Here is a 57,671-nt window from a genome sequence, read left to right on the forward strand (position 1 = left end):
GATTTAATAATCAATTTTATTTTACCTTACAAGATTATAAATATATTACACCTATTATTTTTTCAATATTATTTTCTGTTTTATTGGGATTAAAAATAAAAGACATAATATATTTCAATGTGGGGATAATCTCGGTAACTATTTTTCTTTTGATTTCCCAGAAACTTTTCTTCGGTATAATCAAATCCTTTTAATCAAAGGTGATTTTCAAAAATCACCTATACTATTACATTGTTGAGACCATCAATCCTTTATTCAGTTGGAAAAGACAAAGAAATTTACTTCTACCACTAACATGGTTTGGCTTAATGAAGATTAATAGAAGAACAATTAGAAAAGACTATTGAATACAATGATTAACAACTTTAGATAAATGTAAATAGATCAAAATTATAAAAAGTCCTACTAGAGAGTTAAGTAGGACTTTTGTTTATGGAAATTTCTTGGGTAAATATTCTAAAAATGAAAACAAAGGAGCGAAGCATAACATGAAGATTTGTATTTGTGATGATGATATATTGCATAGTATGAAATTGGAAGAAATTATCCTTGATTACACAGAAAAATTTCACAATTTATTAATTGATATTGATGTTTTTTCTTCTCCAAATTCACTAATTAAAAGAAAAGATTTAGGTGAGTTTGATTATCAAATTTTATTTTTGGACATTGAAATGAACGAGATGAATGGAATCGATGTGGCCAGAGAAATAAGAAAACAGGATAGAAATTTATTAATTATATATGTAACTAGTTACAATAAATATACAATTGAAAGTTTTGAAGTTTCTCCTTTTCGTTATCTATTAAAACCTGTAGATTCTAAAAAAATAAAGCATGTCTTATCAATTGCAATAGATGAAATTATGTTAAATAATCAATATTTATTTTTTAAACTTCAAAATATACAGTATCAGATAAAATGCGTTGATATCATTTCTATTTCTTCAGAAAATGGAAGAATGATTCGAATTATTACCTGTAATGGAGAAAAATCAATTTTATTCTATGGAAAAATTAAAGAACTTGAGAAGAAGCTTAACCCTTTGACGTTCGTGAAAGTAAACCAAGGAACAATTGTTAATTTAAATTACATTTATATTATTTCAGGTAGTGAAATATATTTATCTAATAATGATATATTAACTATTAGTAGAGGTCAGAAAAAGATTGTTAAAGAGACATACCATGAATTTATATCGAAAAAGTTAGAAGGTTAATAATGGGATTACTAATCTTTTTATTTTTGTTATTTAATTCAGTGTGTATTCAAACTATATCCGTATATTACTATTTTACGGGGTTTCTAAACCTTAAGATAAAAAAGAAAACTTATTTATTGGAGTTAAGTTTACTAATAATTTTAACGAAAGTTTTATCTGAAAATATATTAATACCTTACCGGATTCTTTTGTTTATTTTTATATTGATATTAATTGTGAATTTTTCCTTCTATGGCCGACTTTCAAAAAAGTTATATCACTCTATATTTTTTGTGTTCATATATACTCAAGTGGAATTAGGCTTATCTTTGACAACTCATATACACGGGACCAGCCTTAAAACAAATTTAATTTATCCATTATTAGCCTACTTTGGTCTGAATTTTATATCACTTGTCATTGTAATAATAATAACTAAACTATTATTATATTTTAAAGTTGATCATGAAATTGGACTGAGCAATATTGAGTATATACTTTTAACCATTGTTCCAACGTTATCTACAGTTATTACTATTTGGATTACTAGTTTTAATAGAACAGACCAAAAAATTGCTTTTTTATTTTTTTTATTGATAATTAATTTTTGTACTATGAAGATCTATGATAATTTAATTAGAAAAAATTATCTGATTCAAAAATATATGTTGATTGAAGAACAGAATAAATATTACGGTGAGTATCTTGATAAACAAAAGGAATTGATTAGATTAAATCACGATTTAAATAATCTTTTAGTAAACTTAAATACATTAATTTTATGTAATGAAATAGATGAAGCTAAAAAACAGCTAAATGAATTAATAGACATAAATGGAACCTCTTCATACAATAATTTTACTGGTTGTATATCTATTGACTCGATATTAAATAGTAAATTAGAGAAAATTAAGAGAAACGATATACATTATGAATTAAATTTACAAATTCCAATTGAAATAGACAATATTCATAATTCTATTGATTTAGCTGCAGTCTTAGGAAACTTATTAGATAATGCAATAGAAGCTGTTTTAAGGTTACCGGATAAAATTGAAAAAAAAATAGATATAAATTTAAAATATTTGGAAGGGAAATTATTAATTAAGATTATAAATACTTCAAAATCCTTTGAAATAAATTTTTCAAATGGAATATTGAAATCTGAAAAAAAAGTTAATCGATATGGTGTGGGGATTAGTAGTATTAAAGAAAGAGTAAGTAAGATGAATGGCTATTATGATTTTTCATATAAGGATGGGTTTTTTCATGCTCTTGTGATTATACCTATGTGATAAAAGTATAAAACAATATGTTTTATGCTTTTTTTATTTCAATTTACGACAGTAAAGTTTACAGATTACTGCACTTTATAATTTTAATAGGAAAAATGATATTAAATAAATAATAAGGAGATAGCTTAGGGAAGAAGGTAGGGAAGAATTTGAAGTCTGAAGTAGAAACTCTAAAAAATTACACTTTATGATCTATAATGGATAAATTATCCAAATTGGAATATTACTAGGAGGCTGTTATGATTAAATTAATTAAAAACGTAACTATTATAACAATAGCTGCAACGATATTAGGTTCCATTATTCCTATGAAATCCCATGCTGAAGAGATTTCGAAACCAAGTAACGAAAAAACTATTAATCAAGTAAGTACACAATCTAGTTTAACAGCACCGTCTATTATTCAAGGTAGAGCGGTAAATACTAAGTATACTCAGATGCCTATACCTACAGTTGAAGCATATTCTAATGAAGATGGTACAGGGACAGGATATTTAGATATTTCTTGGGAACCTATTGAGGGGGTTACAAAGTATCAAATTATATTATTTAACGGTTCTGTACACTCCTACTGGGATGTTCCTGCCGACCAAACAACATGGACAACTAAAGACAAAGGAATGTTTCCTACCTCTGAACAAATTGAAGTAGGACAAGTTAATTTTAGAAGAGATGGAAAAGGGACAGATTTTGTAGCTGATCCTTCTATCCTCTATAAAAAAGCGTTTGAAATTAATGGCGGACTTAATTACTCCGATAGTTCAGAGTATTATGTAAGGATTACGGCAGTTCATGAGGATGGTGCAAGTCCTATTTCTTTTGCAGCTAATACATTAATTCCGTTTTACGATCATAACCAAGAAGACGGAAATGTTGATATTGTTGCAAATAATCTAGATTTTGCTCAAACGAATCGATTACTAAATTTAGGATTTACTGATTCAGAAATCGAATCAATGTCTAATGAAGAGTATGAGATTAATAAAGACTTACAAGGTGAGGTTATTAGCTCAAAAACAAATTATATTAAAATTATTGAACCTCGTGAGACTATTGCATATTCGATTTCAAATAATGAACCTATTTTAATAGAATTAGACGTAGCAACTTATTATGATGAAATTAATAAATTAAACGACAATCTAATTTCTAGAGCAAGTAGTGATTTTTCAACTACATCTTATAAAAAAATGACTACTACTATTACCAAGTTATCATCAAAGGAATATAGATTAAAAAATAGTGTAGTCTGGTCTAAACTACCAAGTCAAAGATATTTAGATGTTATAGGTATAGGTATTAATTCATCTTTCTGGGCACCTAATCCAGGTACTCAGTATGGTCAACAGAATTGGACAACTCAACCTACAATAGGAAACCCATCAAAAAGTAAAAGTGCTAAATATACCAAAGATAGTAATAATTGGAAAAAGGGTGCAGGGGGCTACGCACTAAAAATTAACCTTCCTGATAACAAGGCTAGAGGTATTGATTCGGAATATTTAAAGACGTTATCGAGTTATATGTATTATTCTGTAGGTTCTCTTACAAACACTAGAAGATTAGATGCATACGGGAATTATGCACATCAAAACAGTAGTTATACTTTAGCACCTTCAATAGCTTTATCGGGGATTAGTTTTTCTGTATCACCGGCTAAAAAGTTTTCATTTCATCCGGATACCCACGCTAGTATAACTTGGTGACTATGAAAAAAACATTTTTCATATATATATATAATTTAGCCATTTGGATATCTTGGTTAGTTTACTATTTTATGTATTTTAAAATTTCAATGCTTCAGGTTAGTCCTTGGGGAATACATAATTTAGAAAATATTACTCTACAAATTGCATTGATATTCCTACCTTTAATCGGCCTTATATCAGCATTTTTAACAAGTAATAAAATTATATGTATTATTATTTTAATTATAAATTTATTTATTGTTTATTTTAATTCATTTCCATTAATCGTTAGTTGGTTACAATATATCAAGTTGTTATAGGTATCTATTTGACAGGTAGAAAACGTTGGTTAGAGTCCAGTTGTGATCATTAATACAATTTATATTTACAGAGCCTGCCCTCTTGGGATAAGGCTCTTTTTGTGGACGGGCAGTCGCATATATGTTGATTGAAGAGCAGAATAAATATTACGTTGAGTATCTTGATAAACAAAAGGAATTGATTAGAATAAATAACGATTTAAATAATCTTTTAGTAAACCCAAAAAACAGCTAAATGAATTAATTGATATAAATGGATCTTCTTCAAATTCACTGGCTGTATATCTATTGGCTCGATATTAAATAGTAAATTAGACAAAATTAAGAGAAACGATATTCATTATGAATTAAATTTACAAATTCCTAATGAAATAGAAAGTATCTTAATGTTATTGATTTAGCTGCAGTCTTAGGAAATTTCTTAGATAATGCAATAGAAGCAGTATTAAGGCTTCCAGATAAAATTGAAAAGAGAATAGATATAAATTTAAAATTTTTGGAAGGAAAATTATTAATTAAGATGAGAAATACATCAAAACCCTTTGAAATAAATTTTTCAAAAGGAATTGAAATCTGAAAAAAAGTTAATCGGAATAGTGTGGGGATTAGTAGTATTAAAGAAAGAGTAAGTAAGATGAATAGCTATTATGATTTTTCATATAAGGATGGGTTTTTTTAATCTCTTGTAGTAATACCTATGTGATAAAAGTATAAAACATTATGTTTTATGCTTTTTTTAATTCAATTTACGACATAAAAGTATACAGATTAATACACTTTATAATTTTAATACGAAAAATGATATTAAATAAATATAAGGAGATCGCTTAGGGAAGAAGGTAGGGAAGAATTTGAAGGTTGAGATTAAGAAAACTAATAGAATTAATGTATTATTGATTTGTCTTGGTATATCTATACTTACTGCATTTTTTCTCCTAATATTGATTGTTCTATTTAGCTTAATAGCTATTCCTGAAAGCAATTGGAGTATGACTGTAAATCTTACCTTACCTACTTTTTTAGCATTGTACTTAATCCCAAGGTTTTGTGTATTCTTCCTATCTACAAATAAGAATGATTTTAATATGAGTACTCGAACAGCTACTAGTTATTTTGTATTTTTATCTTTGTTTAGCTTTTTCTTATTAATGTACGCTCATTTTTTTGGAGATCAATTCGATAACAAAGCAGTGTTAATAAGTTTAATCATTCATTTTTTAGTGGTGAGTATAGGAGAAGAGTATATATATAGAAATCTTATATTGAATACTTTGAGAAGAAATTATAATAATTTCTTGAGTATTATGATTAGTGCACTAATGTTTGCCTTTGTATTACATAGTAACGAAGATTTTTCGATAAATTTGTTAGTTCGATTTCCATTAGGGATACTTTTTGGATTAATTGCCGTAAAAACAAAGGATATTAAAAACTCTGTGTTAGCACATACAATCTATAACTTATTACTAATAGCTAGTTGAAGGGAAAGTTTTGATATGAAAATAGTATTTAGGGTATTGTTTGTAATTTCTACAATGTTACTGTTAATTAATTTGGGGTATATATACAAGTTTATGAATAATTTAAATCTCATTACGTTTTTGATACTGGTAGTGTTACTTCCTAATTTATTGTTTTCGATCTGCATAGCTAGTTTAGCTCCAGATATAAAATTTAAGAATAATCTATCAAAATTGATGATTTTAAGTAGTTTATCACTAATTTTTACGCTAATAATCTATCAATTGTTAAATATGACTAGTAGTTCAATGGCAGCAATTATAGAAAATACGAAACTACTAAATGAAACTTCCGATTCAATAAGTTTATCTAACATTAGTTATGAGAACGATATGTCATCCTACATCTTTATGTTGTTATTAAATTTAACTTTGATTTTCGTTTTTACAAAATTATTTAACAAGTTAAAGGAGAAAATTAATGTTCGTAAATCCAAGTAATATTGTTAGCAGGATAAAAAAAATTGATATGCTTGTTAATTTAGAAAATGGTGCTGTGGTTGGTTTAGATCAAGAAGGACTAAAATTTTATAATGAGTTAAAGCAAGGGGATTATCAAATAGCTAAAATTAACAATGAGAGTATTTCTACACTGTATAACTTTTTGTTAGAAAATGAATTTATCTCTTTTAAACCTTTTAAAAATAGAAAGAAAGAAGTTTTAACAGCTTATGTTCATTTAACAAATAAATGTAATTTACATTGTGTTGGGTGTTATTCATTGGACAGTAATAGAAATGTCGCACCAGATTTAAGTTATGAAGATTTATGCAAAGCAATTGGAGATTTGGCAGAAGTCGGTGTGAAAAACTTAGTATTTTCTGGTGGAGAGCCATTATTTAGAAAAGATATTGTAGAGTTGGTAAAGTTCGCCAAAGTGGATTGTTGTATAGAAGAAGTAGTAGTGATCACCAACGGTACCATTAATAGGACAGATATATTTAATGAACTAGCTATTTACGTAGATGCAATTTCTGTTTCTCTAGATACATATTCGGATGATTGTCCATCATTTATAAGAGATGAGGGAATCCATAATAAAATAATTAAAACGATTAAAAACTTAAAAGAGAACAATTTAAATGTTTCAATTCTACCAACACTTCATACTTTGAACTCGGATAACATGATTGATTATTTGAAACTAGCAGCACAATTAAATGTTGGTATCAGTTTTAGTATACTTTCTACTTGTGAAACGGAAGAGTTTAAAAGGTTTATGTTGTCACAAAGTGATTTAAAGGATATTTCTGACCATTTCTTAAATTATGGAGTAAATATGCTTGATTCGCCTATAAATAACACACTTGAAGGCAAAAATTATTGTGGCGCAGGAAAAAACATGTTGTCTGTAGGGACCAACGGAAATATTTATCCCTGTCACATGCTAATGGCTGAAGAGTACTGTTTTGGGAATATAAAAGAAGAGAGTATACAGAGTATGTTAGAAAATTCACCAGTTTCAAAGGAATTTTCTACCTACGAAGTAAACCAAATTAATGGTTGCAGTGATTGTACATTCAAATATCTTTGTGGTGGAGGATGTAGAGCAAGGGCATACATGCTTAAAGACGATATAAAAGTTAAAGATCCATACTGTATTTTATATAAAAACTATTATCATAAGTTAATAGATAGGATTGTAATTGGAATAGAAACTTAATATTAGGAGTTGAGAAGATGAAAAAATTAATCTTCTATGGCGCAACTAATATTGAAATAGAAGAAAAGAAATTGTCACTAAAAACTAGAATTCATGTAAAATACTTACTTTCACATCATGGAGAATTATTAATTCATGATGATGGAATTGAGTTTAAAGATTGGAAAACGATTAATTGGCACAATATTCTTGATTTGAAATTGGGAAATGATAGCACAGTTAGTTCAAAATTATTCATGACTCAATCTAGACTATTTTTCCTAAAATCCGCGCAACCGATAAAGATGTCATTAATAAATAATGAGGTTATCTATTTTTACGTAAATTGGAATTTTGTTACAGGGTTAAGTGATAACAATCACATAATGAAATTAATTAAAGATAAAATCGTTTAGGTTTATAAGTAGATCCTTAGCCTTTGCAAAAAAACTTAAATTTATTAAAAAGGGGTGATATGCATGTTATTTTTCTCTAAAAAAGTTAATAAGGCCGGTTGTGCTTCTGTTGGTGCAATAATTTGTGGAAGCGTTGGATACAACGGTAAAAAATGGAGCGTTTAGTAATTAAAAGAGAGTATCTATGAAGTTGCACGATTTCGTAGGTGCTCTCTATTATTTAAACGGAAATTGGAGGTTATAACATTTGAAGAAATATTTGATGAACCAGAAATTTCAGGTCCTATTACTGATCGTAATTACCACACTAAATAGCTTAATTAGTATGGTCTTCATATATATTATCCAAAAAGTTGTAGATGCCTTAACTAATACAAATACAACATTACTTTATCAAATGATCATGTTGTTTTTTACTTTCTTAATTATTAACTATCTATTAGGATATCTTTCTAATTTACAGGATGCAAAATTATCTCGAAATATACATATTGAACTAAAGAAGGATCTATTCCAAGCCATGATATTTCAAAAGTATAGTGAGTTTAAAAAAACAACAATTGGACAAAAAATTAATATTTTTGAAAATGATATAGAGATGGTAGAACAGTATTATTTTAATAATTTATATGTAATTATTCAAAGTTTTACATTGTTAATTTTTTCATTAAGCTATTTAGTTATACTCGATCTGTTTTTAGCTATAGCTTTAGTCTTCAGTGCAATTTTAATATTAATCATCCCTATATTTGTTAGTAGAAATATTGATGAGGCAAGTGATAATTACTCTATTAAAAAAGGATTATTTATAGCAAAATTAAAAGATTATTTTTCTGGAATAGACATTGTAAAGGCTTATAAAGTAGAAAAACAAGTGAATGATAATTATGTCCCAATTCTAAATAGTCTTGAAGGCAAGTTGTTTACTCTAAGAAAAAAAATTGGATTGTACAATCAAACTATGATTACAGGAAACTATGTAATTATTGCTATTTGCTTTTCAATAGGAGGAATTATGACGATCTTAGGAAGAATTTCGTTAGGTCAATTAATTGCTATTACTCAAATAATGAATTTTATTATACAACCGATGGGAGCAGTCAGTTCTGCGTTCTTAGAAATAAAGGGAAGTAAAAAAATTCGAAATAGGCTTACTAATATTATCGTAAAGAATAAACCAGAAAATAATCCTTTCATACAAAACGATGTCGGAGCATGTTTTAAAGAGATAGAACTCAAAAGTGTAAACTATTCAACTGATGATAATCTATTTTCATTAAATAACATAGATATAAAAATTAAGTCGAATAAAAAGTATGCAATTGTAGGATCTAGTGGAAGTGGGAAAACAACTTTATTAAAATTACTTGCTAATCAATTAGATATAAATTCAGGAGAAAGATTAATTAATGGTAAAAGTTACGATGCATACGAAGAATACTTAATAAATAATATATCTTTTGTTCATCAAGATCCGTTTATTTTTAATGATACTTTGCTAAAAAATATTACTTTATACAAGGACTATGATGTGGATTTGTTAGATGAAGCTATCAGAACTTCGCTACTTAATGAATTGATAAATAAAGAAACTACTTGTTTAGAGTCTTATTGCTTAGAAGGGGGAGCGAATTTGTCTGGAGGAGAAAAGCAGAGGATCTCTTTATCAAGGGCAATTTTAAGAAATACCCCAGTATTAATGTTTGATGAGATTACATCTGCACTTGATACCGAGAGTAGTAAGTATATTGAGCAAAAATTACTAAAATTAGAAAATAAAACGATGGTATTTATCACTCACAAACTAGAGCAAGATTTTTTAAAGAGTCTAGATTGGATTTTTTATATAGACAAAGGGCACTTAATTGAACAAGGCAATTTTGAAACTTTAATAAAAAATAAAAGTTATTTTTATGATCTTTATAATAGTTAGAAGGTGATAATTCTATGAGTTATTTATTGGAGATAAAAAACTTGAAAAAAGCATACAGCGGTAACGTAGTTTTAGATGATATATCATTTGTGATTAATTCTGGAGAAATTGTAGGTCTTATTGGTAGAAATGGTACTGGTAAAACCACCTTAATGAAAGCAATTTTAGGATTAATAAAGATAGATGAAGGACAAATTTTATTTAATGGAACAGAGAGCTATTTTAATAATAAAGACTTAATGAATTCAATTGGCTATTTGTTAGATTGTAAGCTATTTGAGTATTTAAATGCACATGACAATCTTCAAATACAGGAAATGTATAATAATACTACTTTAAAACAACAGGAACTTAAACAAAAAATTGATGAGATTTTAAAATTTGTTGAATTGAAGAATGATCGGAAAAAGGTTAGAGAGTATTCTTTTGGGATGAAACAAAGGCTAGGTCTAGCATTAGCTTTAATGGGAGATACAAAATTACTAATATTGGATGAGCCATTTGTTGGACTTGATCCAATTGGAGTTGAGAAGTTTAGAGAATTTATACATCGCATAAGTAAAGAAAAGGGTGTAGCAATTTTAATATCTTCACACCAATTATCAGAAATTGAAAATATGTGTGAAAGATATTTGTTTATATCAGAACAAAAACTAGAAAACTATATTAATAGTAAAGATAAGGAAATTACATTAACAATTAGTCAGATAACCCCTAATTTTATCGGGAAACTTAAGGAACTTAATCGAGAAGCGGTAATTCATAAAAATAGAATTAGTTTCGGACATAGAAAAGATTATTTGAATCGCATTTTATTTCTAGTTTATCAGGAAAAATTAGAAATAAAAGATATAGAAATTAGCAATCTAAGTAAAATTAATAAATTATTTGATAGAAAGGTCTAAGCTGAATGAAAAAATTAATTGAAGTAGAATTTCTTAAACTACATAAAAGAAGACTATTCTTATTTATTTTATTATTCAATAGTATTGCTATTTTGTATGCGCTAGGAATATATTTTCATTGGAGCTGGGTTTCTATTGTTGGGAAGTTTGACTTAATCCAATTTACTGGTGCAATTTGGCAGCTACTTTTCTTAATTGGAATCCCGTTGATATTATTCATGTACGTAGGGGCAAGTATTATTGGATCGGAAAGAATTGAAGGACAAATACTTTTAGAAGTAACAAGAGTTGCTGATCGAGGACGATTAATTTTTGCTAAATTTAGTGCAATGCTGGGAGTTATATTATTTTATTTTCTTTCCAACTTAGTCATAACGATCGTTAGTTATGCATTAATCGTAAGAAGTACAGACTATGCAACAAAGGAATGGATCATTCTTGATAGCGATAACAAATCATTAATTTTTTCCAGTTTAGCGGTGTTGTTTTATCTAATACTCTCGATATATATAGTAATGAGTATCTCTGTAACCAAAAGTGCAATCGTATCAACAATTTCTGGAATTGTTCTTTATGTTTTATTATCACTTGGTACGAGAATATCTGGAATCCAAGAACTGGTACCTGGGTATTTAGCTTTAAATTCAAATGCAAATATTAATGTTGTATCAATTGTTTACCAATTAATTGTTAGTTTATTGATTTCTTATTTGGCAGTGCAGTTTGCTAGTATTAAATTTAAAAAAATAGATTTGTAATGTCTGAGTTTATAGTTTAAAAAATAACTGAAGCAATAAAAAAAAGGAGTGCTAAAACATAGCATTCTTTTTTTGTTTCGTAGTTATGATACCCCAATTTTGGGGAGTCACCCTCGCAATCTTTTAGATTCTAGCAAATTGTTTTAGGTGGGTATACCGAAATGGTAGGACATCATTCTAACTATTTTTATTGCAAATAACAAATAGACTTATTTTTTTGTAACATCAATAAAAACATCTTAGGATAAGAAAGTTTTTTATCCTTGAAATAGATCATTACCTGTTTGTCCAATCTAACTCTCTCTTAACCACATACTTTATATCATACGAATTAAAGGGGTGATATAATGTTTCGTATTGTTGATTATCAAGCAACAGAACCAATTCGCATGGTTAACAATGATAAACCAATTGCTATTCCTCATTCCCCGAAACGTATTGTACTAGCATCTATCGATATAAAAATACCTTGTAGAAATGCATGTAAAAATCATGTGGAATTAATTGCGACAGTAGGTGTTCAAGGGTTAATTGAAACATCACAAATTTTATTTAAAATCTTTCGTGATGGTAAAGAAATCTTTAGAGCTCAAAATGGAATTGAATCTGATCCTACATCAGAGGTTAATTATATTGTGACATTCCAAGCTATTGATAAGAATGTAGGAGAGGGAAGACATCGTTATCAAGTAACAGCTGAGAATATTACAAGTGGCACAGAAGCAGCTGTTGTAGGACCAATCTCGTTTAGTGGTTTAGCAGTAGGTCGTGATGACTGTGATGATTAAAGTTTCAAGGCAACCTTAGACTACCCGTAATCGTAAGGTCATCCAATACCCCTTTTTGTTAAGGGGTATTTTTTTATATTTAAATTTATTAATCGATAGGACAATGGAAAAGAAAGATTTTTAAAGATAAAGAATTAGTGAATTCAAATGCCTACATATTAGATTGTAAACTATTAATTTAAGTATTTAAATGCATATGACAATCTTCAAAACAGGAAATGTATAAAAATACCACTTTAAGACAACAGGACATCAAATAAAAAATTGATGAGATTTTAAAATTTGTTGAATTGAAGAATGATTGGAAAAAGGTTAGAGAATATTCTTTTGGGATGAAACAAAGGTTAGATCTGCATTAGCTTTAATGGTGATACAAAATTACTAATATTGGATGTGCCATTTGTGTAGCAATTTTAATATCTTCACACCAATTATCAGAAATTGAAAATAAGTGTGAAAGATATTTGTTTATTTAGAACAAAAACTAGAAAACTATATTGATAGTAAGTATAAGGAAATTACTTTAACATTTAATAAGATTACGCCTAATTTTATTGAGAAACTTAAGGAAATAAATCGAGAAGGAGTAGTTCATGAAAATAAAATTAGTTTCGGACATGGTGAGAATTATTTGAATCGTATTTTATTTCTAGTTTATCAGGAATAGTTAGAAATATTATTTCTTTCGGTTTTCTTAATAAGGTATTAAGTTTTGGTTATGGATTGTTAATTTAGATCATTAATACATAAAAGTAAAGAGCTAGTTTTAAACGTTTTTATATCAGATAAAAATGTATAGATAGAAACATAAATTATTAGAGTTGAAATTCTTATGATTTAGAATTTTTTAAATATATTCAATCTTTTCAGGAAAAATATGTTAATATTCAGCTATAGATTAATTTGTTTTGGAGGTAGGTTATGAGTTCAATAACTGATGAGAGTGTTGAAAATACACTCACTATAGCAAGCATAGATATTGAAAAAGAGATTCAAAGAATTATGGTTTTAATGGAAAAAGAATCTGATAAAAAATTAGAGGTTGTTAGGCACTACTTACTTAGACATCATGGAGTCAGAATTGGGATATCAGAAGTTGAAGATTTGATTACTTTTTTACGTTCTGATGAGGCTGATGATGATATCTTTATAGGATTATATGATGAACTTGATCAAACTTTCTCTAAAGGATATCCAAATTTTATATTTGAGTATAAATTGAAAGATAGAAATACCTTTAATGAATTAAAAGAAAAAATTGACCTTTGTCTTCCTATCGATATTGAAAAAAATTATAAAGACGATTCGTTTATATTTATTAAAAGAATAGGTAATGTGAGTATTATAGATGATTGTTTATTAAAATTTCCTGTAACTTATGAGAAATTTAAGGAACAAACGAGTTTCGGTGGAGGGAAAATTATGGGTGAATCGGAAATTAAAACATCATTTGATGTAGTATTTGATTCTACTCAAAATCTGTGTTACATACAATGTGGAGACAGAAATCACTCGAATGCAACACACAAAGTAATTCAAAAACATGTTACAAATATGTTTGAAACTTTTATTCCATTTTCAGTTATTAATAAAAAAAGAAATACAGTAGTGGAAAATGAATATGAACTTGATAAACAAACTATTATCTTACTTGACTACATTGAAGAAAGTATAAATATAAATGGACATGAAATTAATGATTATTTAAATGTTGCATTCTCAAATAAAAGGCAAGACAAAAAAATAAGATCGGTAAGGCTTGGAGGAAATAATTTATTAGAAAGTTTTGAGGTAGGAGATCGTATTAGGTTAGGTGATCAAATTAAATCTGTCCGATTCCAGTTACGATTTAAAACTAATAGTGATACGTTCGAAATTGTTAATGTTTCCATTGATTTTCAAGCTACCATTAAGATCCAATACACAAATATTCAGAATACCATGAATGTCTTTTTGATAAACAGACATTTAATTACAACTTTGACTAATTCCTTAAATAAATTATATGAAGAACAAGAAGTTCTCGAGAACTTGCGTACCATTATTGCAAAAGCTAAAGTAAGAGACTCGATATTTCTTACTAATGTGTTAGGGAAGGTTAAAGATGATATCAATCAATTATCTTTAGTTGAATCAGACAGGTTAACTGTTTTGGGAGTGATAAACAGGTACATAACTGAGGAGTGATAAATCTTGAGGTATAGTAATGGGTTTTATCTATTTCAGATAAACCAAATAAATTCATGTGAAATAGAATCTATTAATTATTCCCATAATTGGAAATTTATTAAGAATGTTGCAAATTTTAATTGTTATACCTTTTCGTATTTAATTACAAGTCAAATGTATGTAGAGTTTGATGAAGCGTCGGTTTGGATAGATGAAGCAAGACGATTATTAATCGTATTTACTAGGGACGAAAATATTTTGAAATATGTATTTCAAGGTTTGAATATGAAATTCCATATGAATTGTATTCCGTTTGACCTTGGTTTACATTCATTTTTATTAAAAGACGGCAAGAATGTAATAACATGTAAATATAATGACACCAGTTCTAATAAAGTTATTACATCTTTAATTCGTACTGATTCGGAAAGAATTAAATTAATAGAAAAATTATTAAACGGAGAAATAAATGGAATTCTTGAAAATTGTTATTGATTTGTTGAATATTGTGTATGATGAATTAAAAGTTCAAGTTTTACTAGCAAATGAAACTGTGGAATATACTAGTTGGTTAACAGCTAGTATATTTTCAGTATTAGGAGTATTTACAATTTTTTTGTCACATCAATATCAGAATCATACATCCGAACTGACAAAATTATTCTGGACAATGAAGAATAATGTAATAAAAAAGGACGAAGATGAATTTAGACAAAATATTATTGATTTTGAATATTTAAGTAAAACCCCTTCGGTTATTTTAAATGCAGTAAATACCAGTTTAGTTATACTTAAAATATTAGTACCGGTTTGGATAATATCTGGAATTTCGATGACATTAACATTATTAACCAAAAAGGGACAAGTACATTATTTATCAATGATGCTAACATTAATAGTAACAGGACTTTTTGTTTTTTTCTCTTTAAAATTGGCTGATATAATATCCAAGTTGAGTGATTCGGAAGAAGAAGGGGTTCAACTACAAAATTTAACCGATTTATTTAATGCAAATAACTTAATAAGGAAAAATTTTCCGATTGATATTTTTTTTAGTATGCACACAACTTCATGGGTCTTTCTGATTACTGGAGATTCACCTTTTACACAAATTCGAATTAATAATGAACACGGACTTTACAATTTTTCTACACTTTTATTCATGGAAGCAACTGGTTATGAAGTTTATATCAGTTTCCCGGTGATATTACAGCATAATGCCAAGTTACCAAAAGTAACAAATTGTATTTTAGAAGAACAAGCTAGAGTGGATATTCAAAGATTTTTTAATTGTGTACGTATAGCCGAAATAAGAGTATCCCAAATAATATTAATTGAAAATAAATATTATTATTTTAGTTGTGAAATTGAAAAGCAAAATGATAGTTTATTTGAAGTGACAAGGCTAGTGTCTAAACAAAAAATGGAGTTACCGACCGAAATAAAAATTGAATTTGAAAATAAAAAAAATGTATTTTATATGAACAAGGAGTATTAATTTAAAAAGTTTTTAATAGCTATTTTGATATAAGTTCTATAGTTACTGGTTACCAATGGTAAAAAATGAAAAAATATGAATTTTTTAAAGGTGAGAAAATCTGATTATTTTAAAAAGTAGAGTATATTCTTGATTTAAATCGTTTGAACTTATTTTACTTAGTCTTAATTTATATAAATATATAATTACAGAATATAATTCTACCATTAGTATAAGTAGGAGGTTTAACTTTTGATTAAACTAGATTTAGGGGAACCATTTAAAGCCTTATTAGATGAAAGAAATAAATTTCTAAATAATTCAGAGCATCGTTCACCAAACTATTTTTGGGATGAAATAAAAGGTCATTTAAACCGAAAATCACATAATAAATGTGCCTACTGTGAAATTAATTTGATGGATTGGGGTAAAATAGAACATTATAGACCAATTAATGGTGCAAGAGATTTGGATGGTAGAATTCATTCTGATTATTATTGGTGGCTCAGATATGAATGGAACAATCTTTTACCTTTATGTAAGAATTGCATTTCTCACAAAAGTAATAGATTTCCTGTAATTTCAGAACGTGTTCAAAGAGAAACATATGATAATAATGTTCTTGATAATGAAAAACCATTTTTAATCCATCCTGGAAAAGAAGATCCTGAAGAGTTCCTTCTATATGACTCTAAAGGGTATGTTTTTTCTAATGATAAACGAGCTCAAGTAACAATTGATATTTTAGGTTTAAATAGGAGTCAATTGGTTGAAGATAGAAGAAATGCTTTTGAAGTATTAGAAAATGTTTGGTTAAATTTAGTACAATTTTACAATAGCACGATAAAATATGATTCGAGTTTAAAAAGTAGATTAATTGTAAATGAAGCAATTGAGAATATAAAACGGCAGATTAAAGCAACTTCAGAGTTTAGTGGGCTTAAAAAATATTTTATTCGTTTATGGCTCTTGAAAAATTCCTCTATTCGAAGATATTTAATTTCAAAGGAACCTGCTATAGATGGGTTACTTCATTCAAGTCCAAAAATTATACATGAGAATAATTTGAATTTCAATTCATTTAAGCATCATGAAACAATGCTTGATAACTATGATATAAAAAATAGTGAAGATCGTACTATATATTTTGGTAAAAGAAGGTATATTGAAAGAATTGTAATAAGAAACTTTAAGTCAATTAAAGAATTAGATATTGAGGTTTCATTAGGAAAGAGTATGGAGTTTACAGCTCCTTGGTTAATGTTATTAGGTGATAATGGTACTGGGAAATCTACAGTATTGAATGCAATTGCATTAACTTTAATGGATGAAGAATCAAGGAAAAAGTACATAAATAATGCATCTAGCCTACTATATCCAGGAGCGAAAGAGGGATACGTATTAATCCATTTAAGTGGGAGTTATGACCCAATTATTATTAGATTTAATAAGGATAATAAAGACTTTATTTTAGAAAATAATGAATTTCAACGAGTTATTTTATTAGGATATGGTTCTACTAGACTATTACCTAAAAGTACATCTAGGAAAAAAGAACAATTTGGTTTATTACGTGTTGATAATTTATTTAATCCGTTACATTTTTTAACCAATGCAAGCAGACAGTTATATAACTTGAAACAAAAGGATTTTGAATATTTCGTTCCTGTACTTCAATCGTTATTAATGTTAGAAAATACCCCTATTATTAAAGATAGAAATGCGAAAAATAAAATAACTGTTCAATATAATGATAAAAAAACAATTTATATTGATGACTTAAGTGATGGATATCGCTCTATGATAGCGTTAGCAGTAGATATAATGATGTCTTTATGGAATCTCAATTGGACTCATAGGGACGGAGAAGCAATTGTACTTATTGACGAGCTTGATGCCCATCTTCATCCAAAATGGATCTTGCAAGTTGTTACCAGATTGCGTAATACTTTTCCAAATTTACAATTTATAGTAACTAGTCACGATCCGTTGTGTTTAAGGGGGTTAGACCAAAATGAGGTCGCTGTATTAAGAAGAGATATTGAAAATGAAGTTTTTTTAGAACGGGATCTTCCTCCTCAATCAATTATGGAAGTTGACACACTGTTAAAATCACAATTTTTCGGATTAAATTATACACTTGATCCACAAACAAACGAAGATTTTAATAATTATTATAAATTATTGACAAAATCCAATTTAACAGAGGAACAGGAAAAACAATTACGAATATTAAGAGAAAAGTTCATTTCCAATAAACACTTGGGTAATAATCCAAGAGAGCAATTGATGTACGAAGTAATTGATGAATATATGGCTAATTTACAATATAAGCCTCTAAATAAATTAAAAAATTTGAAAGATGAAACTAAGAAAAAAGTTAAAGAAATTCTAACTAGCATTGAAGGGATTGACTTCTAATATTATGATTTATATAAAACGTACTCAAGAACCTTCTTGCTTAAAGAAAGACACGCTATCTGCTGGATATCTGGAGACACAACGTGCAATCAGTCACTACTCAAGTAAAAAGACTGAAGAATTTAATTTTATTGTATATAAAGATGTAAAAGAAGAACTTGTGAATATGTTTAATGGAAAATGTGCATATTGTGAAACTAAAATTGTTGATACACAATATCCTCACATAGAACACTATCGTCCGAAGGGGAAAATTGTAGGTGAACCAATTAAAGATCCTGGTTACTATTGGTTAGCTAGTGATTGGGAAAACCTCTTATTAGCATGTCAAGTTTGTAACGGACAAGAATTTAAAGGTAATCACTTTCCGCTTAAAGTAACAGCAAATCGAGTTAAAGACCATACAGGGAATGTTGAAAACGAAGAACCATTACTAATAAATCCGTGTATTGAAGAACACCCTGAGGATCATTTTCGTTTTACGGATAACGGTGAAATAATTGGAATTGATGATTTAGGAAAAACTTCAATTGAAGTTTATGGATTACATAGACCAAATTTAATTCAATCTAGATTCGAACATTTGTTAGATATAAACCTCCATTTAGATAATTTACAAACATTAATAAATTTAATGGACGGTATAAATGAAGAATCGAAGTTTGATAAGGTTGTAGCGCAGATACGCAATATAATAAAACATTTGAAATCGTTTAAAAATGCTGAAGCTAAATATGCTGCAATGACACGTGATTTTATTGATAAAAGATTTATAGATTTAATACATTTACTCGAATAGTCATTATTTTACTTTCAATAGACAATGTTCACATGAAGTGAGAAAAGAACCTTAATAAAGGTTCTTTTTTTTAGGCTATGTTAAACGATAGTGTTGTTTTTTAGCAAAGAAAAAGGTCTGAAAGTTTTTCTAGTATTTCTTAATGAACTATACTTTTCGTTATTGAAGTAGTAAATACTCAATAAACATAACTTCCCAATTGTCAAATAATATTATCTTTTTAATTTTTTGTAACTGTGTTATCGAGAGTTACGTACACTTGTTTTTTGATTAAATTTCTTTTGATTTTATTTTTTTGGCAGTAAAGTAGAACTTTTTTCGGAATCGTTCTTATTTCTTTATGGCTTAGTTAAAGCAAAAATATAGCAACAACAGTAGTAACCACCAACCCAATCAAAACAGGCAACAAATTCCGCCTAGCCAACTCAAACGGACTAACATTACAAATAGCCGCCGCAGGAATCAACGCCCAAGGAATCAACGTCCCACCACCAACCCAAATCGCCGCAATTTGCCCCATAGCAGTCAAAGTTGCAATCCCATGACCGATCGCCGTAGCAAATAATGAAGCAACTGATCCAGCAAGAGAAATTCCAGAGAATCCAGATCCATCTAAACCTGTAATTGCTCCAACTGTTGTCAATGTCACACCCGCAACTCCAGGATTTACCGGTACTGCATGCGCCAAAGCAAAGCCTAAATCATTCACAATTCCATTAGATCCTTTTGGCAAGTAATCCCCTATAATCGCTGTAAATCCACTATCCCCAAGATAGAAGAAAGCAGCAATCGGAATAACCGGACCAAACACTTTAAACCCAAATTTAAATCCATGAATTAAATAATTTGTTACTTCTTCAAAGCCTTTATTCTTATGTCCAAACATGGATAGGATCGAAAGGATTATTAGTGAAGTACCCCCGATTAATGCTGTTGCATCTCCACCTTGTAAATTGAAATGAACCATTGCCCAAATATCTACTGCGAAAAAAATGAAAACGAGAGCGGCCATCCATTTTTGTTGCGTAGAAGAAAGTAAATAGTCCTCAGTATTCGTATCTTCTTCAGGTAATTCTACTGTTAAAAGTCCTCTTTTTATATCACGTTTTAAGAAGTAAAAAGCAACTACAGTTGTCACAACACCCATTACGATCACAAGTGGAATACTAGCGTGTATTACATCTGAAACCGGAATGCCAGCCGCATCAGCTGTTAGTTTCGGGGCACCTTGAATTACGTAATCACTTGAAAGAGCAATACCATGACCGAACAAGTTCATCGCCATTGCAACACCTAATGCTGGTAAACCAACTCTTAAAGCAACTGGAAGTAAAACCGCACCAATTAACGCTACTGCAGGAGACGGCCAGAAAAACCAAGAGACAACCATCATCACAATACCAATCGTCCAATAAGCAAGTGTGGCGTTTCGCATCACCTTTGTAAATGGACTGATGAGTGCCTGATGCACTCCACTATCAGTTAAAGCTTTACTCATAGAAACAATAATCGAGATCACTAGAATCGTAGAAAGTAATTCAGTTATAGCGTATATGAAACTTGAAAACAAGATACTGACAGAACTTGAAAGTGACTCAGTTGCTACTAGACCAAGTAGGAAAATTCCTGCGAGGCAGACTAGGCTTGTGTCACGTCTAAGAATTAAAAATAAAATAATTAAACCTATAAATGCTACTAAAGCCAATGGATGGCAGTTAAATCGACATGCATGAGAATAGCCCCCTTTCGTTACATATATTGGATAACAATATATGCATTCGCCTAGTTTAGGTGATTGGAAAGATTTGTAACAATGACTTACGAAAATTGTACTAAATTGCCGAAATAAAATTACTTAATGACGGAATAGTCAGAATTGTGTATAATGTTAATAAAATAGAAATGGTTTCCGCATTGTGGAAAAAGTGTTGTTAATTACTCGGTGGGAGGGTTGAAACAATATGATTCAGATCAAAAGTGTAAGTAAATCATTTGGGCCTTTACAAGTATTAAAAGGAATTGATTTAACGATTAAAGAAAAAGAAGTGGTTGTTTTATTAGGAGCAAGTGGATCAGGAAAGAGTACCCTTTTGAGATGTTTAAACTTCTTAGAGATTAATGATAAGGGAGAAATTTATTTTGAAGGTGTGTTGGTTCAACCTGGCAAAACAGATTTGAATAAAATTCGGTCGGAGGTTGGTATGGTTTTTCAACACTTCAATCTCTTTCCGCATAAAACTGTTTTAGAAAATATAATTGAAGCTCCTATGCATGTTAGGGGAATGAAAAAAAGTGAAGCAAAAGAGATTGCTTATGCTTTGTTGGACAAGGTTGGATTGACAGATAAGGCGGATGAATATCCAGAAATGTTATCAGGAGGACAAAAACAAAGGGTTGCGATTGCACGTGCACTTGCGATGAACCCGAGGGTGATGCTGTTTGATGAGCCAACTTCAGCCTTGGATCCTGAACTGGTTGGAGAGGTTCTTCAAGTTATGAAACAGTTAGCAAGTGAAGGAATGACAATGGTTGTCGTCACTCACGAAATGGGTTTTGCAAGAGGTGTAGCGGATCGAGTTTTATTCATGGAGGAAGGGCTAATTTTAGAGGAGGGTACACCTAAACAGTTTTTTGAAAATCCACAAAATGAAAGAACAAAACAATTTCTTAATAGTATTTTATAATTTTAAAAAATAATGGAGGTATGTGTAATGAAAAAGAATTGGCATGGTATTTTATTATCTTCAGTGATAGCAGGGGCAATGTTTCTAAGTGGATGTGGGGCAGATAAAACCGGAAATCAAGCGAGTTCAAAAGAATTTCATTATGCGATGAGTGGTTTATATAAACCATTTAATTTTAAAGAAGATGGCAAGCTTACTGGATTTGATGTTGAAATTGGTAAAGCACTTTCAGATAAAATGGGAATGAAAGCTGTACCAGTAACAAACCCATGGGAAACAATTGTACAAGGATTAATATCAAATAAGTATGATGCAATTTTGGGGAGTATGACGATCACTGATGAACGATTAAAAGTGGTTGATTTCAGTAATCCATATTATATTTCAGGTTCTCAGATTTTTGTTGCTGATAATAACCAGAAAATCAAATCTGCTGAGGATTTAAAAGGGAAGAAAATTGGCGTTGTAAAAGCAAGCCCATATAAAGATTTAGCGATTAAATATACTGGAAAAGAAAATGTAGTAGATTACGATAGTGATCTTACGGCTATCATGGATCTTCCAACTGGTAGACTAGATGCTGTCATTACGGATCAAATGGTTGGCTTTAGAGTCATTAAAGAAGGTAAGGCTAAAATTAAAGATGTTGGCACACCACTAACTCATGATAATCAAGCAATTGCTGTAAGGAAAGATGATAAAGAACTTGAGAAGAAAATTAATAAGGCTTTAGATGAAATTATTAAAGATGGAACTTATGAAAAAATTAGTGAAAAGTGGTTTGGTCGCAATATTCTTGAAGATAAATAATAATAGAATACTAGCGTAAAATAAGAGCCTAAGACTTTTTAGGACAAGATGAGGGGTGAGGTTCATCATGCATATACTTTTAAATACATTTCATGTATTTTTAGTGGCAACTTTATTAACATTAAAATTGACAATCGTATCTACTATTTTGGGAAGTGGAATAGGACTTATTTTTGCATTTTTCAGACTCTCCCGTATTAAAGTGCTTAATTATATTGCTAATCTCTATATAACGGTCATTCGTGGGACACCGCTTATTGTTCAAATCGCAATTTTATACTTCGGACTTTCTAGTATTATTACATTTTCACAGTTTTGGGCTGGTGCAATCGCGTTAGGTGTGCATAGTGGAGCATATATAGCTGAAATCTTTCGTGGTTCAATTCAATCAATTGACAAAGGTCAATTGGAAGCTGCCCGTTCTCTTGGGATGTCCCAACCTTTAGCAATGAGAAGGATCGTGCTACCTCAAGCATTTAAAATTGCGATTCCTACTCTTGGTAATCAATTTATCATTGGATTAAAAGATTCTTCACTTGTAGCATATGTAGGGATGCAAGATTTATGGGGAGCAGGACTAAGTGAGGCTGCCTCTAACTTTGAACAGATGAATACATATATTGTAGTAGGTTTATATTATCTTGCGCTTGTACTAATTATTACGTTTGGAGTTAAAAAGCTTGAAGATTCTTTGGATGTGAGTCGTGGTAAAAAACGAAAAACTAGAAAAAATAAGTCTAATACATCATTAGAATCAATAAAGCTGTAAATTACTTGGAAAATCAGACGATAAACTTGTATGATAGATGTAAAAAATTACTCTCACAATTATTCATTTGCAAGTTCGAAATGAAAACAAGAAGTGCTGAGATACTCAAGTCAACGCATCTTTTAATAAACGTAACGTATATTACCAGTACGTAATGAACGGGAATACACCTAACGAGGAATATTCCCAGATTTTTGAACAGACTCCCCAAGATAAGAAGTGAAGAGTCATAGGAGTTATGATCATGGTCCAATCAATTGACCGAGCTATGCTTATTATTGATATCCTAAATTCGGATGAATCCAAAAGTAATTGGCAAATCACCGAATTAGCAGAAAAAACATCTCTATCTCTTGGTACGCTTCACCGGTTACTAAACTCTTTAATCGAACATGGACTTGTTGTACAAATACCTGAAACCAAGCATTACAAGCTAGGTTATAAATGGATGGAACTTGGCCTCCGTCAACTGGATAAAATGGATTTCAGATTAGTTGCAAGACCAGTAATGGAGCGTTTGGCAAACCATGTAGAGGAAAGTATCTATTTAAATATCGAGAGTGGGATCGATGGAATTGTAATTGATAAAATTGACAGTCCTCTAAAAATTAGAATTGCTGAAAATCTGGGTATCCGAATTCCAATACATATTGGTGCTCCCAATAAAACCATTCTCGCTTATATGAAAGAGTATGAAATTCAACAAGTACTAGATCAGCTAAATCTTTCACCTAATGCAATATCAATGTTAAAACAACAACTGGTCGAAATAAGACAAAATGGTTATGCAATCAGTCAAAGTGAAAAAACTGAGGATACGGCGGCTATTGCGGCTCCAATTACTGGATACAATAACAAAGTACTTGCTGCTCTAAGCGTGAATGTACCAGGATTTCGTTTTACTCAGGAACGCATTCCGTTCTTGATCGAAGAAGTAGTAAAAGCAGCGGAAGAAATTTCAAGGAAAATAGGGAAAATATAGGTGATACCTTTTAGACGCATTCCAGTAATATGGGCTGCGTTTATTTTTTTATAAACAATACTTCATCGGAAACTACCTTAAGCATCTAAATAAGATTCACCCTCTTCCAAATGATCAATTCTCCCATTTAATATTTTTTCCTATTAATAACTTGTCATAAAAGCGATATCAATAGCGTAAAATTTAAAATAAAATTTCAATATCTTTAATATAAAATTCGAAATTTTGTTTATGGTAAATAACCTATGAAACTTACTTTTTACGGTGTATTAATTGGAACAAATAAAATTGATAAGAAAGGGAGGGGATAAAAGATTTTTGAAAAACAATCAATCTAGCAACAACGACTATTGTCATATTTAATTTAATTCTATTTAAGTAGTTAGATTATATCTTTTAAACTAATTAACTTGTTAATTTAAAAGGAGTTGTAAAGATGGCAAAGGGGATTAGCAAATATTTATTAATTGCCGAACAATTATTAGAGCATTTGGGAGGAGCGGAGAATGTTTCGTCGTCCACTCATTGTATGACAAGACTACGCGTAGCTGCGAAAGATCATTCAAAGGTAGACATAGAGGCAATCAAAAAGACAGAAGGGGTTCTAGGAGTTGTAGAAGAAGAAACGATTCAAATCATACTCGGACCTGGTGTTGTAAATAAAGTTGCAGCAGAGTTTGATAAACTGCTTGCAGCTGCTACTGATTTTGATCTGAATGAGGTAGCTTCAAAAAACAAATCAGAGATTGATAGAAAGAATGCAAAACCGTTCAAATTGTTTTTACGTAGAATCGCAAGTATTTTTATTCCGTTAATTCCTGCCCTTGTAGCTTCAGGTTTAATAACCGGTATTACAAAAGCAATTGTTCAAGCGGAATGGCTTGCGGCAGACTCAAAATTAGCTATTATTTTAACTGTTATCGGATCAGGTCTGTTTGCTTATCTTGGAATCTTAGTCGGAATAAACGCAGCAAAGGAATTTGGTGGATCCCCTGCACTTGGGGCATTGGCTGGTATTCTTGTCATCAACCCTGGAGTTGCAGATATTTCTTTGTTTGGGCACAATCTTCTTCCTGGACGTGGAGGGTTAATTGGTGTTCTTTTTGCTGCAATCTTCATCGCTTTAGTTGAAAGGCAAGTAAGAAAATTTGTACCGCAATCTTTAGATATTATTCTCACACCTACCATAGCATTATTAATAACAGGTATACTTACATACCTAGTGTTTATGCCTGTTGGCGGTTTTGTATCGGATACAATCACAAAAGGCTTGCTACATGTTCTTGACTTTGGTGGAGTAGTAGCTGGATTTGTGCTTGGCGCGACGTTCCTGCCTCTTGTAGTAACAGGGCTTCATCAAGGTTTAACCCCAGTTCATCTTGAATTAATCAACAAAATTGGAGATGACCCTTTACTTCCAATTCTTGCGATGGGTGGAGCAGGTCAAGTCGGAGCAGCGTTTGCAATTTACTTTAAAACGAAGAAAAAAAGCTTAAAACGAGCAATTGGTGGAGGACTTCCATCAGGAATGCTTGGAATCGGTAAACCATTAATCTTTGGTGTAACGCTTCCGTTAGGACGTCCATTCTTAACAGCATGTTTAGGTGCCGGAGTTGGCGGAGCATTTCAGGCTCATTTCCATATCGCTACAATTGCAGTCGGTGTTTCAGGACTTCCATTATCATTCTTAGTTCATACGAATCAAATTTTACTATACTTAACTGGAGTTATTATCTCTTATGTAGCTGGCTTTATTTTTACTTACTTATTTGGATTTAAAGATGAGATGGCAGCAGAATTCAAGTAAACTAAGTTAACATGTCAGTAGGGGAACTAACGCTATGATTTGAAAAGAAGGGCTGCTAATTTAGCAGTCCTATTTGTCATAAAAGACAGGAAAATCGTGAAGAATGATAGCTATGGCTAAATGCAAAAATTAGTACTCATCAAAATCAATATCATAACCCGATAAGTAGAGGAGGGTAGAGATGAAACGAGTATTGTTGTACATTTTGATTCTAACTCTTTCTATATGTGAATGGCCAATCGAAAAAGATGTTTCTGCAAATAAGAAAAAGAATAAAGTAACTCCTGGAATTGAAGTTCTTTTAGATAGTCAGAAAGAACTTTTAAAAGGCAAAAAAGTTGGCTTAATTACCAATCCAACTGGTATTGACTCTAAATTAAACAGCATTGTCGATTTGTTGTACGAGGATCCAGATATTGAACTAACAGCTTTATTCGGGCCTGAGCATGGTGTTCGCGGTGATGCCCAGGCTGGAAGTTATGTCGAATCGTATATTGACGTTAAAACAGGACTACCTGTTTACAGTCTTTATGGAAAAACAAATAAACCAACAGCTGAAATGCTTAAAAATGTAGACTTACTTCTCTTTGATATACAGGACGTGGGTACACGCCACTACACATATATTTACACTATGGCATATGCAATGGAAGCGGCAAAAGAAAACAACATTCCAATTGTAGTACTTGATCGTCCGAATCCACTAGGCGGACTTTCATTTGATGGTCCTGTTCTCGAACCTGACTCCTCATCCTTTATTGGGATGTACCCAATTCCAACGAAGCATGGAATGACAGTAGGCGAACTCGCTACTTTCTTCAATAAAGAATATAAAATTGGAGCAGATTTAAAAGTCGTCAAAATGAAGGGCTGGAAACGTTCCATGAATTACGACGATACAAGACTACCTTTTGTTTTACCATCACCTAATATGCCGACTGTTTCAACAACATTTATTTATCCAGCAACAGGTCTAATAGAAGGCACAAATGTGTCAGAAGGACGCGGAACAACCAAGCCGTTTGAAATAATCGGTGCACCATATATAAATGGTACAGACCTTGCATCAAAATTGAACGCACTAAGACTTCCTGGTGTTAATTTCAGAGCGGCATCCTTTATACCAACATTTTCAAAACATGCGGGAATACTGTGCCATGGTGTTGAAATCTATGTCACGAACCGTGAAAAATTAGAAGCGGTCTCAACAGGACTTCATATCATTAAAACGATTCATGACATGTACCCAAATGATTTTGAATTTCTATCAAACAACTTCTTTGATAAATTAATCGGAAACGACTGGATCAGACCAACGTTTCTTAATGGAGCTTCCGTTTCAGACATCTTGAATAAATACCAGGAGGAACTGGATGAATTTAAGAAGGTTCGAAAAAAGTATTTGATGTATAAGTGATTTACTAAAAAAGGATGAGATTAATTGATTTTCATTCTTTTTTTGTTGCCATCTACTTATAAAATTTTAATTTTTAAAAATTACCGAATAAACTGAAAAATATATTGACGTACCGATAGCAAGATGATAGTATTTTTCTTCCAGTCTAAAAATGTTAGGAGGCGAAAAAAATGATTACAGTAGATGGTTTAAGTAAATCCTTCAAGGTTGCGAAACGTTCTTCAGGACTTAGGCAGGCAGTGAAGGGGCTCTTTTATCGAGAGCATACGATTGTTGAAGCGTTGAATGATATTTCTTTCTCTATTGAACCGGGGGAAATCGTAGGATATATTGGTCCGAATGGCGCTGGGAAATCTACAACGATAAAAATCATGAGCGGAATATTGGTTCCAGATCGAGGGACTTGTAACATAATGGGATACACTCCATGGAAGGAAAGAGCTTCCTATGTTAAACATATCGGTGTTGTGTTTGGGCAACGGTCTCAATTGTGGTGGGATGTACCCGTCATAGACTCGTTTGAGCTTCTCCGCGATATTTATAAAATTCCTCAAAACGAATATCAAGATACTCTTGATCTACTGATTGAAACTCTCGATTTACAAAGTCTTATTCATTCACCTGTACGACAATTAAGCTTAGGACAAAGGATGCGTTGTGAAATCGCTGCATCATTGCTACATAGTCCTAAAATTTTATTTTTGGATGAACCCACAATCGGGCTAGATGCTGTTTCAAAAATTGCCGTACGCGAGTTCATTAAAAGGATAAATAAAGAAAAGGGAGTTACCGTTATCCTTACAACACATGATATGAATGATATTGAAGCTTTAGCCGATCGAGTTATTTTAATCGGTAAAGGAAGTCTATTATTCGATGGGAACTTGACTGAATTACGAAAACATTTTGGGACTCACAAAACGATTACGGTAGATTATAAGGAGGAGCAAAATCCATTTAAAATTCCTGGAACTACAATGATTTCATGGTCTCCTGAACGAGCAATTTTAAGTTTAGACACAGAACAAGTTAAAATATCTGATGTGATTTCCAGTTTATCCAGCAAGGTTGACCTACTCGATGTGACGATTGAAGCAAAACCAATTGAAGAAATTATCGTTGGTCTCTACAAGGAGTTTCAAATATGAAGCCATATGTATCTGTACTAAAACTAAGATTATTGAATGGAATGCAATATCGTTCTGCAGCATTGGCGGGGGTAGCAACACAGTTTTTCTGGGGATTTATGTATATCATGATCTTTGAAGCTTTTTATAGTCAAACAGTACAAAATCAACCACTCTCCTTAAAAGAAATCATTACATACTTATGGTTACAACAATCCTTTTTAGCTTTCATTATGCTGTGGTTTCGTGATAATGAGCTTTTTGATCTCATAACAACTGGGAATATCGCATACGAGCTTTGTAGACCGTGCGAAATCTATGGATTTTGGTATTCAAAACTTTTAGCCCAACGCTTGTCGAGTGCAATTCTACGGTGTTTCCCAATTCTACTTGTTGCATTCTTATTACCTCAACCTTATAAAATGACGTTACCACCAAGTGTTTTAACCTTTGTGCTATTTTTGTTTGCCCTTATTTTTGGCTTACTTCTTCTTGTTTCGATTTCGATGTTTATTTATATTTCAGTATTTGTGACAATGTCACCTATCGGCTCCTTGCTACTGTTTGGAGTAATTGGTGAATTTTTTTCTGGATTAACAATTCCAATTCCATTAATGCCAGCGTGGCTACAAACTTTTGCATATTTCCTACCGTTTAGATGGACAGCTGATTTTCCGTTTCGAGTGTACTCTGGTAATATACCTCAAAATGAAGCTTTAATCGGTATCGTTGTACAAATTGTTTGGCTATGTTTACTTGTTTGGCTAGGAAGAATCGCCTTTAATAAAGCCTTACGAAGAGTCGTGGTTCAAGGAGGTTGACCAAATATGAAACTATATTTTAAATATCTACTTATTCTCTTTAAATCACAAATGGAATACCGCACTTCTTTTTTGCTTTTAACAATTGGCCAGTTTCTAATTCCGTTTTCGATGTTTGCGGGTCTTTATTTTTTATTTGAACGTTTTGGACAAATTAAAGGATGGACTTTCTATGAGGTCGCGCTTTGTTTTGCGATTATCCATATGGCTTTTGCTTTAAGTGAATGTTTTGCTCGGGGATTTGACGCTTTCTCTAGTCTAGTAGCTAGCGGTAGTTTTGATCGAGTACTTGTCCGTCCTAGAAGTACGATTGTTCAAGTTATGGGTTCTAAATTCGAGTTTACTAGAATTGGTAGATTGCTTCAGAGTTTAATTGTTTTGATTTGGGCATTAAATAATCTCTCCATCGATTGGAGCATTATAAAAGTTGTAACTGTTATTTTGATGACCGTCAGCGGGGTCTTTATTTTTACTGGAATTTTTATCCTTGCTGCAACGATGTGCTTTTGGACAATCCAAGGTCTAGAAGTAGTCAATATTTTTACAGATGGCGGAAGAGAGATGGCACAGTATCCATTAAATATTTATCAGAAATGGGTAACTAAATTTTTTACATTTGTTATTCCATTCGGATGTGTCAATTACTTACCTTTAATGTACATTCTAGATAAGACGGAGGGGAAAGCGTATCTGTATATGTTATCGCCAGTAGTGGGGATTATTTTTATTATACCTTGTTTACTAGTTTGGCAGGTTGGAGTAAGGCATTATCGATCGACAGGTTCTTAAACCTTTAAAGACGCAATCTAGTTATGGTGATTGCGTTTTTTTTAATGGGAAATTAATTTAGTAATCTAGTATAACCTTTTGAAAGTAAACAGGAGATGTTTAAAAGTTCTTATTTTACTCCTTACTTTTGAATAAATCTTTAATTTTTCTCTGTTAAAATAAAAAAAAATCATAAAGAAAGGAGGAGCATTATGGGATTAAAACGAAAAAATAAAAGAAAATCGACTCAACCACACACAAAAGTAATCGATTTTGGAATGGGTAAGAAGTTAGCTGAAATTGAAAAAGCAATTCGGATTTTAGATAAGAAATAGTATTATGATTATTTGAATAGGCTGTCTAAATGTACGGACTAAATATTAAATATATAATTGAATAAAAAGGATTAAAGAAACAATGAAAAAACAAATTAAAGTAGTAGCTGCTGTCATCAGAAACGATCAAAACCAAATACTATGTGCCTTACGCTCACCAGAAATGAGCATGCCAAATTGCTGGGAATTTTCTGGTGGAAAAATCGAGAAGAATGAGAAACCTGAAGAGGCGTTAGTTCGTGAAATACAAGAAGAATTAAGCTGTGAAATATCTGTAACCGAATTAGTTGAGGATGTCATTCATGAGTATTCAAATTTAATTGTAAATTTGATAACTTACGAAGCTAAGATTACAAGCGGTACCCAGTAGCTAATGAGCATGCGAAGATCGAATGGAAAGAAATCTCTGAGTTAAAAGAACTTGAATGGGCTCCAGCTGACCTTCCTACGGTTGAGAAATTGAATAGATAAAAAGTATATAAGTTAATGCTGATCGATTAACGATAAAACTAAATAATTTAGAATGATGTCGAACAATTGATAAAAGAAATATTACTTTGTGAATTTGAATTTTTTTCCATATCCCATATAATAATAAATAAGCAACATAGTGTACATACTAGATGAGTTAAGGAAAATTCTTGTAAAACATAGGAGGAAACTATGGGAAGATTAGTTCATTTCGAAATTCATGTTGATAACATGGAACGTGCAAAGAAGTTTTATGGTGAGGTATTTGGTTGGACGTTTCAAGATTGGAGTGAATATGCAGGAATGCCATACTTTGGTGCAGTGACGGGTAACGAGGATGAAATGGGAATTAATGGTGCCTTAATGCAGCGCCAAAGTGCTCCTCCTGAAGCAAACCAACCATTAAATGGATATGCTTGTACCATGGGAGTAGAAAATTATGACGTTACAGAAGCTAAAATTATTGAAAATGGTGGCAAAGTAGCAATGCCTAAATATGCACTGCCTGGAATGGCATGGCAAGGATACTTCAAGGACACTGAAGGTAATATTTTTGGAATTCATCAACCTGATGCTAATGCAAAGTAATTATTTATGGATTTGATGAATAATTCATGAGTTTGATTTGAACAATCATTTAAATTACTTATATGAACAAAAGTCAACTGTCGGCAGTTGGCTTTTTATTTTCAATTCTAAATTTTGGTTACAAATGGGAAAAAAAGGGTCAGGTCTTGTAATACGTGGGGCTAACCAATCTAGCGATCTAGCTGTACCTAAAAATGTAGCAGCAAATATTTCTGATACCTTAATTGAGCTTGGTTTTGTAACAAATGGTGATGAACTTGAATTAATTAAGAATGAGCATGTTCAAGATGGATATGCCAATGCATAAGCTAAGGGATTTGATCAATTCTTTAGCCAAAATCAATACTAATTTGTTTTTTATTTGAAAAACATAGTTTAGTAGATTATTAACTTATCGTCTACTATTCTATGTTTTATTTATTATGGAAAGTTTTGATAATCCAATATTAAAGAAGAGAGATTTTATTATGGACACTGTTAGAACAGTTAAAACGCTTAATAGGAAATAATCTATGTCTAAATATTATGCAGTTGAAAAATTAGCAAGAAAATATATTCAAAAAGACTTTGGGAGAAGAATCTTTTCTACTGAAAAATAAACTGAGGAGTTTCAATGGCCATTACATGATATTAAGAGTCGAACCATTGTTAAAATACTTGATTACAGTGGTTTTTGGCAGATTAAAAATTCTCGCATTAATGTTAGTAAGCGAAAGGATAAAATATATGCTTCCGCTCCAGTTACAATCGCTAATAGCGAAGGTTATTATGCAGGAATTTTAAGAGATGATATTGTTGAGGTAATTACATGGTTCGAATTGCATTACCATAAATGTTAAGGAGTGATTTCAATGTTTAGTAAACAAGATATTATTAATATGACCCGTGAACTATTTCCATACGGGTCTAGACTAGAATGTATTAATATGAATGTTCCCTGCCCTATTCCTCCTGGTACACAAGGATCTGTTAAACTAATAGATGGAATTGGTCAAATTCATGTAAAATGGGACAACGGAAGAAATAGTCCGGTTGTAATAGGACAAGATTCTTTTAAAAGAGTATAATCATGGGTGGCTATTAGTTACTTTTAAAATAAACAATCAACAAGGAGATTTACCACATGAAAAAAATGATAGGTCTTACATCTGTAGTAGTGAGTTTCTCACTTCTTACTGGTTGCGGTCAAACTAACAATTCTGCTCCTACAAACGTAGAAAGCACTACAACATCTAAAATGACAAAGGAAGCAGAAACTGCAAAGTCTGAGCTTACTTCTAAAATTATGAAATTAAGAAAAACAAATACTGCTATAGAAAAAGATCCAGGTTATTTCGAGCCGAATGATTTCCGAGCTTTTAAAAATGAATTAAATCCCATTATGTATGCATTAAAACTTAAATCAAAACTGGACGTTAATGATAGTGAGGAAATTAATTCCGTCTTAACTAAAGTTGAGAAAAAAGTTAATGATTTAACTGGAGATGAAGCTTTAAATGCTCAAAAACGTCTCCATACTGGTAAAGCAATTTATAAAACTTTAATGCAGGAGAGTTTAGATCGCTCATTTAAAGTACTAAATGTAACAAACTCAATAGATAATGAATTGGCATTCTTTATCGATCATACAGCTAAAGAAAATGCTAACAATTTAGCAAAACTTGGTGAAGAAGCAGATAGTGTCATTAACGATCTAAATAGTGAAAAAACTTATATAGATGAAGTAAGAAAAGCAACTAAAGATAACGTTTCTTTATTTTCAGATAAAGAATTGAAATTATTAAATTCAACTTGTGATAACTTAACTTCATCAGTAAATAATCAAATTAAAGTTTTAGAACAATTTAAACCAGTCTATGTTGATAATGGTATTTCACCTAATGAGTATCTAGTTAATGCAACAACTGATTATGACAATGCAAAAAAATCGTTTCTTAAAATTGAAGGTATTTTTGCATTTTAAAAAATCGAATATTACTATCTACCCTTCGGTCATTTGAACGGAGGGTTTTATTAATTATTGGAGGTGTAGATTTTACCATGTCATTAGATGAAGAAAAATCAATTGGAAAAATTATGAAAAATGTATTAAAATTTGTTAATGTATTAACCGTGTATTCTTAGTTATTTTTAAGAATTTCCTCGGTTAAAAAATAACAAAGAGGAGAAAAAAATGAAAAAAGCAAAAAGTTTGTTATTAGTTTTAAGTTTGTTAATCTCAATTGTTTTACCAAGTATGAAAACAAATCCTGTAGAAGCAGCAACGGTTGTTAGCTTGACTTCTGGTGTTGCGGTGAATGGGAAATTAACCAAAGACTCAGAAAACAACTATCAGTTTACTACAAATAAGGATGGTCAAGTTTATATAACTCTTGATCAAGCCTCAGCGGGATTTGAAATAATCTTATATGATGCATCAGGTAATTCAATTACAGATTCATATTTTTATAACGCAAATGACACAGCGACGATTAATGAAAAACTTGTAAAAGGTACATATCGAATTAAGATAAAACCAATGTATTGGGATGGAATTTCTAGCGGGTCTTACAGACTAAAAGCTACTTATCCTGGAACGATTACAAGAGATTCTAAGACGTATGAGCCTAATGATACTTATGAAACTTCATATGTGCTTAAATCTGGTCAACAATATAATTCAAAACTTGAAAATGAACTTGATCGAGATACTTATCAATTTTCTACTACTAAAGACGGCCAATTATATCTAACATTGGACCAAAGTACTGCTGGTCTATCTGTAGTTGTCTATGATTCATTCGGAAACTATAAATCAGATTCATATTTTTATACCGCTGGTGGGTCTACTTATATTGATTTAAATCTTAAAAAAGGTACATATTATGCTGTTGTTAGAGCTGAAAGTTGGGATGGAAATACAAGCGCGAACTACAGACTAAAAGCAACTTTTGCTGGAGCGTTCACAAGAAACACAACAAATTTAGAGCCAAATGATACACGGGATTCAGCTTACCAACTTGTTTCAGGTAAATCCTATACATCTAATAGCTTCTCTAATTTAGATAGGGACTACTTCAAATTTACGACTAGTCGAAGTGGAGCAGTTAAATTAAAACTTGATAAAAGTGCTGGTGGTTTTAACATGGAGCTATTAGACGCTAATGGTATATATAAGGATGATGATACTTTTTACGTTAGTGGAGGAAGTGCTACAATCGAAATGACACTAGCGAAAGGTACGTATTACATTAAAATTACTCCAGAATATTGGGATGGAATTAGTAGTTCAAATTATCGATTAACTACTACATTCCCTGATAAAACCCCAACGGTTAATTCAGTTAGTAATTTATCTACAACAATTACTGGTTTAGCAGAAGCAAAAGCAAAAGTTTACGCTTATGCTGGTAGCAAACTGCTCGGAAGTACTACTGCTGTTAGTGGTAACAAGTATTCTATTAAAATTGCAAAACAAAAAGCAGGTACTAAAATCAATGTATATATAGTTGACAACGCAGGTATTCGAAGCGGAGACAGATATACAACAGTATTAGATAAAATACCACCTGCTGCTCCAACAGTTAACAAAATAACAAGCAAATCTACTACGATTACAGGTAAGACAGAGGCTTCTGCAACTGTATCAGCTTATAATGGTTCAAAGCTAATTGGAACCGCTAAAGCAGACAGTAAAGGAAACTTCAAAATCAAAATCAAAGTACAGAAAAAAGGATCTACCATAAAGGTATACTCAACAGATGCAGCAAAGAATAAGTCTGCTGCTAGAGTTGTAAAAGTATCTTGATTGTAAATACACAATAATACTTATATTAATCCACCCTTCGGTCACTTGATCGGAGGGTTTTTTATTATTTATAGGAGGTCTGCTTATGTCAGAAAAAAGACGTTTAAACAAATTGAAATTAACGTTAAATCAACACTTTACCAAAGAACAGCAAGAAGAGATCGGTTGGTATCCAGATAAACAAGTTGGTAATTCATATATTTATACTGGTGATTTATTCGGTAAAAAATTCGAATTACACTTGGATCTAACTACTGGATTAACTAAAAAAATTGGAGCGTGAGAAATTGGAAGAAAAAATAGAGTTTATTAAAAGTAAGTTAGCTCAATTTAACTACTTTAAAATTGAGTATCAGAATTCAGTACAATTAAACGGAGTAATAAGGCATTGTTTTATTGGAAATAGTAATGCCCCTGTTTCTATTAATAATTATGAAAAAGGAATTGTTTTAAGTGTTCACGATTTGCTATTGGGACGAAGACTCATATGCATATGCTTTTAATTTTTTAAAAGTAATCCAAGTAGATATGGCGGAAGATTTCAAGTGTGATGAAGCTAGAGATACTATTAAATTTGTTCAATCACAAAACTGCCATATTACACTTCTTATTTAGGATATTTTTCATGGTATTCTTAAAGTGAAAATTGCATTGCTTCATAATAAAAACAAGTAAGAAAAGGATAAACCGATGAAAAAAATAATTATTATTTCAGTGTTAATCATCATTATTATTTCAAGTGGGTATCTATTCTCAAAAACCAACACATTCGAAAATTACACTAACAATATAAGTGATTTACTCAAATTAAAAAAAGAAAATGATTATCTAAATAAAAAAATGAGCAATGAAACATCTTTAAAAGCAAATATAACTGAATTTACTATTAAAAATAAAGAATTAAAAATGCTAAAAGAAAGACTAAATAAAGAAAGGCAAAAATACAAAACTGATGTAGCGATCGTTACAAAAAGAGATTTTGACACATGGAACAGCTTTGTCGAAATTAATAAGGGTTCTAAAAAAGGTGTGAAAATAAATACTAATGTAATGACCTCTCAAGGATTGGTAGGTAAAGTAATAGAAGTCTCAGAGAATAGTTCAATCGTAGAACTGTTAAGTGCAGTGAAATATAACTCATATATTTCAGTCCAACCAAAAAACAATCATCAATTACAAGGTCTAATTAAAGGAGCAGATGAGAAGACCGGCTATTTAAAAATGACTCTTTTCAATGTAAAAGATAAATTAAAAGCTGGTGAAATCATTGTTACCTCTGGTCTAGGAGGAATCTATTTACCGGGTATTGAAATAGGTAAAGTAAAAGAAGTTAAAATTGATAATTTAGGTCTAAATCTAACAGCGTATATTGAACCTTTATATGATTTAAATGACTTAGAGTACGTTATTTTATTGTTAAGGAAAAAATAAAAAGGAACGAACAATAGAAAAAGAGAACAATGTTAGAGTTGTTCTCTTTTTTTCATAAATAATTCCAGTACATAAAAGTAGGTGTATGTTAATGTTACAATTCCAAGAAAGGATTCAAAAATATGAATATAAGCTAAACGATACGGATGATCAAATAGTCGAGTTCATTCTTAATAACAAAGAGGATGTTGTAGGCTTTTCAATACAGTATTTAGCTGCAAGGTTATTTACGGTTCCGAATACGATTACGAGATTATCCAAAAAATTAGGTTTTGATGGATATTCTCAGATGAAGAATAGTTTAAAAGATGAAATAATACAGCAAGAAAATTTTACAGAGGAAGATAGTCTTACATACAACATTCATAAAACAATTGGACTAATTGATCAAAATACGCTTTTTATTACGACAAAATTGATTCAAGAAGCAAGTAGAGTACTTTTCTTTGGTGTAGGTGATACTGCGCCATTTTGTGAGATGATGATAAAAAATTTGAAAGTCGTCGGTAAACAAGCTGAGTATTATATTCACCGACACGATGTCTTATATGAGCTTTCTAAATTTGATTCTAAAGAGAATAATCTACTTTTTTTAATTTCCTTATCAGGAGAAACCACTCAAGTTTTGGATGTAGCTGAGTTGGCTAATCAAAAAGGTATTAAATTAATTTCGCTTACACATTTTAGTAAAAATACTCTACAACAAATTGCTGATGTGAACTTGTATTGTTATTCGCCAAGTAAAAAAATTAATGAATACAATATGACGGATAAAACTCCGTTGCTCTTAGTTCTTAGAGCTTTATCGGAATTTTACTGGAAAGTTTTAGTTTGATGTGTATAAATACACATAATATATAAAAAAATGTGAAAAAACTGTGTAAAAATAAGAAGTTTTAAGCTTCTTATTTTTTTTTTGCTATAGTGAAACCAAAGTAGTCCATTAACTAATGAAAGGGGTTACAAGAATGCAATTAAAAAAGTTAACTTCAGAAGCTTTAATCAGTACAAAAATGTCATTTTCATCAAAAGAAGAAATCATAAATTACTTAGTTAATAAGTTGGCAACAGAAGGGAAAATCCATTCTGAAGAAGATTTTTACAATGCGGTAATGGAAAGAGAAAATTTATCACCTACTGGATTTGAAGGTGGTCTAGCAATTCCACATGGAAAATCTTCTTCTGTTAAAGAGTCTTCGTTTGCGGTTGTTACGCTTGAGAAACCATTGAGTAATTGGGAAAGTATTGATCCGAATAATCAAGTAGAATTAGTGATTTTGTTAGCGATTCCAAAAGAAGAGGAAGGCACAACACATTTAACCTTATTAGCTGAATTGGTTACAAGATTATCGGATGAAGAGTATAAAAATAATTTACTTCATGCAAGAACAACTAAAGAACTATTTGATCTTCTTGATGCACCTTTACAACCTACTAATCTGAAAGTCTCTCCAAAAGGTGATAAAACAGTATTAGCTATTACAGCTTGTCCAGCAGGCATTGCACATACATATATGGCAGCGGAAGCACTTGTGAAAGCGGGGAATGAATTAGGCATTAATGTATTCGTTGAAAAACAAGGCGCAAATGGAATTGAAGATCGCCATTCGTTTGATTTGATTAGAAAGGCTGATGCGATTGTATTTGCAGTGGATGTTGCGGTAAAGAATGAAGAGCGATTCAAGCATCTTCCAAAAATTAAAACATCTGTAGCTGCACCAATTCGAAACGCAAAAGGAATCTTAGAACAAGCTCTCCAAAAAGTGGGAAATGCACCTAAATCAGAAACAGCCGAAAGAGAAGAGCAACATCATGAAGAAGAAAACAAATCTATTAAAACGGAAATTAAGGATTCCCTTTTAACAGGAATCTCTCATATTATCCCTGTCATTGTAGCGGGTGGTATGACGTTAGCAGCGGCAGTTTTTATTGCTCAAGCATTTGGTCTTCAAGATGTATATGCGGCAGAAGGATCATGGTTATGGCTATTACGTCAATTAGGTGGTTCTTTATTAGGACAAATAATGATTCCGATTTTATCAGCGTACATGGCGTACTCGATTGCTGATAAACCAGCATTAGGGCCAGGATTTGCAGCAGGGGTCGCGGCTAATTTAATAGGTAGTGGATTTTTAGGAGGTATGCTTGGAGGGTTACTAGCAGGTTATTTCTTAAAGTATTTAAAAGTAAAAGTGAAGCCTAAAGGGACTTTTGCGGGCTTTGTTAGTTTCTGGTTTTATCCTGTAGTAGGAACACTAGTGGTTGGTTCAATTATGCTATTTGTAATTGGTAAGCCATTAGCTTTCTTAAACGAAGGATTAATTGATTGGCTCAATGGAATGAGTGGTACAAACGCGATAATACTTGGAGCAATTTTAGGAGCAATGGTTTCATTTGACCTTGGTGGTCCAGTAAACAAGGCTGCTTACACATTCTGTATTGGTGCAATGGCGAGCGGAAATACGTACCTTACGCAGCATTTGCATCTGTCAAAATGGTTTCTGCATTCTCCGTCACTGGAGCAACGATCATAGGTAAACATTTATTTTCCGAACAAGAAAAAGAAATTGGTAAACAAACTTGGTTACTTGGATTAGCTGGAATAACAGAAGGGGCGATTCCATTTATGATTAACGATCCACTCCGGGTAATTCCTTCATTAATTGCTGGTTCGGCAGTAACGGGAGCAATTGTGGCTTACTTTAATATTGGTTTAAATGTTCCAGGTGCTGGGATATTCTCATTAGCTTTACTTCAAGGTAAACCAGCCATAGTAGCTGCAAGTATTTGGTTTGAAGCGGCCTTAATTGGAGCAGTTATTTCTACAATTTTACTAATCATGACAAGAAAACAAAAAATCGTTAAAGATATACAAATAAAATCATCACAACGAAATGTAGCATAAGAGTGGAGGCACAAAATGAAAAAAGTTCACATCGTCCCACATATGCATTGGGACAGAGAATGGTATTTTACAACGGAAGAATCTAGAATTCTACTAGTTAATAATATGGAAGAAATTATGGAGATGTTAGAAACAAATCCTGATTATCCTTACTATGTATTAGATGGACAAACTGCGATTTTAGAAGATTACTTTGCGGTTAAACCAGAAAATAAAGAGCGAGTAAAAAAGCTAGTTCAAGAAGGACGATTAATTATTGGACCATGGTATACGCAAACGGATGAAATGATTGTTGGTGGTGAGTCAATCGTTCGTAACTTATTGTATGGAATGAAGGATTGCGAAGAGTTTGGAGTACCGATGAAAATTGGTTATCTTCCAGATTCTTTTGGACAATCAGCTCAAATGCCAATGATTTTAAATGGGTTTGATATTAAGTATTCAATCTTCTGGAGAGGCACATCTGAACGTCATGGAACAGATAAAACAGAATTTTATTGGGAAACAGACGATAGTTCAAAGGTATTAGTTCAATTGTTTCCGCTAGGGTATGCAATCGGTAAGTATTTACCAGAGGATGAGGAAGCACTGCAAGGTAGAATTGATAAGTATTTCACGGTACTTGACCGAGGTGCTACAACTGATCATATTATCTTACCTAATGGTCATGATCAAATGCCGATACAAAAGAATATTTTCACTGTCATTGAAAAGTTACAAAAACTATATCCAGAGCGCGAATTTTTCTTAAGTAAATATGAAAATGTTTTTAAAAATCTTGAAGCACAAAATGACCTTGATACATTGAAAGGTGAATTTTTAGATGGGAAGTATATGCGTGTTCACCGTAGTATTTACTCGACTAGAATGGATATTAAAGCAGCAAATACTAGAATAGAGAATAAGATTACCAATATTTTAGAACCAATTGCATCAATTGCTTATCGTTTAGGATTTGAGTACCATCGTGGTTTGATTGAATTAATTTGGAAAGAGATTATGAAAAACCATGCACATGATAGTATTGGCTGTTGCTGTTCTGATAAAGTTCATCGAGAAATTTTAAATCGTTTTTGTTTGGCAGAAGAGAAGGTTGATCAACTAATTAATTTTTATAAACGTAAAATTGTTGATTCGATGGATACTACTAACGACCATGATCGGATTACTCTTTTTAACTTACTTCCTTATGAGCGAATTGAAGTTGTGACAACTAGCGTTATGACAAAGTTAAAATCATTTAAACTTGTGGATATTGAGTCTAATGAAATAAACTTTGAGATTATCGAAAGTAGGATTACTGACCCAGGCTTAATTGATCGTCAAATTGTTCATTATGGAAATTACGATCCTTTTATTGAATATACAATCCAGTTAAAAGATAAGATTCCATCAATGGGTTATAAGACATATTTTGTAGAGGAAAGTGATGAAGTCTTAAAGAAAATAACATACTCTAATAATAAAGTAGAAACAGATTATTATGACATTACCGTTAATTCAAATGGTACTTTGAATATTTTTGATAAGAAACATGAACAAAGTTTTACTAATGTCCTTCTTTTAGAAAATGGGGGCGATGATGGAGATGAGTATGATTACTCTCCACTTCTTAATGAAGAGTTAATTTATAGCGATTCAGTCCAAGCCGAAACTAAAATTCAGCAAAATCGATATGGGGCAACGATTGATATTAAATACACATTAGCTGTTCCTTCCAATTTAGAAAATCGCAATGAACAAATTATTGATGGAGCTATCGACGTTCATATTGTAGTGAATGTTTCAAAGAATAAACCAATACTCGAAGTTAAATTTGAAGTGGATAATCAAGCAAGAGATCATCGACTTAGAGCATTAATTCCTACTAATATTGCATCAGTTTTCTCGTTATCAGACAATCAATTTGGTTCGATTAAGCGTGGCGTTGTAGATCATGCAATTCATATGTGGGAGGAAGAAAATTGGGATGAACGACCAGATCCAATTTATCCAATGTTGAGCTATGTAGCGTTATCTAATGATGAATATGGAGTTAGTGTTTTAACGAATAGTACTAGAGAATATGAAATTACTGGTAGAAAGTTTGATACGATAGCGATTACTTTGTTTAGGAGTGTTGGCTTCCTTGGAAAAGAAGAGATGGTTCGTAGACCTGGGCGACCGTCTGGGATTAAGTTGCCAACTCCGGATTCTCAGATGATTGGGAAGTTGTCGTTGGAGTTTGCGATTGCGTCATATGATATAGAAGAAAATGTTGCTCGAATTGCTAAGGAGTATTTAACTCCGGTTGTTGCTTATAATAAGATTCCTTTTGATGCTATGAAGTTGAATGTGGCTGGTGTGAAGACGCCGTTGGAGTTTAGCTTTTTTAGAGAGAGGACTTCGAATGTTGTTTTGAGTACTTTGAAGAAGGCTGAACGAGAGTGTGGATTTGTATTACGATTTTATAATTCATTTGAAAGTGAAGAGAATTTTGTTTTTGAATTCAATGGTGAGATTGGACAGATATATATTGTAAATTTAGATGAAGAGAGTCACGAGGAGCTTGAAGTGTATGAACAGCATATTGGAATAAATGTGAGAGTAAACCAGGTTAAATCTTTTTTTTTAAAGCTAAGAAATGAGAACATTAAATTTTAGTATATTATATTTTGGAAGTGTGAATATAATGAAAGTTTGATAAAAGGAGCCTGTCTTCTAGAATGGGAAGCAATAAGCCTTTGACAATCATTTTAGACTATTCCCCATAACAGCTATCAGTTTATTCGAAACTAGATAGAAATTGGATTTACTAGCCTTCTTTCATAATAGTATTATAGCCATAATAAGGAAGAATTTAATTCTCTTGTGAGCTTAACCAAAGTTCATAGGAGTTTTTTTATTTATATTGCAAACTTTTTATTAATATTTTAATAACCAATAATTAAATTGTTTTTTGAATCTCTTAAGAGAGTATAAGCATTACTATAAAGGCTGTACCAAAAAGGTAGATAAGTATATTGTGATACGTTTAATAAATAGTTTTGAACACCTTATAAGATGATATTCAGACTTGGAAAACCTATAGGGTCAACGTTTAAGGATATTATTAAATGTGTACCTTTTGATAATTTTGCTAAATACATAACAAAATTTCCAAATTCCATATCTATGGTTAAATCTTACAGTTTATTATCTTTACTTTTAATCTTTTAAAAAAACTATATGTAATGTTAAACTAAAAATAATTAATTAGGTACAAATTGTATTCGAATTAACGTACACAAGAACCATTAAAACATGAAAAAAAATTAATTATAAATTTGAATTTATATTCTAAACATTCCAAATAAATAAAGGGGCGAAACAATGCAATCAACAATCCAAAACATCCTTAGTAATTTCAAAAAATTTGAAAATATGAATACGATGGAGATTGGTCGTGAAATTGGCCTGAATATTAATTTAATAAGTAATAAGTTATCGGTTGCTACGTTGTCAAATCAAATGTTTAAATATTTTGATATTGATTTATCTAATTTAAAAAATGACTTTAATATTGCTGTAAAAACAGTTCGACTAAAAGAAAATAAAATTCCAAAAGAATCGATGTCATTTGAACAGATAAATTTCCATCGAGTAGTGAAAGAAGACTGGGATAACAGTTTTTTAAAAAAGAAATTTATGGACACTACGTTTATTTTCATCGTTTTCGAATATCTAGGAGAAGCTCTGTATTTTAAAGGATTAAGAATCTGGAAAATGCCAGAAGTAACGATAAATAATGAACTTCATAGCTTTTGGACTTCACTTAAATCGAAATTGGAAACAGGTGTTACTATAAAATTTGTACAAAAGGGTAATAAATCCATTAATGAAAATGATCTCCCGTCTTCTAGACAATCAAAAATAATGCATGTTCGCCCAAAGGCAAAAAATGCGAGTGACATGATTGAGTTACCTGATGGACAATTGATTACTAAACAAAGTTATTGGTTCAATAATGAATATGTAAGTTCCATTTTATCAACTATGCCAAACTTACAAGTCAAGTCTAATTCAACTAAAGAAAGTGAATTAGAGGATTATGATTACCAAAAAATAAAGCCATTATTAAATGAAATTTGTACTATTTCAGAGTTCGTTCGAATTGCTAAAGATATTTTTAGCAATTTTGATGATTTCGATTTGGAAAATGATAAGCTCAATTCAATAGGTTATAAGTTATCACCTCCTTTTATTTTAAGAAATGACATTAAAAGCAGTGACGACTATTTCAGACAAAAGATTCTTTGTGACCGTTATTTCACACTAAAGAATGATGAAGTATGGCAAAGTAACTTCGTAAAAAGAAAATTAGAAAACATGGAAAATGATTATACTATTTTCAAAATAGAAGAAGGACTTTACTTAACTGAAACCGCACTTAAATATGCTCCTATCGATAAATCTGAAATTATTTCTTATCGTGAATCTGTTGAAGGATTTATAGAAAATGATCAATATTTCACTTACAATTCATTGGAAAAATCCAATTTCCAACACAATGCAGATAGCTATGGATTTGACGAGATTTTTTATGAATCGCTTTTAAAAAGACCTGGGCGAATAAAATCAATAAAGATTGGAGGTAAGTTATTCTTCAATAAAACGACTTCGAAAGTAGATTTAGCAAATTTTATTCAATTTCTTTTCACTAAACATAATAAAATACTCATGTCTTTATACGAATTAATTGATATGCTTGAAGTAACTTTCTATGTAAAGTTAAATATTGATATTATACACACATTACTTTGCTCGAATGAGATAAATCAATTTTACTCACCAGAATTAAAAATAATATTTTGCAGTAAAAAAGATTACTTAGATTTTATTGAATGATAATTAGCGCTTGATTTTCTCTGGATTTCCTTATGATGATCAAGCGTTATTACTCTTATAAATCAAAAAAAATTTCACTTGTTATATTTTTAATGCTTGCTATTTCTAGAGGCTTGTTTTATATTATTAAGTGGGATTGTCAGTTAATAAAGATAAAAGGAGGGGGAAATGATTTGCAAAATAAATATAGTTTATACCATGTAATAAATTATAATAATAATGTAAGTTTGCGAACAGTTAATAAATTAGTGGAAGATGGCTTAACTGTACATGATTTTGTCGAGAATACACCAAAATTAAATGTCAAAATTGGTAATAAAAAATCTATAGTTGAAAAAATCAGTAAAGCTATTTCTTTAATTCCACCAGAACAATTCAATAAACCATGTCTGTATCATTTAAATGTTACTGGATTATCGCAACATAATATACTTTTGTTAAAATCGAGTCACATTACTTATCAAGATCTAAAAGATCTTTCTTTAAGTGACTTTATAACAATTACTTCTTCTGACCGTGTTTCTACATACGAAAGAATAATTGAAGCTTATAAAGCATTTGAATTGCTATACAATCATTCTTTAAAAACAGAAATACTTGAAACTGCTTACATTGATACATCTGTGCTTATTGAAAATTACATCAATTCACTTGAACCAGGAACATTCTTCTCCGTAAATCAGTTGTTAGAAGCAATTCCATTAATATCTGAAGAAAATGTTATGGTTTTTTTGAAAAAAAACTTACTTTTAAACAAAGGTTTGTGGTACAGAAAAAAATATAAAAAACTGGAATACCATCTAAATAATCAAGCGTCTACAAAAAATATGGATGTTTTAATTTCGCGGATTGTTGAAAATAAGACCTTACAAGAGTTAGCTAATTCTCTAAATATAACTCGGCAAGCTATTTCATTACGTGAAAAGTCTGCATTAAAAAGTTTTCCAGTTACTGAAGAAGAAATATTATACAAAGAATTTTTCGAAAATTTCAGTTGTTCTAAACAATTGTTTTGTGAGCTATTTAATGTTAATGAAATTGTTTACAATTTTTTGACATTAAGACTTAAAAAGGGTAAAAAAAATATCTTGGATCATTTATCTGATTTTCAATTTAGTGAAGCACAAAAAAAAATCATTTTAAATCATTTTAACGGTATAATTAACCATAAAAATGATTTAAGTAATTTGAGTAAAATTTCAGTTTTTGAAGATGTACTCTTTTATTATGGGAAAATTTCTACAAATGATACTGAGCTATTTCCTAAATTCAATGAGTATATAATAAAAAATAACTATGATTTAGAGTTAGCTGAAAACCCAAATGCTCTACGTGGACTAAGCGAACGATGTCAATATGCTTTACGTGATCGAGGACACAATTATCGATATTATGATTTTAGTCAACTAACTGATGAGGAAGTTAATCGGTTAAAGGAGTTATTAAACTTACCAAATGGTATTTATAATATGAAGAGAATTTATAACGATTATATCGATTTTATGAAATCAATTGATATAAAAAATGAAAATGAACTTCATAACCTTTATAAAACATTTATCCCAATGCCTAACATCACTTATAATCGTATGCCTGAGTTTGCAGTAGGGAATATAGAAAAGAACGAATTTTTGATACATTTATTTCATGAACAAGCTCCTATCCATATTGATGAATTCGTGAATTTCGTAAATGAAAATTATTTCTTAAAGAACACCTCTTTAAAGAGTCATATTCAAATGTTTCTTTCTGAATATGTCAGTGAGGACATTATCCGTGTCAAATATGAAGATGTTTCTGTTGAAGAAATTGCCTATCTAAAATCCATTTTAACCAGAGAAATCCATACAGTGGATGAAATTGTGGAAAAAGGAAATCAAAAATATAATGATTTCCATGATAAATTTATCAATAATATGGTTTTGAAGCAGTTAGATTATTCAATTAGAAGTGGATTTATTTTAAGCAATGCTTATAGCAGAGTAGAGAGATACTTTATTAAAGAAATTCTTAAAAATGACTATTTCATTAATAATCGTTTACCAGTAAATCGTACACAAATTTTTTGGAAAGTCATTTACGATTTAGAAAAAAATCTGGACCTATTGAAAGTTGAAAAAAACATGTACATTACAGCAGAAAAGCTAAATCAATCAGGTGTACCAAAATCTTTAATTATAGACTTTCAAAATAAAGTAACCCAATTTGTTGGTAATGAAAAGTACTTCACTGTATCCCAAATACAAAAACAAGGTTTCATGCACAAATTATTCGATTTAGGGTTTGATAGCATTTTTTATGATCGTATTTTATGGGCGGATCCAAGAATCAAAGCAATTACTTTAGATGCTGGATATATATTTATCATCCAAAATGATGATGTATCATTTGTAGACTTTTTACAGTGGTTAATAAATGAGTTCGAAGTGATAGAAGGATTCGATTTAATTAATTATATTAATGAAAAGTACCGTGTGTCTATCGAGCTTCAAAAAGCTGTTACGCTTCTTCAAAGTACCGAAATATATTATTCACCTGAATTATCCAAATTCTATTGCGATAAAAATACATTTTTTGAGGAGATATATAAATGACAACAATTAATTTAAAGGAATTAATCGAACAAAATATCATTAAAGAAACTGATGCTACACGAAAATTAACAATTCAAGGTATTACAAAAAATTACAAGGTATACCGTATTCCGGTAGAATATCTACATTATAATAATAAAAATGGACGTATTATCAGCTCTATCAATCGCTATGAATCTGAAGGTAATGTATTAGATACTACAGATAAAGAAGCTTATAACAACATTTTACAGAGCTATATTATCGACTCCAACTCATCTGCGCTACAAGCAACTAAAGCGAACATTAAACTATTTGGTCAACGGTTACCGGGAGTTGTATTAAATGACGGAAGGGTCATTGATGGAAATCGCAGGTTCACATGCGTTCGGCTAATAAATAAAGAGGATGGTACAAATCTTTATTTTGAATCAGTAATTTTAGATCAAGCGGAAGGTTTATCAGATACAGACATTAAACGTTTAGAATTAAATTTACAGCATGCTGAAGAACGCCCAGTTGATTATGATCCCATCGATAATTTAGTTGAAGTTTATAGTGTTATTGTTAAAGACAAGTTATTTAGCATAGAAGATTATGCACATAATACAAATAAGAAAAAATCAGATGTTGAAAAAATGGTAAAAAAGGCAAATCTAATGGTTGATTTCTTAGAATTCATTAATGCTGAAGGGAAATATTATGTCGCACGCGATTTAAATTTAGATGGACCATTACAAGAAATCATGGGAATATTAAATAAAGAAGATGATGAAGATGAAGCTGAATATTTACGCGTGAGAAACGCCCTGTTTACTGCAATGGCGATTCCTCATCGTGGAGATTTAACTCGACACATTCGCGAAATTGGTAAAAATATTTTAAAAGCAAATAATCGCGAAGAATTCTTAGATGAATATGAAGAAATAGTTGAAGAAGTGTACGAGGCATTTCAAGAAAAAGAAGAAGTTACGAAAGAAGTAATTCGAGAAGTCAATGCAGACTTAGACTCAACTATTAAATCACAATCAGAGAATCTGATTCAAGGAAAAATCACAGAAACGATTATTTCTGGTATTCAATTCCAACCAGTCGAATATTTAAAACGAGCATTTACAGCACTTGAGTCAATTGATACAGATCAAATCCCTCGTCTAGATGCGACTTCAAAACTAGAATTCAAGACACTACTTGAAAAAATAGAAGCAACAACGAAATTATTTGGTGATAAAATTGGTGTTTAATGAGATTGCCCTTAAGCCATCTTATTATACAACTAGTTCAAATATTGTAAATGAATTTTACAATCCTGTTCTCGAAATTGCAACTTCCTATGATCGAGTAAGTGGTTATTTTAGCTCTAAGGCCCTGGCAGCATATGCTAAGGGCTTGAAAGGGCTCGTTCAAAATGGTGGGAAAATGAGGCTTATTATTTCACAAGATATTAGCGAAGAGGATTTTGAATTGATTAAACTAGGTTACAATCTTCGAGAGCAGCTTTTGAATAATTTATTTTCAAAGTTAGATGAACCTTTAACAAATGATGAGCAAATGAATTTTTGTAATTTAGCACACTTAATCGCAAAAGAAAAAGTGGATTTTAAGATTGGCTTTAAGACATTAGGTTTGTTTCATTCGAAATTCGGATTATGTGAAGACAAAGAAGGTAACATAATATATTTTACGGGATCTAATAATGAAACTAATGCAGCAATTGAAAAAAATTTCGAATCTTTTGACATTACCGCATCTTGGCTATCATCAGATTTTGACAAACAAAAATTAGTTCGTGCACGACAAGAATTTGAAACACTTTGGGAAGACAAAGCACAAACTATGTGTGTTTATGTGAAAGAAATTAATGAAGTAATAAAGAAAAAAATTATGTCATTTGATAGAGGGAGACTTATTTTGAACACAGATATGTTAACTGATGATGCTTTAGTTTTATCAATTGATGATGACAAATTATTTTTAGAGGATACTTTAACATCATATGTGATTAAAGGAAAAGACTACGCATTACAAAAATTAACACCCTATCTAGAAAATGCTTATCCAAATTTTAAATCTGACTTATCGTACATGGATATGAACGAAATCATTAAAATATTTGAGCGATTTGCTAGTAGGAAAAAGTTCAGGTTTATAGTGAGTAAGGAACTTGAACACTATTTAGAACAGCAAGCCTATTGGATAGAAGAACGATCTAAATATGCAATTCTATTAAAATGTCAAGATGAACAAATAGTAGATCGATTTATAGAATTCCAACAAATCGTAAGTGTAGAACTTGACCGAAAGTTACGTGAAAAGCAAATGTGGAGTGCTTTTTATATGCAACAAATGAAAAAAGCTGCAAACTTCTCTGTTCCAGGTGCCGGAAAAACATCAATGATTTATGGTGTATTTGCTTACTTAAATTCGCCCCAAATTAACAAGATTGATAAGATTATAATGATAGGTCCCAAAAACTCATTCTTAGCATGGAAACAAGAATTCAAAGCGAACTTCGGTGATAAAAAAGAGCTTAAACTTCTGGATATACATGATGAAGAATCACCTAGTATTCAACTTGAAATTAATAGTTCTAACAAAAACTTAATTTTAATAAATTATGAGTCTCTCCAAAAATATGAAAGTATTTTAAGTGAAATTATTGATGACCGAACAATGTTAGTTTTCGATGAAATACACAAAATAAAAGGGGTTAGAAGTAAACGGGCCCAGGTAGCGAAGAAAATTGCAGAAAAACCGTTATTCAAATTTGTATTAACAGGTACACCAATACCAAACACGTACGAGGATATATTTAACTTTTTAAATATTCTATATACAGATGAATATAAAAAGTTTTTTAATTTCAAAATTAACGAATTAAAAAATCCAGACGTATTAAAAATCAAAAAAATCAATGATAAATTGTATCCATTCTTTTGGCGAACTACAAAAATGGATCTTCAAGTTCCACCAGCGAATACTGATGAGATTATCAAAGTACCTACTGACACTTTAGAACAGGAAATTATTGATTTACTATATAAAAAATATGGTAATGACGCATTTAACTTATATATCCGTTTGATTCAAGCAGCTTCAAACCCAGAATTATTATTAAAAACCATTAGTCGAATTGAAATGTATGGTGAAGAAGATAATACGAGTTGGTATAATAATTTCGAAAAAGATGATGTTGTTTTTACTGATGAAGAAATTGAAATAATCAGACAAGTCAGTACGACATCAAAATATAAAGCAGCTATTGAGCTTGTTATTAATTTAAAGAATGAGGGCAAGCAATGCTTAGTTTGGTGTATGTTTGTTAATACAATTGACAAAGTATATAACGATTTAAAATCTAAAGGTGTTAAAGTAGCAGTCATTTACGGTAGTACCCATCAAAAAGAGCGTGAGGAAATTATTGAAGCATTTAAACGAGAAGAAATCGAAGTTTTGATTACCAATCCGCATACTTTAGCTGAATCGGTATCTTTACATCGTACTTGCCATGACGCTATTTATTTAGAGTACTCCTTTAATCTTACACATATGTTACAGTCACGAGATCGTATCCATCGTCTAGGTTTAAAAGATGATGATTATACTCAATATTACTATTTTATGTTAGAAGGTCAAAATGAAAGACAAAACACAATTGATGAGCGAATATATTATCGATTAAAAGAAAAAGAACAGCGTATGATTAATGCAATTGAAAATGGAATCTTAGAACCAGACCCGGAAGTTGATTATGAAGAAATTTTGAATCTATTCAAGATATAATATCTTTGCCATATATGTAATCTATTCTCGTAATCATTGTTATGGCAAAATGGATAAATTATTATATTCATGATTTATGAAAATAGGTTCTTTAGAAATAGTTTTCTTAAATTTATGATAAAATAAAGAACCGTACCTGAATGGGTACGGTTTCTTACAAAAAACAAGTCTGTTAAATTAAAATTAAAGAGATTAAATTAGTGATTAATTTTTTAAAAAAGTGTTTAATTGTTCCAAGTATAAAATATCATATATATTTTTCCGTTCCAATATCACTTGAAACTACTCAAAATTCTTCAACTCTAATCCTTAAATTTATAGAATCCTCGATAGTAATTACAATAATATTTAAGTAATTGTATTATCTTTTTACATCCATAAAAATTTTTATCAAGAATACACAGAACATAATGCATGTTCATTAAATTCTATTCCTCAATTATGTAGAATTTCGAACGATAGAATGCCCTAATTAGTTTCTTTAATATAATACAAATCAAATTATTAAGACTTAAAAAGTAAGTAAAGTAAAAGTGCTTTACAGAATTTTTTTTATTTTATTAAAATAAATATTTATCAGGTCAACATTAATTTAAAGTTGATCTTTTTCTAATCATAGCTTATAATACTCTTATAAGAGAAAGGATGTTCGTGTTATGAGTAATAAGTTGAACGTAGTTGAACTATTTGCTGGTGTTGGTGGATTTCGTTTAGGATTAGAAACCGCAGATGCAGATTTTTTTAAAACAGTCTGGGCTAATCAGTGGGAACCTTCAAGAAAAGTGCAGCATGCGTTTGATTGCTATGCCAGTCATTTTGAAGAAGGTAATAGAAGTAATGAAGATATTACAACTATACCTGATACTGTTTTTCAGAAGTTAAACATAGATTTATTAGTAGGTGGATTTCCTTGCCAAGATTATTCAGTAGCACGTTCGTTATCTGGCGAAAAAGGGCTTGAAGGGAAAAAGGGAGTTCTATTTTGGGAGATTAAACGTGTACTTGAAAATTCACATCCAAAGTATGTATTATTAGAAAATGTAGATCGTTTATTAAAATCACCATCAAAGCAACGTGGACGAGATTTTGCAATCATGTTAGCAACATTACGTGATTTGGATTATATTGTAGAGTGGCGGGTAATAAATGCTGCAGAATATGGTGCGGCTCAAAAACGTCGACGTGTATTCATTTTTGCTTATAAAAGTACATTAGATTATGCAGAGAACCAGTTGAATTTCCATTTGGATGAGATTGTATTTAATAAAGGTTTCTTTGCGAAAGCATTTCCTGTTAAAGAAGAACCATATCAAAATCGTAGATCAACAGTTAAATTACCATTAGATATGTTAGAAATTTCGGATGAGTTTTCTTTTAATTTTTATTCTGCTGGTTGTATGAGGTCTGGTAAAGTATTCACAACGCAGACACAGGTATTAAACGAAGAGAATATCCCATTGAAAGATATATTAGTTGATGAGACAACTATTGATGAGAGCTTTTACTTGACGGAGGCAGTAGCTGAAAAATTTGCTTACTTAAGAGGACCCAAGAGAATAAAACGTACTTCTTCTGAAGGACATGATTATTTTTTTTCAGAAGGGGGAATGTCGCCGACAGACGATATAAATGGTCCAGGACGTACAATGTTAACAAGTGAAGGATCGGTAAACCGTAGTACTCATATCGTGGAAGTAGAGGGTCGTAAGCGTTTTTTAACTCCAGTTGAATGCGAACGCTTAAATGGTTTTCCAGATAATTGGACAGAGGGCATGCCAAATCGAATGCGTTACTTTTGCATGGGAAATGCGCTTGTAGTGGGATTAATCTCTAAAATGGGTAAGCAAATCAAAAAAATTGAATTAGAAGAACAAGAAGAAATCTCACAATTAAAATTTAATATTTAAATGCTAGATTCTGAGGAAAGATAATAACTCCTTAATGTACGTCGAATTTATATATAATTATGCAAAAAAACTATCTTTGTGAATATTATGCGAAATAATTGCCGTTTTAAAAATTAATCTAAATATGGTATGTAAAGTTAATGTATAAAATTAATGGAATAAACGTGAGAAAACGATAAGCTGCTACTCTACCTTGACAGGGTAGAGGTCGCTGGTTCAAGTCCAGTTGGGATCATACAAAAAACCCTTGTTATTCAAGGGTTTTTATATTGTATAACAGAGGGATAAAAAATATAAAACAGGTGTTGTGGGGCACTAATGGGGCAGAAAAAATTTTTGTTAGACGTTTGTGATTGTATTAAAAGAAAGGGGAAGTTAGATTATGAGCTCCCCTCGAATTAGGAGATTTTTGGTTCTCGTTTAGTTCTAAAAGATTGAAACAAGGTAAAACGACAATTAATGTCCAATAATGTAAACACAAGGAAAGGGGATTTCAATGAAAGTCAAGGATATAAAAAAGCACTTACAAAGTTATTCAATATATGGGAAACGACAAACTACTATTAATCATGCGTTTGCTTCCGCTTTAGCTATTTGTGATCCATATTCGGAAGAAAAAGTTAAGCAGGCATTAGTAATACTTGGAATGAATCCAGAGGAAGATTTGGATTGTTTTTATTGTGATGACAAAAAAGCTGAGACATGGGATCATGTTGTAAACTTAGTGAAAGATGGGAAATTTAAAGGATACGGTCACCAGATAGGTAACTTAGTCCCTAGTTGTAAGGATTGTAATTCAGCTAAGGGTAAAAAGGATTGGGAAGTATTTCTGGAGTCCCAGTTTAAAGAAGAAAGATTAAAAGAAAAAAAGAAAAAACTTAAGGAATATATAAATAAAAATGTAATTAATACGTTAGATATTATGGAAGAGTTTGATGGAGATTTAGAAGAATACTATAAGATTAAAGAGGATATTTTTTTGCTTATGAGAAAAGCGGATAATGTTGCTGATCGTGTTAGAGAAAAAGTAGCAAAAAAGATAACACATTCAAGTTAACTTATCTAGAAAAGCTGTAGTTTAAATGCAAATCTCTTTGACAGAATTGCAAAGCTTAATTGTAGAATGAAAAGAAATATAAAATACAATTTGTTTTTTGGATTAACATTACAAAAAATAGAAACGGAGAGGGTAAGTTTGAGGGAATTCTGGAATATGTTTATTAAAGAAATTATAAATGGAGGTATTACAAAAGAAGAATTTGAGGTAGAAAGGCGAAGACGAATTAAGGAAGGTTTGAAAAAAACTTTTTTGTAAATTAATAATTTTAATCCAATGCCCCGAAATAAAATTTATGACTATTTTAACAGAGTAGATATTTCCTCTGAATACATAGATTCTATCTTAGAAGAGTTAATGGAAGAAAATCATATTCAAGAAGATTGTAATGGTAATTTAAGTATTAGAAGATTATATTAAAGTATAGTTCTGAGTTTTGTTTTGAATAACATATTAGGGATATATAATATTAAATGGTGAATACCGCTTACTTCATTAAAGGTGCTGTTTTTATCAGTTTAAGAGACATTTGTGCTGCACAGTACAAGGATACTAGCAATACACAACTATTAAGAGACGATTACTCCAAAAGTAATCGTCTCTTCCCTATTAAAAGATTAAATTTAAGAAAATAGAAAGTTGTTTATCTCAGTTGGTATTTTTGGTGTTTGAATAGATAATCCTTAGTTACTAATAAGAACTAAGGAGAGTTGTTATTATGAATCTAGGAGAGCAAGTATTATCAGAATTAGTGGCTGCTTTAAAAGATTTGTATCCTTATATTGAAGTGGAAAATACAAAGAATAAATTGTCTACTGTTCTATCAGAGTATTATAATCAAAGAAAAATAGGTATAATCGCTCAAAGAGCAGGCTTACAGGATAAAGTAGTCCCCATGTTTTAAGATATACTTTTGCAACATTAACATTAGATAGTGGAGCTGAGCTCGTAACTATTCAGGAATTGTTAGCTCACAGCTTGCCAGATACTACACTAAGATATGCCAAAATTATTCATGTACGGAAACGTGAACAGCATAAAAGATATGTATTTCAATAAGAGTGATTGTCATTGGACACATACAGCGTAGCAATGAACCTCATTTTTAGTGGACTATGTGAGAATGTAATTAAAGTATAGAACGGTTATCTACAGTAATTATCCTAAATACAATTTCCATTAGTAGGATTAGATGCATTTGACTAATTTAGATAGTGGTGTTAAAATGACACCATAAGTAAGAAAGACACCAAAATGGAGTGGATTATAATGGAAGAAAAAACTAGATTGAATCTATCTCTTGCCCAAGATGTAGATGATGCTTTGAACAACATATCTGAGAAGTTAAAGATGAGTAAGAACTCACTTATTAACTTAGCCTTGTCAAAACTTCTTGTTGACTATGGGGTAATTGACTTACACAAAGAAACAAATGAACAAAATGAAGTACTCAAGAGTACAGAATACTGTGACCTATTAAAGCAAGGGCGATTGGTAGATGGGGAGACAATCAGCACTATCGAACGAATTAATGTTAAAGCAACAGGAGAAGACGAAATTCGCTTTTCGTACTATAAGTTCAACAAGAACGGTAATGAGAGATTAATTCTTAGACCATTAGATATCAGCGAAAATGAACTTCTAATGTTATTTGCTGATTCAGTTAATGAAAAGGTGTTTTCACCTGATTTCCAAAGAAAGTTAAAAGCCATTTTATAATCTAATCAGAGGAGATGGATATGATGAGTATCTGGGAAATGCATGATGTAGAAGGCAAAATTCGAGTGCTACTGTCAGAAGTGAAATATCGAAGCAATCCAGAGCATCATTTTGGCACACCTTTTGTAACAGCCTATCAGTTAGCAATTGAACTGAATAAAAGATACCCTGAAATTGCTAATGAGCTTGGCTATAAAGTAGGAGGACAATGGACAAATGAACAGAATTCCTTGTCGCAATATATTGCTCAACAACTATCTAGAAATATTAAATCAGGTAGAACGCAAGACATTGAAGGTTCATTCCTCTCAAATTGCAATTTAGATGATATGGTCTTTAATAATAATGGTGAAATACTTACGTCTTCTTTAACCAAATCCCAGTATGATGTATCAATGTATCGCTTAGTAAAGTAGAGATGGAATATAAATTATAGTAGCAGTACTCTGAATTAGCTAAATACCGAAATTTAAAGTGCTGGAATTATGAAGGGATTTTTTAAAATATGGTATATCAAAATACAAAGCCTAGAATTGACCGATAGTGTGTTTAAAAAACTTGATCACTGTGATGGCGAAATCATAATAAAGTCAAACGGGAAGAATTTAATAAAAGTATATAGTCCAGATTTAAGTCTAAAAAAAGGTGATTTAGTTTATATTTTAGAGAATGAACGAAAGACTGATAGAAAAGCTTTTTTGGGAGATATTGTTAAAGCTGCTCATTATTGTGACATATCTGATTACACAGTGACCTTAATTATCATAATGAAGGAAACTTCAATTCAAACTACTGTTATACAAATATCTCAACATATAAAAAAATATTTTCATTGGATGAAATCTAAGGGGATTCTATCTTTAACAGATATCATTGTAATGTCTGATACAGAGTATAAAAAATCTATAGAGAATAACGAGATAATAAGTTGCGAAGATTTTTTAGGACGAAGTATTTCTTGCTTATAAAGATTCAATGTCACTTTTGAACTTGCTGATTATAACCATAGAATACCTCTAATACAAAAGTAACCTTCCACAGTCAGGTACTAAAGTAGAAGAACAAATACAGAAAAACAGAAAACAGATTCATTTGCTACGCAGAACAAAAAAATACTGTCGAAAAGTTCCTTTCTAAGACGATTAGGTTCAAAGTTATCGTCTTATCATATTTGACTTATACTATGCAACAACGATTGCCATATTTGCGGAGAAGAACAACAATTTGTTATTTTATTTTCTTGTATGACTTAAATATGAAGTTTTGCGGTCATTGTGAAGTTAATCTTTAACTGGTGGTTTAGTTAAAGATTAAATCAAAAACCTCATTATAAGTATCGGCAAGTTATTTGGTAAATATCATAGTGGGATTGGACTTGGAGGGATACAATAAAAAAAGCCATTCTTTTTGGAATGGCTAATAAAACTTGTTAAGAACATCTTATGTAATTACTCGCGTACAATCGATTTTAGCTAAGTAAAGGATAACCCCACGATTTTGCAAGGAGGTCTCTATATTTATATTTTATTTATCCGAAAGATAAGTTAATAGAGATACACCTTGAACGGTTAAGACTACTGAATGACCTCCGCCATCTTGATAGATAGTGAAAAGTCCGTTTGAATATAGCTCACGAACAGCTAATTCAAGTAACTGCACTTCAAGTTGCCTTCCACTCTTCTCATTATATTCCAGAACAAATTGAATATACCAATCTTCAACAATTGCTTG

At 30.9% G+C, this 57,671-nt stretch carries 48 protein-coding genes and 3 pseudogenes (1 of these 51 running past the window's edge); 49 read left to right on the forward strand and 2 right to left on the reverse strand.

All coding sequences use genetic code 11. The annotated features are described in order from the left end of the window. Positions 1 to 488: 488 nt before the first annotated feature. The 16 genes from ACFWM3_RS19060 (at position 489) to ACFWM3_RS19135 (ending at position 19,333) form a co-directional block, all read left to right on the forward strand. A complete protein-coding gene (locus ACFWM3_RS19060; protein WP_390312485.1) occupies positions 489 to 1,220 on the forward strand; it encodes a LytR/AlgR family response regulator transcription factor in 732 nt (243 codons plus the stop codon). Positions 1,221 to 1,222: 2 nt separating this feature from the next. Further along, entirely contained in the window at positions 1,223 to 2,497 is a 1,275-nt protein-coding gene (locus ACFWM3_RS19065; protein ID WP_390312486.1) for an ATP-binding protein, read from the forward strand. 239 nt (positions 2,498 to 2,736) lie between these two features. Further along, entirely contained in the window at positions 2,737 to 4,203 is a 1,467-nt protein-coding gene (locus ACFWM3_RS19070; protein ID WP_390312487.1) for a hypothetical protein, read from the forward strand. A 693-nt stretch (positions 4,204 to 4,896) separates the two neighbouring features. Then, positions 4,897 to 5,082 (forward strand): GHKL domain-containing protein, encoded by a 186-nt coding sequence (locus tag ACFWM3_RS19075; RefSeq protein WP_390312584.1) that lies wholly within the window; start codon positions 4,897 to 4,899, stop codon positions 5,080 to 5,082. A gap of 274 nt (positions 5,083 to 5,356) precedes the next feature. Continuing rightward, positions 5,357 to 5,986 (forward strand): CPBP family intramembrane glutamic endopeptidase, encoded by a 630-nt coding sequence (locus ACFWM3_RS19080; RefSeq protein ID WP_390312488.1) that lies wholly within the window; start codon positions 5,357 to 5,359, stop codon positions 5,984 to 5,986. Positions 5,987 to 6,446: 460 nt separating this feature from the next. Next, a complete protein-coding gene (locus tag ACFWM3_RS19085; RefSeq protein ID WP_390312489.1) occupies positions 6,447 to 7,688 on the forward strand; it encodes a radical SAM protein in 1,242 nt (413 codons plus the stop codon). 17 nt (positions 7,689 to 7,705) lie between these two features. After that, positions 7,706 to 8,083, forward strand: a complete 378-nt coding sequence (locus tag ACFWM3_RS19090) for a hypothetical protein (protein ID WP_390312491.1) — start codon at positions 7,706 to 7,708, stop codon at positions 8,081 to 8,083. 247 nt (positions 8,084 to 8,330) lie between these two features. Beyond that, positions 8,331 to 10,016, forward strand: a complete 1,686-nt coding sequence (locus ACFWM3_RS19095; protein ID WP_390312492.1) for an ABC transporter ATP-binding protein — start codon at positions 8,331 to 8,333, stop codon at positions 10,014 to 10,016. Between the two features lie 14 nt (positions 10,017 to 10,030). Continuing rightward, entirely contained in the window at positions 10,031 to 10,921 is an 891-nt protein-coding gene (locus ACFWM3_RS19100) for an ABC transporter ATP-binding protein (protein ID WP_390312493.1), read from the forward strand. 5 nt (positions 10,922 to 10,926) lie between these two features. Continuing rightward, a complete protein-coding gene (locus ACFWM3_RS19105) occupies positions 10,927 to 11,679 on the forward strand; it encodes an ABC transporter permease (RefSeq protein WP_390312494.1) in 753 nt (250 codons plus the stop codon). Positions 11,680 to 12,026: 347 nt separating this feature from the next. Continuing rightward, on the forward strand, positions 12,027 to 12,467 hold the full coding sequence (locus ACFWM3_RS19110; RefSeq protein ID WP_390312496.1) for an exosporium protein C: 441 nt from the start codon (positions 12,027 to 12,029) through the stop codon (positions 12,465 to 12,467). 921 nt (positions 12,468 to 13,388) lie between these two features. After that, positions 13,389 to 14,654 carry a hypothetical protein gene (locus ACFWM3_RS19115; protein ID WP_390312497.1) on the forward strand — a complete coding sequence of 422 codons (1,266 nt, stop codon included), beginning with the start codon at positions 13,389 to 13,391 and terminating at the stop codon, positions 14,652 to 14,654. Positions 14,655 to 14,660: 6 nt separating this feature from the next. Next, positions 14,661 to 15,131, forward strand: coding sequence for a hypothetical protein (locus ACFWM3_RS19120; protein ID WP_390312498.1), 471 nt, complete (start codon positions 14,661 to 14,663; stop codon positions 15,129 to 15,131). Further along, positions 15,106 to 16,134, forward strand: a complete 1,029-nt coding sequence (locus tag ACFWM3_RS19125; protein ID WP_390312500.1) for a hypothetical protein — start codon at positions 15,106 to 15,108, stop codon at positions 16,132 to 16,134. Before ACFWM3_RS19120 ends, ACFWM3_RS19125 begins: the two co-directional genes overlap by 26 nt. A 231-nt stretch (positions 16,135 to 16,365) precedes the next feature. After that, positions 16,366 to 18,534 (forward strand): AAA family ATPase, encoded by a 2,169-nt coding sequence (locus ACFWM3_RS19130; protein ID WP_390312501.1) that lies wholly within the window; start codon positions 16,366 to 16,368, stop codon positions 18,532 to 18,534. Between the two features lie 4 nt (positions 18,535 to 18,538). Further along, positions 18,539 to 19,333: an HNH endonuclease family protein gene (locus ACFWM3_RS19135; RefSeq protein WP_390312502.1), complete on the forward strand. Its 795-nt coding sequence runs from the start codon at positions 18,539 to 18,541 to the stop codon at positions 19,331 to 19,333. A gap of 349 nt (positions 19,334 to 19,682) precedes the next feature. On the opposite strand, the pseudogene ACFWM3_RS19140 reads toward ACFWM3_RS19135, so the two are convergent. Next, positions 19,683 to 21,064: pseudogene (locus ACFWM3_RS19140) on the reverse strand (hypothetical protein). Positions 21,065 to 21,294: 230 nt separating this feature from the next. On the opposite strand from ACFWM3_RS19140, the gene ACFWM3_RS19145 reads away from it, so the two are divergent. From ACFWM3_RS19145 to ACFWM3_RS19305, 33 genes and pseudogenes are all read left to right on the forward strand, one after another. Continuing rightward, complete coding sequence (locus ACFWM3_RS19145) at positions 21,295 to 22,017, forward strand: amino acid ABC transporter ATP-binding protein (RefSeq protein WP_390312504.1); 723 nt, start codon at positions 21,295 to 21,297, stop codon at positions 22,015 to 22,017. 78 nt (positions 22,018 to 22,095) lie between these two features. Next, positions 22,096 to 22,827, forward strand: a complete 732-nt coding sequence (locus tag ACFWM3_RS19150; protein WP_390312585.1) for an ABC transporter substrate-binding protein — start codon at positions 22,096 to 22,098, stop codon at positions 22,825 to 22,827. Positions 22,828 to 22,894: 67 nt separating this feature from the next. Continuing rightward, on the forward strand, positions 22,895 to 23,596 hold the full coding sequence (locus ACFWM3_RS19155; protein WP_056475896.1) for an amino acid ABC transporter permease: 702 nt from the start codon (positions 22,895 to 22,897) through the stop codon (positions 23,594 to 23,596). A 244-nt stretch (positions 23,597 to 23,840) separates the two neighbouring features. Then, the gene (locus ACFWM3_RS19160) at positions 23,841 to 24,578 is read left to right on the forward strand and encodes an IclR family transcriptional regulator (protein WP_390312506.1); all 738 of its coding nucleotides are present in this window, start codon (positions 23,841 to 23,843) and stop codon (positions 24,576 to 24,578) included. 436 nt (positions 24,579 to 25,014) lie between these two features. Continuing rightward, entirely contained in the window at positions 25,015 to 26,385 is a 1,371-nt protein-coding gene (locus tag ACFWM3_RS19165; protein ID WP_390312508.1) for a PTS transporter subunit EIIC, read from the forward strand. A gap of 181 nt (positions 26,386 to 26,566) precedes the next feature. Beyond that, positions 26,567 to 27,802, forward strand: coding sequence for an exo-beta-N-acetylmuramidase NamZ family protein (locus ACFWM3_RS19170; RefSeq protein WP_390312510.1), 1,236 nt, complete (start codon positions 26,567 to 26,569; stop codon positions 27,800 to 27,802). Between the two features lie 170 nt (positions 27,803 to 27,972). Beyond that, entirely contained in the window at positions 27,973 to 28,950 is a 978-nt protein-coding gene (locus ACFWM3_RS19175; protein WP_390312511.1) for an ABC transporter ATP-binding protein, read from the forward strand. Then, the gene (locus ACFWM3_RS19180) at positions 28,947 to 29,750 is read left to right on the forward strand and encodes an ABC transporter permease (RefSeq protein WP_390312512.1); all 804 of its coding nucleotides are present in this window, start codon (positions 28,947 to 28,949) and stop codon (positions 29,748 to 29,750) included. The genes ACFWM3_RS19175 and ACFWM3_RS19180 overlap by 4 nt, the downstream gene beginning before the upstream one ends. A gap of 6 nt (positions 29,751 to 29,756) precedes the next feature. After that, positions 29,757 to 30,539 carry an ABC transporter permease gene (locus ACFWM3_RS19185; RefSeq protein ID WP_390312513.1) on the forward strand — a complete coding sequence of 261 codons (783 nt, stop codon included), beginning with the start codon at positions 29,757 to 29,759 and terminating at the stop codon, positions 30,537 to 30,539. Between the two features lie 191 nt (positions 30,540 to 30,730). Next, positions 30,731 to 30,853, forward strand: coding sequence for a hypothetical protein (locus ACFWM3_RS19190; RefSeq protein WP_390312514.1), 123 nt, complete (start codon positions 30,731 to 30,733; stop codon positions 30,851 to 30,853). 82 nt (positions 30,854 to 30,935) lie between these two features. Then, positions 30,936 to 31,324 (forward strand): annotated as a pseudogene (locus ACFWM3_RS19195) ((deoxy)nucleoside triphosphate pyrophosphohydrolase). 192 nt (positions 31,325 to 31,516) lie between these two features. Then, positions 31,517 to 31,912: a VOC family protein gene (locus tag ACFWM3_RS19200; RefSeq protein ID WP_390312515.1), complete on the forward strand. Its 396-nt coding sequence runs from the start codon at positions 31,517 to 31,519 to the stop codon at positions 31,910 to 31,912. A gap of 37 nt (positions 31,913 to 31,949) precedes the next feature. Next, the gene (locus ACFWM3_RS19205) at positions 31,950 to 32,219 is read left to right on the forward strand and encodes an N-acetylmuramoyl-L-alanine amidase CwlD (protein WP_390312518.1); all 270 of its coding nucleotides are present in this window, start codon (positions 31,950 to 31,952) and stop codon (positions 32,217 to 32,219) included. Between the two features lie 544 nt (positions 32,220 to 32,763). After that, positions 32,764 to 32,979 carry a DUF4314 domain-containing protein gene (locus tag ACFWM3_RS19210; RefSeq protein WP_390312519.1) on the forward strand — a complete coding sequence of 72 codons (216 nt, stop codon included), beginning with the start codon at positions 32,764 to 32,766 and terminating at the stop codon, positions 32,977 to 32,979. Between the two features lie 56 nt (positions 32,980 to 33,035). Continuing rightward, positions 33,036 to 33,875 carry a hypothetical protein gene (locus tag ACFWM3_RS19215; protein WP_390312521.1) on the forward strand — a complete coding sequence of 280 codons (840 nt, stop codon included), beginning with the start codon at positions 33,036 to 33,038 and terminating at the stop codon, positions 33,873 to 33,875. A 210-nt stretch (positions 33,876 to 34,085) separates the two neighbouring features. Next, positions 34,086 to 35,699: an Ig-like domain-containing protein gene (locus ACFWM3_RS19220; RefSeq protein ID WP_390312523.1), complete on the forward strand. Its 1,614-nt coding sequence runs from the start codon at positions 34,086 to 34,088 to the stop codon at positions 35,697 to 35,699. 85 nt (positions 35,700 to 35,784) lie between these two features. Then, entirely contained in the window at positions 35,785 to 35,982 is a 198-nt protein-coding gene (locus tag ACFWM3_RS19225; RefSeq protein WP_390312524.1) for a hypothetical protein, read from the forward strand. Positions 35,983 to 36,389: 407 nt separating this feature from the next. Then, positions 36,390 to 37,130, forward strand: a complete 741-nt coding sequence (mreC, locus tag ACFWM3_RS19230) for a rod shape-determining protein MreC (protein ID WP_390312525.1) — start codon at positions 36,390 to 36,392, stop codon at positions 37,128 to 37,130. Positions 37,131 to 37,221: 91 nt separating this feature from the next. Further along, positions 37,222 to 37,965 carry a MurR/RpiR family transcriptional regulator gene (locus ACFWM3_RS19235; RefSeq protein WP_390312527.1) on the forward strand — a complete coding sequence of 248 codons (744 nt, stop codon included), beginning with the start codon at positions 37,222 to 37,224 and terminating at the stop codon, positions 37,963 to 37,965. 133 nt (positions 37,966 to 38,098) lie between these two features. Next, positions 38,099 to 39,664, forward strand: coding sequence for a fructose-specific PTS transporter subunit EIIC (locus ACFWM3_RS19240; protein ID WP_390312529.1), 1,566 nt, complete (start codon positions 38,099 to 38,101; stop codon positions 39,662 to 39,664). Next, positions 39,625 to 40,035, forward strand: a complete 411-nt coding sequence (locus ACFWM3_RS19245; RefSeq protein ID WP_390312531.1) for a hypothetical protein — start codon at positions 39,625 to 39,627, stop codon at positions 40,033 to 40,035. Before ACFWM3_RS19240 ends, ACFWM3_RS19245 begins: the two co-directional genes overlap by 40 nt. A 15-nt stretch (positions 40,036 to 40,050) precedes the next feature. Beyond that, positions 40,051 to 42,678, forward strand: coding sequence for a mannosylglycerate hydrolase (mngB, locus tag ACFWM3_RS19250; protein ID WP_390312533.1), 2,628 nt, complete (start codon positions 40,051 to 40,053; stop codon positions 42,676 to 42,678). Positions 42,679 to 43,386: 708 nt separating this feature from the next. Next, on the forward strand, positions 43,387 to 44,901 hold the full coding sequence (locus ACFWM3_RS19255; protein WP_390312535.1) for a PDDEXK family nuclease: 1,515 nt from the start codon (positions 43,387 to 43,389) through the stop codon (positions 44,899 to 44,901). A gap of 35 nt (positions 44,902 to 44,936) precedes the next feature. Continuing rightward, complete coding sequence (locus ACFWM3_RS19260) at positions 44,937 to 47,495, forward strand: hypothetical protein (protein ID WP_390312536.1); 2,559 nt, start codon at positions 44,937 to 44,939, stop codon at positions 47,493 to 47,495. Then, the gene (locus ACFWM3_RS19265; protein ID WP_390312537.1) at positions 47,492 to 48,718 is read left to right on the forward strand and encodes a hypothetical protein; all 1,227 of its coding nucleotides are present in this window, start codon (positions 47,492 to 47,494) and stop codon (positions 48,716 to 48,718) included. The genes ACFWM3_RS19260 and ACFWM3_RS19265 overlap by 4 nt, the downstream gene beginning before the upstream one ends. Beyond that, positions 48,711 to 51,257, forward strand: a complete 2,547-nt coding sequence (locus tag ACFWM3_RS19270) for an SNF2-related protein (protein WP_390312539.1) — start codon at positions 48,711 to 48,713, stop codon at positions 51,255 to 51,257. The genes ACFWM3_RS19265 and ACFWM3_RS19270 overlap by 8 nt, the downstream gene beginning before the upstream one ends. 656 nt (positions 51,258 to 51,913) lie before the next feature. Then, positions 51,914 to 53,164: a DNA (cytosine-5-)-methyltransferase gene (dcm, locus tag ACFWM3_RS19275; protein WP_390312540.1), complete on the forward strand. Its 1,251-nt coding sequence runs from the start codon at positions 51,914 to 51,916 to the stop codon at positions 53,162 to 53,164. Between the two features lie 496 nt (positions 53,165 to 53,660). After that, the gene (locus ACFWM3_RS19280) at positions 53,661 to 54,221 is read left to right on the forward strand and encodes an HNH endonuclease (RefSeq protein WP_390312541.1); all 561 of its coding nucleotides are present in this window, start codon (positions 53,661 to 53,663) and stop codon (positions 54,219 to 54,221) included. Between the two features lie 718 nt (positions 54,222 to 54,939). Continuing rightward, positions 54,940 to 55,125: a hypothetical protein gene (locus ACFWM3_RS19285; protein ID WP_390312542.1), complete on the forward strand. Its 186-nt coding sequence runs from the start codon at positions 54,940 to 54,942 to the stop codon at positions 55,123 to 55,125. A gap of 41 nt (positions 55,126 to 55,166) precedes the next feature. Continuing rightward, positions 55,167 to 55,280 (forward strand): annotated as a pseudogene (locus ACFWM3_RS19290) (hypothetical protein); the annotation flags it as partial. A gap of 210 nt (positions 55,281 to 55,490) precedes the next feature. Beyond that, positions 55,491 to 55,940, forward strand: a complete 450-nt coding sequence (locus ACFWM3_RS19295) for a hypothetical protein (RefSeq protein ID WP_390312544.1) — start codon at positions 55,491 to 55,493, stop codon at positions 55,938 to 55,940. Between the two features lie 23 nt (positions 55,941 to 55,963). Continuing rightward, complete coding sequence (locus tag ACFWM3_RS19300; RefSeq protein ID WP_390312545.1) at positions 55,964 to 56,356, forward strand: hypothetical protein; 393 nt, start codon at positions 55,964 to 55,966, stop codon at positions 56,354 to 56,356. A 69-nt stretch (positions 56,357 to 56,425) separates the two neighbouring features. After that, positions 56,426 to 56,908, forward strand: a complete 483-nt coding sequence (locus tag ACFWM3_RS19305) for a hypothetical protein (RefSeq protein ID WP_390312546.1) — start codon at positions 56,426 to 56,428, stop codon at positions 56,906 to 56,908. Positions 56,909 to 57,464: 556 nt separating this feature from the next. Here ACFWM3_RS19305 and ACFWM3_RS19310 read toward each other — a convergent pair. Beyond that, a protein-coding gene (locus tag ACFWM3_RS19310; protein ID WP_390312548.1) for a hypothetical protein crosses the window boundary here: on the reverse strand, positions 57,465 to 57,671 show its end. The gene runs 270 nt beyond the window's last position; the window shows 207 of its 477 coding nt (coding positions 271–477); its start codon lies beyond the right edge, outside the window — the gene reads right to left on this strand; the stop codon is at positions 57,465 to 57,467.

Origin of the sequence: Gottfriedia sp. NPDC058432 (assembly GCF_042721555.1) — a bacterium.
Classification (GTDB): domain Bacteria; phylum Bacillota; class Bacilli; order Bacillales; family Bacillaceae_G; genus Gottfriedia.

Coding starts and splice junctions, on each gene's coding strand:
- ACFWM3_RS19060 (WP_390312485.1), top strand. CDS start 489: ATGAAGATTTGTATTTGTGATGATGATATATTGCATAGTATGAAATTG.
- ACFWM3_RS19065 (WP_390312486.1), top strand. CDS start 1,223: ATGGGATTACTAATCTTTTTATTTTTGTTATTTAATTCAGTGTGTATT.
- ACFWM3_RS19070 (WP_390312487.1), top strand. CDS start 2,737: ATGATTAAATTAATTAAAAACGTAACTATTATAACAATAGCTGCAACG.
- ACFWM3_RS19085 (WP_390312489.1), top strand. CDS start 6,447: ATGTTCGTAAATCCAAGTAATATTGTTAGCAGGATAAAAAAAATTGAT.
- ACFWM3_RS19090 (WP_390312491.1), top strand. CDS start 7,706: ATGAAAAAATTAATCTTCTATGGCGCAACTAATATTGAAATAGAAGAA.
- ACFWM3_RS19100 (WP_390312493.1), top strand. CDS start 10,031: ATGAGTTATTTATTGGAGATAAAAAACTTGAAAAAAGCATACAGCGGT.
- ACFWM3_RS19105 (WP_390312494.1), top strand. CDS start 10,927: ATGAAAAAATTAATTGAAGTAGAATTTCTTAAACTACATAAAAGAAGA.
- ACFWM3_RS19110 (WP_390312496.1), top strand. CDS start 12,027: ATGTTTCGTATTGTTGATTATCAAGCAACAGAACCAATTCGCATGGTT.
- ACFWM3_RS19115 (WP_390312497.1), top strand. CDS start 13,389: ATGAGTTCAATAACTGATGAGAGTGTTGAAAATACACTCACTATAGCA.
- ACFWM3_RS19125 (WP_390312500.1), top strand. CDS start 15,106: ATGGAATTCTTGAAAATTGTTATTGATTTGTTGAATATTGTGTATGAT.
- ACFWM3_RS19135 (WP_390312502.1), top strand. CDS start 18,539: ATGATTTATATAAAACGTACTCAAGAACCTTCTTGCTTAAAGAAAGAC.
- ACFWM3_RS19145 (WP_390312504.1), top strand. CDS start 21,295: ATGATTCAGATCAAAAGTGTAAGTAAATCATTTGGGCCTTTACAAGTA.
- ACFWM3_RS19150 (WP_390312585.1), top strand. CDS start 22,096: ATGTTTCTAAGTGGATGTGGGGCAGATAAAACCGGAAATCAAGCGAGT.
- ACFWM3_RS19155 (WP_056475896.1), top strand. CDS start 22,895: ATGCATATACTTTTAAATACATTTCATGTATTTTTAGTGGCAACTTTA.
- ACFWM3_RS19160 (WP_390312506.1), top strand. CDS start 23,841: ATGGTCCAATCAATTGACCGAGCTATGCTTATTATTGATATCCTAAAT.
- ACFWM3_RS19165 (WP_390312508.1), top strand. CDS start 25,015: ATGGCAAAGGGGATTAGCAAATATTTATTAATTGCCGAACAATTATTA.
- ACFWM3_RS19170 (WP_390312510.1), top strand. CDS start 26,567: ATGAAACGAGTATTGTTGTACATTTTGATTCTAACTCTTTCTATATGT.
- ACFWM3_RS19175 (WP_390312511.1), top strand. CDS start 27,973: ATGATTACAGTAGATGGTTTAAGTAAATCCTTCAAGGTTGCGAAACGT.
- ACFWM3_RS19180 (WP_390312512.1), top strand. CDS start 28,947: ATGAAGCCATATGTATCTGTACTAAAACTAAGATTATTGAATGGAATG.
- ACFWM3_RS19185 (WP_390312513.1), top strand. CDS start 29,757: ATGAAACTATATTTTAAATATCTACTTATTCTCTTTAAATCACAAATG.
- ACFWM3_RS19190 (WP_390312514.1), top strand. CDS start 30,731: ATGGGATTAAAACGAAAAAATAAAAGAAAATCGACTCAACCACACACA.
- ACFWM3_RS19200 (WP_390312515.1), top strand. CDS start 31,517: ATGGGAAGATTAGTTCATTTCGAAATTCATGTTGATAACATGGAACGT.
- ACFWM3_RS19210 (WP_390312519.1), top strand. CDS start 32,764: ATGTTTAGTAAACAAGATATTATTAATATGACCCGTGAACTATTTCCA.
- ACFWM3_RS19215 (WP_390312521.1), top strand. CDS start 33,036: ATGAAAAAAATGATAGGTCTTACATCTGTAGTAGTGAGTTTCTCACTT.
- ACFWM3_RS19220 (WP_390312523.1), top strand. CDS start 34,086: ATGAAAAAAGCAAAAAGTTTGTTATTAGTTTTAAGTTTGTTAATCTCA.
- ACFWM3_RS19225 (WP_390312524.1), top strand. CDS start 35,785: ATGTCAGAAAAAAGACGTTTAAACAAATTGAAATTAACGTTAAATCAA.
- mreC (WP_390312525.1), top strand. CDS start 36,390: ATGAAAAAAATAATTATTATTTCAGTGTTAATCATCATTATTATTTCA.
- ACFWM3_RS19235 (WP_390312527.1), top strand. CDS start 37,222: ATGTTACAATTCCAAGAAAGGATTCAAAAATATGAATATAAGCTAAAC.
- ACFWM3_RS19240 (WP_390312529.1), top strand. CDS start 38,099: ATGCAATTAAAAAAGTTAACTTCAGAAGCTTTAATCAGTACAAAAATG.
- ACFWM3_RS19245 (WP_390312531.1), top strand. CDS start 39,625: ATGGTTTCTGCATTCTCCGTCACTGGAGCAACGATCATAGGTAAACAT.
- mngB (WP_390312533.1), top strand. CDS start 40,051: ATGAAAAAAGTTCACATCGTCCCACATATGCATTGGGACAGAGAATGG.
- ACFWM3_RS19255 (WP_390312535.1), top strand. CDS start 43,387: ATGCAATCAACAATCCAAAACATCCTTAGTAATTTCAAAAAATTTGAA.
- ACFWM3_RS19260 (WP_390312536.1), top strand. CDS start 44,937: ATGATCAAGCGTTATTACTCTTATAAATCAAAAAAAATTTCACTTGTT.
- ACFWM3_RS19265 (WP_390312537.1), top strand. CDS start 47,492: ATGACAACAATTAATTTAAAGGAATTAATCGAACAAAATATCATTAAA.
- dcm (WP_390312540.1), top strand. CDS start 51,914: ATGAGTAATAAGTTGAACGTAGTTGAACTATTTGCTGGTGTTGGTGGA.
- ACFWM3_RS19280 (WP_390312541.1), top strand. CDS start 53,661: ATGAAAGTCAAGGATATAAAAAAGCACTTACAAAGTTATTCAATATAT.
- ACFWM3_RS19285 (WP_390312542.1), top strand. CDS start 54,940: ATGAATCTAGGAGAGCAAGTATTATCAGAATTAGTGGCTGCTTTAAAA.
- ACFWM3_RS19295 (WP_390312544.1), top strand. CDS start 55,491: ATGGAAGAAAAAACTAGATTGAATCTATCTCTTGCCCAAGATGTAGAT.
- ACFWM3_RS19300 (WP_390312545.1), top strand. CDS start 55,964: ATGAGTATCTGGGAAATGCATGATGTAGAAGGCAAAATTCGAGTGCTA.
- ACFWM3_RS19305 (WP_390312546.1), top strand. CDS start 56,426: ATGAAGGGATTTTTTAAAATATGGTATATCAAAATACAAAGCCTAGAA.